General features: G+C 45.8%; 61 protein-coding genes and 1 riboswitch (1 of these 62 running past the window's edge). Of the genes, 51 read left to right on the top strand and 10 right to left on the bottom strand.

Annotated features, from left to right (window positions below; genetic code table 11):
- Positions 1-257: 257 nt before the first annotated feature.
- Positions 258-734, top strand: a complete 477-nt coding sequence (locus AC1DE7_RS12205; RefSeq protein ID WP_017687614.1) for a hypothetical protein — start codon at positions 258-260, stop codon at positions 732-734.
- 121 nt (positions 735-855) lie between these two features.
- Here AC1DE7_RS12205 and AC1DE7_RS12200 read toward each other — a convergent pair whose 3' ends face one another.
- Entirely contained in the window at positions 856-1,455 is a 600-nt protein-coding gene (locus tag AC1DE7_RS12200) for a thymidine kinase (protein ID WP_017687615.1), read from the bottom strand.
- A 177-nt stretch (positions 1,456-1,632) separates the two neighbouring features.
- Between AC1DE7_RS12200 and AC1DE7_RS12195 the strand changes: the two genes are divergently transcribed.
- Entirely contained in the window at positions 1,633-1,845 is a 213-nt protein-coding gene (locus AC1DE7_RS12195; RefSeq protein WP_076318970.1) for a hypothetical protein, read from the top strand.
- Between the two features lie 8 nt (positions 1,846-1,853).
- Here AC1DE7_RS12195 and AC1DE7_RS12190 read toward each other — a convergent pair whose 3' ends face one another.
- Both AC1DE7_RS12190 and AC1DE7_RS12185 read right to left on the bottom strand, forming a co-directional pair.
- Positions 1,854-2,201: a potassium channel family protein gene (locus tag AC1DE7_RS12190; RefSeq protein WP_036607883.1), complete on the bottom strand. Its 348-nt coding sequence runs from the start codon at positions 2,199-2,201 to the stop codon at positions 1,854-1,856.
- Positions 2,202-2,264: 63 nt separating this feature from the next.
- Positions 2,265-2,582, bottom strand: a complete 318-nt coding sequence (locus AC1DE7_RS12185) for a DUF2627 domain-containing protein (protein WP_017687618.1) — start codon at positions 2,580-2,582, stop codon at positions 2,265-2,267.
- Between the two features lie 224 nt (positions 2,583-2,806).
- Here AC1DE7_RS12185 and lpdA point away from each other — a divergent pair, with 224 nt between their 5' ends.
- From lpdA to lipB, 5 genes are all read left to right on the top strand, one after another.
- Positions 2,807-4,231 carry a dihydrolipoyl dehydrogenase gene (gene lpdA / locus AC1DE7_RS12180; protein WP_036672333.1) on the top strand — a complete coding sequence of 475 codons (1,425 nt, stop codon included), beginning with the start codon at positions 2,807-2,809 and terminating at the stop codon, positions 4,229-4,231.
- A 139-nt stretch (positions 4,232-4,370) separates the two neighbouring features.
- Positions 4,371-5,399 (top strand): thiamine pyrophosphate-dependent dehydrogenase E1 component subunit alpha, encoded by a 1,029-nt coding sequence (locus AC1DE7_RS12175; protein ID WP_036607878.1) that lies wholly within the window; start codon positions 4,371-4,373, stop codon positions 5,397-5,399.
- A gap of 2 nt (positions 5,400-5,401) precedes the next feature.
- On the top strand, positions 5,402-6,388 hold the full coding sequence (locus AC1DE7_RS12170) for an alpha-ketoacid dehydrogenase subunit beta (RefSeq protein ID WP_017687621.1): 987 nt from the start codon (positions 5,402-5,404) through the stop codon (positions 6,386-6,388).
- Positions 6,389-6,434: 46 nt separating this feature from the next.
- Positions 6,435-7,868 (top strand): dihydrolipoamide acetyltransferase family protein, encoded by a 1,434-nt coding sequence (locus AC1DE7_RS12165; protein ID WP_477534440.1) that lies wholly within the window; start codon positions 6,435-6,437, stop codon positions 7,866-7,868.
- A 111-nt stretch (positions 7,869-7,979) separates the two neighbouring features.
- Positions 7,980-8,687 carry a lipoyl(octanoyl) transferase LipB gene (gene lipB / locus AC1DE7_RS12160; RefSeq protein WP_036672329.1) on the top strand — a complete coding sequence of 236 codons (708 nt, stop codon included), beginning with the start codon at positions 7,980-7,982 and terminating at the stop codon, positions 8,685-8,687.
- A gap of 26 nt (positions 8,688-8,713) precedes the next feature.
- Here lipB and prli42 read toward each other — a convergent pair whose 3' ends face one another.
- Complete coding sequence (gene prli42 / locus AC1DE7_RS12155) at positions 8,714-8,815, bottom strand: stressosome-associated protein Prli42 (protein ID WP_017687624.1); 102 nt, start codon at positions 8,813-8,815, stop codon at positions 8,714-8,716.
- A gap of 267 nt (positions 8,816-9,082) precedes the next feature.
- On the opposite strand from prli42, the gene AC1DE7_RS12150 reads away from it, so the two are divergent.
- On the top strand, positions 9,083-10,216 hold the full coding sequence (locus AC1DE7_RS12150) for a M20/M25/M40 family metallo-hydrolase (RefSeq protein ID WP_036607871.1): 1,134 nt from the start codon (positions 9,083-9,085) through the stop codon (positions 10,214-10,216).
- Positions 10,217-10,369: 153 nt separating this feature from the next.
- Here the strand turns inward: AC1DE7_RS12150 and AC1DE7_RS12145 are convergent, their stop codons facing one another.
- Complete coding sequence (locus tag AC1DE7_RS12145; protein WP_100527202.1) at positions 10,370-10,504, bottom strand: Z-ring formation inhibitor MciZ; 135 nt, start codon at positions 10,502-10,504, stop codon at positions 10,370-10,372.
- Positions 10,505-10,626: 122 nt separating this feature from the next.
- On the opposite strand from AC1DE7_RS12145, the gene AC1DE7_RS12140 reads away from it, so the two are divergent.
- The 11 genes from AC1DE7_RS12140 (at position 10,627) to sigF (ending at position 19,275) form a co-directional block, all read left to right on the top strand.
- Entirely contained in the window at positions 10,627-11,220 is a 594-nt protein-coding gene (locus AC1DE7_RS12140) for an NUDIX domain-containing protein (RefSeq protein ID WP_051447058.1), read from the top strand.
- A 2-nt stretch (positions 11,221-11,222) separates the two neighbouring features.
- Positions 11,223-12,443, top strand: coding sequence for an endonuclease Q family protein (locus AC1DE7_RS12135; protein ID WP_477534439.1), 1,221 nt, complete (start codon positions 11,223-11,225; stop codon positions 12,441-12,443).
- Between the two features lie 161 nt (positions 12,444-12,604).
- A complete protein-coding gene (gene spoIIM / locus AC1DE7_RS12130; RefSeq protein WP_477534438.1) occupies positions 12,605-13,234 on the top strand; it encodes a stage II sporulation protein M in 630 nt (209 codons plus the stop codon).
- 107 nt (positions 13,235-13,341) lie between these two features.
- Positions 13,342-13,809, top strand: a complete 468-nt coding sequence (gene fur / locus AC1DE7_RS12125) for a ferric iron uptake transcriptional regulator (protein ID WP_036607866.1) — start codon at positions 13,342-13,344, stop codon at positions 13,807-13,809.
- 158 nt (positions 13,810-13,967) lie between these two features.
- Entirely contained in the window at positions 13,968-14,210 is a 243-nt protein-coding gene (locus AC1DE7_RS12120; RefSeq protein WP_017687632.1) for a DUF4227 family protein, read from the top strand.
- Positions 14,211-14,285: 75 nt separating this feature from the next.
- The gene (locus tag AC1DE7_RS12115; RefSeq protein WP_477534437.1) at positions 14,286-15,176 is read left to right on the top strand and encodes a tyrosine recombinase; all 891 of its coding nucleotides are present in this window, start codon (positions 14,286-14,288) and stop codon (positions 15,174-15,176) included.
- A 129-nt stretch (positions 15,177-15,305) separates the two neighbouring features.
- Positions 15,306-16,130 carry a purine-nucleoside phosphorylase gene (locus AC1DE7_RS12110; protein ID WP_036607861.1) on the top strand — a complete coding sequence of 275 codons (825 nt, stop codon included), beginning with the start codon at positions 15,306-15,308 and terminating at the stop codon, positions 16,128-16,130.
- Between the two features lie 303 nt (positions 16,131-16,433).
- Positions 16,434-17,555, top strand: a complete 1,122-nt coding sequence (locus tag AC1DE7_RS12105) for a D-alanyl-D-alanine carboxypeptidase family protein (protein ID WP_235193874.1) — start codon at positions 16,434-16,436, stop codon at positions 17,553-17,555.
- Positions 17,556-17,699: 144 nt separating this feature from the next.
- The gene (spoIIAA, locus tag AC1DE7_RS12100) at positions 17,700-18,053 is read left to right on the top strand and encodes an anti-sigma F factor antagonist (protein ID WP_017687636.1); all 354 of its coding nucleotides are present in this window, start codon (positions 17,700-17,702) and stop codon (positions 18,051-18,053) included.
- Complete coding sequence (gene spoIIAB / locus AC1DE7_RS12095; protein WP_036672324.1) at positions 18,050-18,505, top strand: anti-sigma F factor; 456 nt, start codon at positions 18,050-18,052, stop codon at positions 18,503-18,505. Before spoIIAA ends, spoIIAB begins: the two co-directional genes overlap by 4 nt.
- Positions 18,506-18,519: 14 nt before the next feature.
- Positions 18,520-19,275 carry an RNA polymerase sporulation sigma factor SigF gene (gene sigF, locus AC1DE7_RS12090; protein WP_036607856.1) on the top strand — a complete coding sequence of 252 codons (756 nt, stop codon included), beginning with the start codon at positions 18,520-18,522 and terminating at the stop codon, positions 19,273-19,275.
- 87 nt (positions 19,276-19,362) lie between these two features.
- On the opposite strand, the gene AC1DE7_RS12085 is transcribed toward sigF, so the two are convergent.
- On the bottom strand, positions 19,363-20,292 hold the full coding sequence (locus tag AC1DE7_RS12085; RefSeq protein WP_477534436.1) for a DMT family transporter: 930 nt from the start codon (positions 20,290-20,292) through the stop codon (positions 19,363-19,365).
- Positions 20,293-20,400: 108 nt separating this feature from the next.
- Here AC1DE7_RS12085 and AC1DE7_RS12080 point away from each other — a divergent pair, with 108 nt between their 5' ends.
- The 17 genes from AC1DE7_RS12080 (at position 20,401) to AC1DE7_RS12000 (ending at position 36,967) form a co-directional block, all read left to right on the top strand.
- Positions 20,401-21,309 carry a helix-turn-helix transcriptional regulator gene (locus AC1DE7_RS12080; protein WP_477534435.1) on the top strand — a complete coding sequence of 303 codons (909 nt, stop codon included), beginning with the start codon at positions 20,401-20,403 and terminating at the stop codon, positions 21,307-21,309.
- Between the two features lie 605 nt (positions 21,310-21,914).
- A complete protein-coding gene (locus AC1DE7_RS12075; protein ID WP_036672319.1) occupies positions 21,915-22,571 on the top strand; it encodes a stage V sporulation protein AA in 657 nt (218 codons plus the stop codon).
- On the top strand, positions 22,552-22,980 hold the full coding sequence (locus AC1DE7_RS12070) for a stage V sporulation protein AB (protein WP_026080996.1): 429 nt from the start codon (positions 22,552-22,554) through the stop codon (positions 22,978-22,980). The genes AC1DE7_RS12075 and AC1DE7_RS12070 overlap by 20 nt, the downstream gene beginning before the upstream one ends.
- Before the next feature lie 24 nt (positions 22,981-23,004).
- Entirely contained in the window at positions 23,005-24,672 is a 1,668-nt protein-coding gene (locus AC1DE7_RS12065) for a spore germination protein (RefSeq protein ID WP_036607848.1), read from the top strand.
- Positions 24,673-24,775: 103 nt separating this feature from the next.
- On the top strand, positions 24,776-26,107 hold the full coding sequence (lysA, locus tag AC1DE7_RS12060; RefSeq protein WP_017687645.1) for a diaminopimelate decarboxylase: 1,332 nt from the start codon (positions 24,776-24,778) through the stop codon (positions 26,105-26,107).
- A 248-nt stretch (positions 26,108-26,355) separates the two neighbouring features.
- Positions 26,356-26,787, top strand: a complete 432-nt coding sequence (locus AC1DE7_RS12055; RefSeq protein ID WP_017687646.1) for a peptidylprolyl isomerase — start codon at positions 26,356-26,358, stop codon at positions 26,785-26,787.
- 111 nt (positions 26,788-26,898) lie between these two features.
- Positions 26,899-28,206: a hypothetical protein gene (locus tag AC1DE7_RS12050; RefSeq protein WP_339287218.1), complete on the top strand. Its 1,308-nt coding sequence runs from the start codon at positions 26,899-26,901 to the stop codon at positions 28,204-28,206.
- A gap of 168 nt (positions 28,207-28,374) precedes the next feature.
- Positions 28,375-28,543: riboswitch (FMN riboswitch) on the top strand.
- A 323-nt stretch (positions 28,544-28,866) separates the two neighbouring features.
- The gene (ribD, locus tag AC1DE7_RS12045) at positions 28,867-29,970 is read left to right on the top strand and encodes a bifunctional diaminohydroxyphosphoribosylaminopyrimidine deaminase/5-amino-6-(5-phosphoribosylamino)uracil reductase RibD (RefSeq protein WP_164783406.1); all 1,104 of its coding nucleotides are present in this window, start codon (positions 28,867-28,869) and stop codon (positions 29,968-29,970) included.
- Between the two features lie 61 nt (positions 29,971-30,031).
- Positions 30,032-30,700 (top strand): riboflavin synthase, encoded by a 669-nt coding sequence (ribE, locus tag AC1DE7_RS12040; RefSeq protein ID WP_127551008.1) that lies wholly within the window; start codon positions 30,032-30,034, stop codon positions 30,698-30,700.
- A 32-nt stretch (positions 30,701-30,732) separates the two neighbouring features.
- The gene (locus AC1DE7_RS12035) at positions 30,733-31,965 is read left to right on the top strand and encodes a bifunctional 3,4-dihydroxy-2-butanone-4-phosphate synthase/GTP cyclohydrolase II (RefSeq protein WP_076318983.1); all 1,233 of its coding nucleotides are present in this window, start codon (positions 30,733-30,735) and stop codon (positions 31,963-31,965) included.
- Positions 31,966-32,067: 102 nt separating this feature from the next.
- Positions 32,068-32,535, top strand: a complete 468-nt coding sequence (ribH, locus tag AC1DE7_RS12030) for a 6,7-dimethyl-8-ribityllumazine synthase (RefSeq protein ID WP_017687651.1) — start codon at positions 32,068-32,070, stop codon at positions 32,533-32,535.
- Positions 32,536-32,639: 104 nt separating this feature from the next.
- On the top strand, positions 32,640-33,440 hold the full coding sequence (locus AC1DE7_RS12025) for a segregation and condensation protein A (protein ID WP_127551006.1): 801 nt from the start codon (positions 32,640-32,642) through the stop codon (positions 33,438-33,440).
- Positions 33,409-34,065: an SMC-Scp complex subunit ScpB gene (gene scpB, locus AC1DE7_RS12020; protein WP_127551004.1), complete on the top strand. Its 657-nt coding sequence runs from the start codon at positions 33,409-33,411 to the stop codon at positions 34,063-34,065. Before AC1DE7_RS12025 ends, scpB begins: the two co-directional genes overlap by 32 nt.
- Before the next feature lie 189 nt (positions 34,066-34,254).
- Complete coding sequence (locus AC1DE7_RS12015; protein WP_076251141.1) at positions 34,255-34,986, top strand: DUF2953 domain-containing protein; 732 nt, start codon at positions 34,255-34,257, stop codon at positions 34,984-34,986.
- Positions 34,987-35,133: 147 nt separating this feature from the next.
- On the top strand, positions 35,134-35,616 hold the full coding sequence (gene ytfJ / locus AC1DE7_RS12010; protein WP_036607830.1) for a GerW family sporulation protein: 483 nt from the start codon (positions 35,134-35,136) through the stop codon (positions 35,614-35,616).
- 161 nt (positions 35,617-35,777) lie between these two features.
- On the top strand, positions 35,778-36,203 hold the full coding sequence (locus tag AC1DE7_RS12005) for a phage holin family protein (RefSeq protein WP_036607828.1): 426 nt from the start codon (positions 35,778-35,780) through the stop codon (positions 36,201-36,203).
- On the top strand, positions 36,200-36,967 hold the full coding sequence (locus tag AC1DE7_RS12000; RefSeq protein ID WP_339283293.1) for a peptidoglycan recognition protein family protein: 768 nt from the start codon (positions 36,200-36,202) through the stop codon (positions 36,965-36,967). Before AC1DE7_RS12005 ends, AC1DE7_RS12000 begins: the two co-directional genes overlap by 4 nt.
- Positions 36,968-36,991: 24 nt before the next feature.
- On the opposite strand, the gene AC1DE7_RS11995 is transcribed toward AC1DE7_RS12000, so the two are convergent.
- The 4 genes from AC1DE7_RS11995 to AC1DE7_RS11980 all read right to left on the bottom strand — a co-directional run bounded on the left by AC1DE7_RS11995 (position 36,992) and on the right by AC1DE7_RS11980 (position 38,959).
- Positions 36,992-37,156, bottom strand: coding sequence for a hypothetical protein (locus tag AC1DE7_RS11995; RefSeq protein WP_477534434.1), 165 nt, complete (start codon positions 37,154-37,156; stop codon positions 36,992-36,994).
- Positions 37,157-37,361: 205 nt separating this feature from the next.
- Positions 37,362-37,589 (bottom strand): hypothetical protein, encoded by a 228-nt coding sequence (locus tag AC1DE7_RS11990; protein WP_036607823.1) that lies wholly within the window; start codon positions 37,587-37,589, stop codon positions 37,362-37,364.
- Positions 37,590-37,764: 175 nt separating this feature from the next.
- Positions 37,765-38,034 carry a hypothetical protein gene (locus tag AC1DE7_RS11985; RefSeq protein WP_477534433.1) on the bottom strand — a complete coding sequence of 90 codons (270 nt, stop codon included), beginning with the start codon at positions 38,032-38,034 and terminating at the stop codon, positions 37,765-37,767.
- Positions 38,035-38,218: 184 nt separating this feature from the next.
- Positions 38,219-38,959 (bottom strand): GT-D fold domain-containing protein, encoded by a 741-nt coding sequence (locus AC1DE7_RS11980; protein WP_127550998.1) that lies wholly within the window; start codon positions 38,957-38,959, stop codon positions 38,219-38,221.
- A 190-nt stretch (positions 38,960-39,149) separates the two neighbouring features.
- On the opposite strand from AC1DE7_RS11980, the gene AC1DE7_RS11975 reads away from it, so the two are divergent.
- From AC1DE7_RS11975 to AC1DE7_RS11905, 15 genes are all read left to right on the top strand, one after another.
- The gene (locus tag AC1DE7_RS11975) at positions 39,150-39,809 is read left to right on the top strand and encodes a glycosyltransferase family 2 protein (protein ID WP_477534432.1); all 660 of its coding nucleotides are present in this window, start codon (positions 39,150-39,152) and stop codon (positions 39,807-39,809) included.
- A complete protein-coding gene (locus tag AC1DE7_RS11970) occupies positions 39,787-40,878 on the top strand; it encodes a glycosyltransferase (protein WP_477534431.1) in 1,092 nt (363 codons plus the stop codon). The genes AC1DE7_RS11975 and AC1DE7_RS11970 overlap by 23 nt, the downstream gene beginning before the upstream one ends.
- Entirely contained in the window at positions 40,862-41,500 is a 639-nt protein-coding gene (locus AC1DE7_RS11965; RefSeq protein WP_477534430.1) for a hypothetical protein, read from the top strand. The genes AC1DE7_RS11970 and AC1DE7_RS11965 overlap by 17 nt, the downstream gene beginning before the upstream one ends.
- A 255-nt stretch (positions 41,501-41,755) precedes the next feature.
- Complete coding sequence (locus tag AC1DE7_RS11960; RefSeq protein WP_477534429.1) at positions 41,756-42,577, top strand: hypothetical protein; 822 nt, start codon at positions 41,756-41,758, stop codon at positions 42,575-42,577.
- A gap of 128 nt (positions 42,578-42,705) precedes the next feature.
- Entirely contained in the window at positions 42,706-43,185 is a 480-nt protein-coding gene (locus AC1DE7_RS11955) for a hypothetical protein (RefSeq protein ID WP_076328278.1), read from the top strand.
- A 20-nt stretch (positions 43,186-43,205) separates the two neighbouring features.
- Entirely contained in the window at positions 43,206-43,538 is a 333-nt protein-coding gene (locus AC1DE7_RS11950) for a hypothetical protein (protein WP_223199730.1), read from the top strand.
- 67 nt (positions 43,539-43,605) lie between these two features.
- Positions 43,606-47,460, top strand: a complete 3,855-nt coding sequence (locus AC1DE7_RS11945; RefSeq protein ID WP_477534428.1) for a hypothetical protein — start codon at positions 43,606-43,608, stop codon at positions 47,458-47,460.
- A 23-nt stretch (positions 47,461-47,483) separates the two neighbouring features.
- Positions 47,484-48,134 (top strand): S-layer homology domain-containing protein, encoded by a 651-nt coding sequence (locus tag AC1DE7_RS11940; protein WP_036672295.1) that lies wholly within the window; start codon positions 47,484-47,486, stop codon positions 48,132-48,134.
- A gap of 100 nt (positions 48,135-48,234) precedes the next feature.
- A complete protein-coding gene (locus AC1DE7_RS11935; RefSeq protein ID WP_477534427.1) occupies positions 48,235-49,587 on the top strand; it encodes a hypothetical protein in 1,353 nt (450 codons plus the stop codon).
- Between the two features lie 15 nt (positions 49,588-49,602).
- Entirely contained in the window at positions 49,603-52,743 is a 3,141-nt protein-coding gene (locus AC1DE7_RS11930) for a M23 family metallopeptidase (RefSeq protein ID WP_477534426.1), read from the top strand.
- Positions 52,743-53,159: a hypothetical protein gene (locus tag AC1DE7_RS11925; RefSeq protein WP_036607798.1), complete on the top strand. Its 417-nt coding sequence runs from the start codon at positions 52,743-52,745 to the stop codon at positions 53,157-53,159. The genes AC1DE7_RS11930 and AC1DE7_RS11925 overlap by 1 nt, the downstream gene beginning before the upstream one ends.
- An 18-nt stretch (positions 53,160-53,177) precedes the next feature.
- A complete protein-coding gene (locus AC1DE7_RS11920) occupies positions 53,178-53,588 on the top strand; it encodes a hypothetical protein (RefSeq protein WP_036672292.1) in 411 nt (136 codons plus the stop codon).
- Positions 53,589-53,599: 11 nt separating this feature from the next.
- Positions 53,600-55,480, top strand: coding sequence for a hypothetical protein (locus tag AC1DE7_RS11915; protein ID WP_477534425.1), 1,881 nt, complete (start codon positions 53,600-53,602; stop codon positions 55,478-55,480).
- Positions 55,481-55,496: 16 nt separating this feature from the next.
- Entirely contained in the window at positions 55,497-56,642 is a 1,146-nt protein-coding gene (locus tag AC1DE7_RS11910) for a hypothetical protein (protein ID WP_169482058.1), read from the top strand.
- Between the two features lie 78 nt (positions 56,643-56,720).
- Positions 56,721-57,671, top strand: the start of a protein-coding gene (locus tag AC1DE7_RS11905) for a hypothetical protein (RefSeq protein ID WP_477534424.1). Its footprint extends 4,635 nt past the window's final position; the window shows 951 of its 5,586 coding nt (coding positions 1-951); its start codon is at positions 56,721-56,723; its stop codon lies off the right edge, out of view.

Raw genomic sequence — 57,671 nt, 5'->3', positions numbered from 1 at the left:
GTTAAGCTATCGGACTATATCCCAAAAAAGGAAAGGAGGCACTACTGTTCCATATGCAAGAAAAAGGTTAAATCGGTCGTGCATTATGCCGCGCCACAGGGAAATGTTTCAGGTGTATGCAGTTCTTGTAAGTCTTTGGCGGATGAACGTGGAATGTTTCCCATTTAATAAGAAGAGATGCGCTCAGGAAATAAGATTTTTTTGATTTATGCGCGTTTTTGTAGTACATTAGCAAATGTATTCGAAGGAGGATTCTAATGTACTCAGGTAGACAAGACGATACTTTATACATCATGACCTACACCTTAAACAGCGGTATCAAGGGTACGGTTCCACTGTCTAATAAGCAGATTATTGAGTGGCTGGATTGCTACAGAAATGAGAAGCGCTTCGTGACCGAAATCGGCAAGGAGTTTTTTGGATTGAATGCAGGATTGGTAGCAGACTTCAAGGTTCAAAATCATTTATCGGATTATCAGCAGACCATTATGCCTACACAGCAGCAGGATAACCTGGAACGCTTGTCCAGTGCTTATAAATCAACCGAGTTATTAATGAAGATTGATTGTAAATGTGGCACGGCTTATGTGACGGAATCCCCATACAAGCGCACAAAATGGTACTGTACAAAGTGTAAAGAGATTGTATTTTTGGATGCCAAAAAAGGAATGGTGGAAACGTCGCGTGGTGACGCTTACTACATGACCAACAAATATTTTGTTTCCCGTGACTAGCGGGAAGTGACTCTGGAAGCATCGCTGCGAAGCGGTGCTTTTTTGTGCGAATGTTTGCTCTATAACAAAAAAAGCCCCAAGGGACTTTTTTGGAAGATATCTAAGATCGATCTTTTAGGAATTATGATGAACATTCAACTTTGTGAGGAGGAATGAAGCAGCAACGACAGCGTGGCTCGTAAGCTTCTGAATCGCCAATCATGACAACCGGACCCAAGGTAACAGGCTCCCCATTGACGATACGTTGCGTAAAGGCTGCATCCGGGCTGCCACATACCGCACAGAAAGCCGAGAGTTTCTCAATGTCGTCTGCCATGGCAAGCAAACCACCGACATATCCGAATTCCTTACCACGGTAATCCATATTAAGTCCGTCCACAATGACATGTTTGCCACAATACGCTAACTCCGAGACAAGTTCCATAATGGCACTGCTGAAAAATTGTACTTCATCAAATGCAACAACATCAGCATCTATGGTTTGGTTCAAGATCATTTCTACGGATTCCGGGGTTAATTGCCGGGGAATGGAATGGGCAGGGAGTCGATAACCAATTCGGCTTACGATCTCGTCCTGGGCAAACCGATTATCCTCGGCTGGTTTGTAGGCCACAACCTTTTTACGGCCAAATTGTATTAATTTCTGACAACGGCGAATGAGTTCACCGGATTTTTCACTGAACATGGGTCCAGTAATTACGGTAATACGTCCTGTTTGCACGGTGCTGCTACTCCTCTCACATACGGGATTCAACAAAAAAAGCGACCTTTACAGAGTACCACAAAATCTTTGGAAAGAGCCAGAACTAATCTGCGCAGCTTTGTGTTACTATATGGAATGTTAAGGTATTGGTTACGGCAGCTAGTTAACAGGAGTTGTGAAAAGAGGTGTTTTAGTATGAGTGAAGCATTATCATCACTTCAAGAGCGATATGAAAGCCTGAAAGAACAGGGATCTCTAGATGAAGCGGCGCAGGCGTTATTTGCAGAACTGTTCGCAGAAGCGGAGAGACTGCAGGCAAGTAACCTTACCTTGCGTAGAACGATCTTGAAGTCTTCTTCCAAAGAATCACGTATGTCTACCAAACTGCGGGATGCCTTATACGAATGACCCGGAGATTACTCCGGGTCCTCTTCTGTCTTTAATTTGCGAGGGAATAGAATACCTGCTGTAATTCTGGCAATCATGGCAAAGGTGAGACCAATGCCTGCAAACATGTAGATTACGGTAAAGGCTTTGCTGAATCCGGTGGTTGGCACAAATTCAGGATGTCCCACCGTAGTCAGGGTAACCGCACAGAAGTATAACGCATCGATCCAGTGCAGACCTTCAACACGAGTGTAAAATAAAGTGCCTGATAGCAACGTTGCTGCCGTTAACGCGAACAGAGCCAGAAACTTAGGGTCTTTGAACGCATGGAAAATGCCTTTGAGCAATCGTTGTAACGTGATTAGAAATGATACCATGATGATCCATCCTGTCTATGTAAAGTAGGCGGTGTGTTGTATAAACACACAAAAAGCCCGGACTCATGGAGTCCTTCCGGGCGTCTCTGCTTTTTCGGGTACACTTTTGGACCGGAAACGGGGACCTACATAATTTCGCTTGCGGTCACGGAACAAGATCCAGCCTCCCAGAAAACTCATACCTGCGGCAAAAAGGACAAGTCCACCGCCAAAGGAAAGCCACTGGAATCCTGGTGAAATCAGTTCGTTCCCGTGCTCGGCATAATATAGGAACAGGGCATCTTTCATCATCAGAAAACCCTTCATAGCCATTAACCCGGGGATGACCAGAACAACAATTGCCAAAAATCGCGCAAAGACCAATCTTGTATTCATGAGCATTATACCCTTTCTGCCAAAGTCGACATTAAATAAAGGTTACGCTTACAGATCATACCTGATTCCATCATAGCTTGGAATGCATAGGCTGTCCATGTGTGATTGGTTCAAACTTTGAGTTGACCGCTCAAGGAGAGTACAATGGCATATAGAGGGTATAAGCCAAACCATGATTTAAGCCATCATAAATTATATTGAAATTTGATTCATAGAGGAGAGCATGAGAGATGCCAATTACATGTGATGTTGCAATTCTTGGAGGAGGGACCGGTGGATATGTAGCCGCGATCCGGGCTGCACAGCTGGGAAAACAGGTCGTTATTATTGAGAAGGACAAGCTTGGTGGAACCTGTCTGCATCGTGGTTGTATTCCGAGTAAGGCTTTGCTGAAAAGCGCGGAAGTATACGCTGAGATTCAGGAGAGCGAGACGTATGGTATCGAGACGAATGGAGCCACACTTGTATTTCCCAAAGTACAGGCGCGCAAGGATGCAATTGTCGAACAGCTCCACCAGGGCGTTCAGTATTTGATGAAAAAAAATAAAATCCAGGTTGTACACGCGAAAGGTCGCGTCATCGGACCATCCATCTTCTCACCGCAGAGCGGAGCAGTCGCTGTAGAGTTCGAAGATGGCGAGATGGATACGGTAGTTCCAACCAATCTCATCATTGCCACTGGTTCGCGTCCACGTGTGTTGCCGGGCCTGGAACCGGACGGCAAATTCATAATGAGCAGCGACGAAGCACTGCGTATGGATGAACTTCCTGCATCACTCATCATTGTTGGTGGGGGTGTGATTGGATTGGAGTGGGCATCCATGCTGAATGACTTTGGCGTAGACATCACAGTAGTAGAAGCAGCTGCTCACGTGTTGCCTGCCGAGGATGAGGATGTTGCCAGAGAAATGCAGCGATTGCTCGGCAAACGAGGTGTCCGTTTCCTGACAGGTGCCACCGTTCTAACCGAAACATATAACACGGATCAAGAGGGCATTCAGATTGATGTGCAGCTTGGTGAAGATAAGCAGGAAACGCTAAGAGCGGAGAAAATGCTCGTGTCGGTTGGACGTCAGGCTAATGTGGAAAATATCGGACTCGAAAATACAGATATCAAACTGGAGCGTGGGTTCATCGCTGTGAACAAACAGTTACAGACCGGTGAAGGTCACATCTACGCCATTGGTGACTGCATCGGCGGTTTGCAGCTTGCACATGCCGCAAGTCATGAAGGCATTCTCGCTGTCGATCATCTGGCGGGCAAAACGGTACATGCCGTAGAATCCCACCGTATCCCGCGCTGTGTGTACACACGTCCGGAAGCAGCAAGCATCGGATTCACCGAGCTTGAAGCCAAAGAACGTGGCTATGACATTAAAACAGGCAAGTTCCCATTTTCGGCCATTGGCAAATCGCTCATTCACGGAAGTCGGGATGGATTCGTGAAGGTGATCGCAGATGCCAAGACGAATGATATATTGGGGGTACATATGATTGGCACCCATGTGACGGAATTAATCGCTGAGGCTTCTCTGGCTCAGATGCTGGATGCCACACCTTGGGAAGTCGGACAAACCATTCATCCGCACCCTTCTCTGTCTGAAATTATGGGTGAAGCCATGTTGGCGGTCGATGGAAAGGCCATTGGAATGTAAGCCAAACAAGCTTATGAGAAAGGTCCTTTCCTTTTTTGGGTAAAAGGGATTATAATAAGGTTAAGCCAAGTCTTAGTACCAGGTTATAAGATCGGGTAGTAAGAGTGGCACAGGCTCTGATTAAAAGGAGGTACCTCATATGAGTTCACAAGGTACTGCAGACGCGGTCCACCGGCATCAACAGCTGGGACTTAGCGATGGTGAAGTATTGGATATGTACAAATACATGCTGCTCGCGCGCAAGTTTGACGAGCGTTGCTTGCTCTTGCAACGGGCTGGCAAAATTAACTTTCACGTATCCGGTGTAGGACAGGAAGCTGCGCAAGTAGGCGCTGCTTTTGGTTTGGATCGGGATCACGATTATTATTTACCTTATTACCGCGATTACGGTTTTGTACTGGCGGTAGGCATGACTCCGCGTGAGTTGATGTTGTCTGCTTTTGCGAAGGCGGAAGATCCGAATAGTGGCGGTAGGCAAATGCCGGGTCACTTCGGTCACAAAAAGCTACGGATTGTGACGGGTTCCAGCCCGGTTACAACACAGGTTCCGCACGCTGTTGGATTTGCGCTGGCTGCCAAAATGAAGAAGCAAGAATTTGTTTCTTTTGTTACGTTTGGCGAAGGATCAAGCAATCAGGGTGACTTCCATGAGGGAGCCAACTTTGCAGGTGTGCATAAATTGCCTGTCATTATTATGTGTGAGAACAATCAATATGCAATTTCGGTACCGATTCACAAACAGTTGAGCGGCAAAATATCCGATCGAGCACAAGGATACGGGTTCCCCGGACTGCGTGTAGATGGTAACGATGCATTAGAAGTATATGCTGCAGTGAAGGAAGCGCGTCGCCGTGCCATAGCCGGAGAAGGCCCGACACTGATTGAAGCGATGATGTATCGGTTGTCACCTCATTCCACCTCCGATAATGATCTGGCTTACCGGACCAAAGAGGAAGTTGAGGAGAACTGGAAGAAAGATGGCGTTCCTCGCATGAAGAACTACTTGATCGATTGTGGCATCTGGGACGAAGCCCGGGATGCGGATCTGGCTTCCCAGCTTGCGATGGAAATGAAAGAAGCAACTGAATATGCAGACAACGCGCCATATCCTAAACCTGAGGACACTCTGACGCACGTTTATGCGGACAGCGAAGAAGGGGGACGGTAAGTATGGCAGTGATGGAATATATTGATGCAATCCGTCTGGCGATGAAAGAAGAGATGGAACGGGATGAAAATGTTTTTATCCTTGGTGAAGACGTAGGTCTCAAAGGTGGCGTGTTTACCACAACTAAAGGGCTGCAAGATCAGTTTGGCGAAATGCGAGTGATGGACACACCATTGTCTGAATCCGCTATTGCAGGTGTTGCCATTGGTGCAGCGATGTATGGTATGAAGCCAATTGCCGAGATGCAATATTCGGACTTCATGCTGCCGGCAACCAACCAGATCATTAGTGAAGCGGCAAAAATTCGCTATCGTTCCAACAATGACTGGAGCTGTCCGATTGTTATCCGTGCGCCGATTGGTGGTGGGATCTTCGGTGGGTTGTATCACTCCCAATGTCCGGAATCGATTTTCTTTGGTACACCTGGTCTGAAAATTATAGCTCCCTACTCGGCATACGATGCTAAGGGACTGCTCAAGGCTGCTATTCGCGACCCGGACCCGGTACTCTTTTTTGAAAATAAAAAATGCTACAAACTTATCAAGGAAGATGTGCCTGAAGATGATTACATCGTTCCGATTGGTAAAGCCAACGTACTTCGTGAGGGTGCGGATATTACGGTGATCGGTTACAGTCAGCCGCTGCATTTTGTCATGCAGGCTGCTGAGGAGCTGGAGCGTGAAGAAGGCATTACAGCACACGTTCTCGATCTGCGCACATTGCAACCGTTGGATCGTGAAGCGATTATTGCTTCCGCTCGTCTGACAGGCAAAGTGCTGATCGTACACGAAGATAACAAAACGGGTGGTGTAGGTGCCGAAGTTGCCGCGATTATTAGTGAGGAATGTCTTTTTGAACTGGATGCACCGATTCAGCGTCTTTGCGGACCTGATGTGCCGGCCATGCCAATTAGCCCAACATTGGAGAAATTCTACATGCTGAGCAAGGACAAAGCCAAAGCAGCAATGCGTACACTTGCCGAGTTTTAATTTCGTTTTTGGATCGTTTAAAAGTAAAGTTTGGAGTGATAATCAAATGGCTGAACGTATGAAATGGATCGAGGTCATTATGCCGCAATTGGCGGAATCGCTGGTCTCGGCTACCATAGGCAAATGGTTGAAAAAACCGGGCGACCGTGTGGAACAGTACGAGCCGATCTGTGAAGTAATCACTGATAAAGTTAATGCCGAGATTCCATCCACTGTGGATGGAATTATGGGTGACCTTTTGGTGGAAGAGGGCACAACGATTGCTGTTGGTGAAGCAATCTGCCGCATGCAGGTCGCAGCTTCTGATGAAGAAGCGGCTGAGCAAGTAACACAAGTATCGCAGCAACAGGAGCAAGTGCAGCAACATGCGAGCCCCACTCCTCTTGCCGCGTCAAATACAGCAGGACATGATCCGAACCAGCCGATGCGTAATCGGTATTCCCCGGCAGTGCAATCCTTGGCAGCAGAGCATGGCTTGAACTTGCAAAGCATTCAAGGCACCGGTGCCGGTGGTCGTATTACCCGCAAAGATGTGCTGGCATTTGTTGCACAGGGCGGTAACGCGGCTGGATCGTCGGCACAAGCATCATCTCCTGCAGCACAGCATGCGCCTTCTGCTTCTCCATTCAGCGGAGTGAATCGTGGAAATGGTGAAATGGGTTTAACCGCTGGAGAAGCGATCTCAGCGTCCGATGCAGGTGTTCCTGTGAGACATTCAGGCATTCATCTAACCGAAAGTCCGAAAATTCCACAGATCGAAGTGGAAGGTGGCGGCCAGGGAAGATCGGAGTATTTCATCGATGTTACCCCTGTGCGTAATGCCATTGCCCGGAATATGCGTCAAAGCGTATCGGAAATCCCGCATGCATGGACAATGATCGAAGTGGACGTAACCAATCTTGTGATGCTACGCAATAAACTCAAGGATGAGTTCAAGCGTAAGGAAGGCATCAATCTGACATATCTGTCCTTCATGATGAAGGGAGTCGTTAACGCGATTAAAGACTACCCAATTATGAACTCGGTATGGGCAGTGGACAAAATTATCGTCAAACGGGACATTAACCTGTCCATGGCGGTAGGAACCGAAGATTCTGTACTTACACCCGTAATCAAACATGCCGATCAGCGAAATATTGCAGGTCTGGCCCGTGAAGTCGATGAGCTAGCTCGTAAAACACGTGAAGGTACGTTGAAGCTGGACCATATGCAAGGTGGTACGTTCACGGTGAACAACACCGGTTCATTTGGTTCGATCCTGTCCCAGCCAATCATTAACTACCCGCAGGCAGCCATTCTTACATTCGAGTCGATTGTCAAGAAACCAGTGGTTATTAATGATATGATCGCTGTTCGCTCGATGGCTAACCTGTGTCTGTCGCTGGATCACCGAATCCTGGATGGGGTAATCAGCGGACGTTTCTTGCAACGTGTCAAAGAAAACCTTGAAGGATATACCATGGAGACCAAGGTGTATTAAGTAAATAGTTGTCGGGAAAGTGTATGTGCCGGAGGCCGTGCACTTTTCCTGCTGTCTACGGACAGGTGCTCAATTGTACACTGAACCTGAAGCAGAAGGGTGTGGGGAATCATGAGCAAGCTGCTGGATGTTGCATACATACCAATGCTTGATTATGAAGAGGCTTGGAACCGCCAGAAAGCGATTGTGCAGCGATTGGACGAGGGAGAGGGAGCGGAGCAGATGCTGCTTTTACAGCATCCACCAACGTATACGATCGGCTCACAAAATCATCCGGAGCATCTGCTTCTCAGTCCGGAAGAGTTGCGTGAGCAAGGGATTTCTTTGTTTCAAATTGACCGTGGCGGTGATATTACTTATCATGGCCCGGGCCAGTTGGTAGGTTACCCGTTATTGATTCTTGGTCGGGATGAAGACCTGGATCTGCACGGCTATCTACGGAAACTTGAGCAGGTGCTTATGGATTATCTTGCAGACCAGGGCATTGAAGCTGGACGCAAAGAGGGTTACACGGGTGTGTGGATTGGTGATATGAAGATTGCTGCAATCGGCATCAAGTTTAATCGTTGCAAACACCGCCGCGGTTTTGTGACCAGTCACGGGTTTGCTTTTAACATCAGCTCAGGCATTCAACATGCAGGTTTTCAGGGGATTGTTCCTTGTGGGATTGAACAGTATGGCGTTACCTCACTGGAGGATATAACGGGCAAGTCCTATGCGGTGGAGCAAGTAGCGCAGGAGATTGTTCCGTACTTTAATCGTATTTTTCCATATCAAATTAATTGGGTCACGGAAAAAGAAGCCCTTCAACGTCTGTAAACAGGTCGTCGAAAGGCTTTAGGTTGCTATCCAAACAGCAACGGTTCGAGAGCTATGAAAAGGGTGGACCCGATCATGGCGATCAGCATGAGATAGATGATGATTTTGAACCATTTCTTTTTTTGCATGGATGAGAGAACTCCTTTCACCATAAAGTGTATGTTCAAAAAGACTGGTTTTCAGTACCAAGAAGATGGGATGAAGCTAGAAATGGAGTAGCGGAGCGTAGGGAAAACTACGTGAGCAACGGACATTTCGGCTGAATTCCATATTCGATGCTGATGATGCCGCCAGGCATCCTTCGTAATCAAAACTGGACTTTTTGAACAACCTCATAAAATAAACAAGCCATAGTAATTGTATTGTACCGTATCTACGAGAGGGAGGAAAGTCCTATGATTAAACAACAACGTGTTATCGATCAGTTCATGGAACTGGTGCAGATTGATAGTGAAACGAAAAATGAACAGAACATCTCGAAGGTGTTAAAAGAACAGTTTGCAGAGCTTGGTCTTCATGTCTATGAGGATGATACCATGGAGCAAACCGGACATGGCGCAGGAAACCTCGTCATTACCTGGGAAGCCGAAGGAACTGAAGGGGTTGCACCGATATTTTTCACATGTCATATGGACACCGTGACGCCGGGACAGGGAATCAAGCCTGAACTTGGTGAAGATGGCTGGATCCGCAGTGATGGAACAACGATCCTGGGAGCAGATGACAAAGCAGGGATTGCGGCATTGTTTGAAGCGATTCGTGTGATCCAGGAAAACAAGATTCCACATGGTAAAATTCAATTTGTCATTACGGTCGGCGAAGAGTCTGGACTGGTGGGTGCACGTGCCATGAATCCGAAGGATATCGATGCCGAGTTCGGTTATGCGCTGGATTCTAATGGAGCTGTAGGCACGATCTGTGTTGCTGCTCCAGCGAGAGCTGAAATTCAAATGAGCATCTATGGGAAGTCCGCACATGCGGGTGTGAACCCGGAAGACGGGATCAGCGCCATTCAGGTTGCCGCAAAAGCAATTGCAGCGATGACACTGGGCAGAATTGATGACGAGACAACAGCAAACATTGGAAAATTCCAGGGTGGGTCAGCACTCAATGTGGTATGTGACTTTGTACAGCTTGAAGCGGAAGCTCGCAGTATTGTGCAGGAGAAAGTTGAATTACAGGTTGCACAGATGCGTGACGCGTTGGAAACGACTTGTCGCAAATACGGTGCAACAGCTGAATTCAGAAGTGAGATCCTTTACCCTGCATTTGGCTTCCATGATGAACACGAAGTTGTACAACTTGCACAGCGTGCCATCCGCAGTATTGGGCTGGAGACAAGTACGTTTGCTTCCGGTGGTGGCAGTGATGCCAATATCTTTAACGGATTCGACCTTCCAACAGTGAACTTGGCGGTAGGGTATGAGGATATTCATACAACCAAAGAACGTATTCGTGCCGAAGACATTGTGAAGTTATCCCAGGTAGTCGTAGCTATTATTCAGGAAACGGCAGCTGACAAGAAATAATATAGAGCACATGTTACCTCACATGTTGTTAGACAAAAGTCCGAACCCGGTCTATCTGTATCGGATTCGGACTTTTTGTGAATTCATGTTATATTTCAAGTGAGAAGACTCGTTAATTTAGGATCAAATTGAAACAATGGATCGATTACCCATTCATTTGCGTCCAGCGAGGAGATCGATTAACTTGGCATCAGGGCCCCACTCGCGTAACCATTGTTTGAGTATGAGCTGTACTTGCCGTGCTTGTCCTACCACGTGTAAGGATTGAGGCGTCATATAACTGTTCATTGAAAGTCCCCCTGATTCGTTTATATTTGCTGTGAGAATCCTATACGCTCACCATATGCCCAAAATCAGAGATATATACATTAACCAAATATATAATCCTACGATATGGAGTTGAAGAACCAATGAAACCAAATCAATCTGCCCAATCCATCCACGCGGCGCAACCTGCCAATCCAAAACTAGATGAAGTGACCGTATCCACTAAGCCAATCTTTGAGGGCAAAGTGATTTCGCTTCAAGTCGATACCGTTAAACTACCGAATGGCCAGACGGCTACACGTGAGATAATCCGGCACCCTGGAGCGGTAGCTGTACTCGCTCTGAATGGGGATCGCATGCTTGTTGTGGATCAGTATCGTCAGGCAATGGGACGCACCGAAGTGGAGATTCCTGCGGGAAAACTGGACCCGGGAGAAGAGCCAGAGGTTGCCGCAGCACGTGAATTGCGAGAAGAGACGGGATATGTAGCCAAGTCGCTGCGTCATTTGCGTTCGTTTTACACGTCACCGGGGTTCGCAGATGAGATCATTCATCTTTACATCGCTGAAGAGTTGGAAGCAGGGGACATGGCGCTGGACGAAGATGAATTCCTTGAAGTTGCCGAAATAACTCTGGAGGAAGCTTATGCGCTTATGGACGAGAACCGGATTAGCGATGCCAAAACGATGATGGCCGTGTACGCGTGGGACCTTTACAGAACGACAGGACGGTTCTAGGCATGCAAGACGAACTGGAAACGTCCACGACGTGGGAGCCCTGTTATACAGACCTGCATATCCACATTGGACGAACCTCTCGGGGTGAGGCTGTTAAAATCAGTGGTAGTCGTGATCTGACATTTGAGAATATTGCCCGGGAAGCATCGGATCGCAAAGGAATTCATTTGCTTGGTGTTATTGATTGTCATTCTCCGGTTGTACAGATGGATATTGAGCAATTGCTGGAGAGTGGCACCATGTCCGAGATTGAGGGCGGCGGTATTGCCTACCAGGACACCACCATTCTGCTGGGTACAGAGATTGAGTTGCGCGAGCCTGGAATGCGTGAGTTCCATATGCTGGCGTACTTCCGTGATTTGAAAACGATGAAGTCCTTCACGAACTGGATGAAACGTTATATGAAAAATGTGAATCTCAGTTCTCAGCGGGTGTACGTGCCCGCTCTAGAGATGCAGGCCGAGATTAAGGCACGTGGGGGACTTATTGTGCCTGCACATGTGTTTACACCGCATAAAGGCATCTATGGCAGTACAGCCCCCCGTATGGGCGAAGTGCTGGATACTAGCCTCGTGGATGCGGTAGAGCTGGGGTTAAGCTCGGACTCATCCATGGCCAGTTATATTCGGGAACTGGATCATGTTCCGTTCCTGACCAATTCGGATGCTCATTCACTCGGTAAGATTGGACGGGAGTATAACGAACTGCAAGTTGTTGCCCCTTCTTTTGATGAATTCCGTATGGCACTTCAAGGAGAAGCGGGCAGGAAAATTGCGGCCAATTATGGACTGAATCCAAGGCTGGGCAAATATCATCGTACCTACTGTGCAGCATGTGGCAGCATTATGGATGAGCAAGCGATGTCAGCAGAGCGCTGTCCGCACTGTGGCAGTCTGAAGCTGGTGCAGGGGGTGCTGGATCGCATCCTGGCGATCTCTGATCGGGAGAGTCCTCATGTTCCTGCAAACAGACCAGCCTATCATTATCAGGTGCCACTGGAGTTCATTCCGGGACTTGGCAAAGCCAAACTGCGCCAGCTACTGGACCATTTTGGTACAGAAATGAACGTACTTCATCGCACGCGTGAGGAAGAGCTTGCTGCGGTTGTTGGACCTGTGCTGGCAGGCTTGATTGTGGCTGCACGGAACGGACAACTGGAGCTGTCCTCCGGAGGTGGCGGTACGTACGGAAAGGTTGCTGTTCAGGAAAAAGCCTCGGAGTGACCGGTGTAAATAATCTTTAGTTCAACTCATATAGCTTTCGCTATACAGAGGTCAAATCTGGACAAGAAGTCATACAGGTGCATTCCGGTTCATAAGAATGACTATGAGGATGTAAATGAAAATCCTTGCAGCATGATACCGGAAAGGGGACTCGTACCTGTATGCGCTCTTCCTACTTTACATTTAAAGGTCAGACTTCGTTATATGTATTCGTGGCCGTCTTGTTTCTGGTCGGCGTCATTTTTGGCGCGCTCATGGTGAACGCATTGTCTCTCGAGCAACGTCAGGATCTGGAGGGTTATCTCGGTAATTTCTTCATGACCGTGCAGCACAGTGCACAAGTGACTGAGACCGGGGCATATTGGGACATTGCCATGCTCCATCTGAAATGGGTGGGTCTGATCTTTATTCTGGGTTTATCCGTCGTTGGACTACCCGGTATACTGGTTCTGGATTTTTTGAAAGGTGTGCTCATTGGATTCACAGTGGGGTACCTTGTTGGACAGTATTCCTGGAAAGGGCTACTGTTTGCACTGGTGTCCGTGGCACCGCATAATCTATTTGTCATTCCGATCCTCCTGATCTGCAGTGTAGCGGCGATGACGTTCTCGTTATACATCATTCGTAATCGTGTTTTGATGCAGCGAACACCTGATCGACAAAGGCCTTTTGCTTCATATATAGTGTTAACTTTGGTTATGGCTGCATTGCTGCTCGGCGTGGCGTCTTTTGAAACATGGGTTACACCTGCAATGATGCGTTGGGTCACGCCAATGTTACTACCGGCCTAACGTGTACCGTATAGTGTAAAATGTTGACTTTAATTACGCACTCCCCCTATAATGAAAAGAGTGGGTTAAGTTGCAGTGTGCAGTGATTTCCTAGGGGGAGGGAGAAAATGGAAGCACGGATTGATAAAATTAAGCAGCAACTACAGTCCCAAGGATATAAATTAACGCCCCAGCGGGAAGCCACCTTAAGAGTACTTCTTGAGAATGAAGAAGATCATCTGAGCGCAGAAGATGTATTCATGCTCGTTAAAGAAAAGGCTCCCGAAATCGGTCTGGCAACCGTGTACCGTACCCTCGAACTGCTGAGTGAGCTGCATGTTGTAGAGAAAATCAACTTCGGCGACGGTGTAGCGCGTTATGATCTGCGCGGAGATACATCCAAGCATCACCATCATCACTTAATCTGTGTTCAATGCGGAAGTATGGATGAAATACGTGAAGACTGGCTTGGACCGCTTGAAGAGCGTTTGGAGCGGGAATTCAACTTTTCGGTAGTAGATCACCGACTGGACTTTCATGGAATTTGTTATCGTTGCAAAGCTAAAAATGAACAGAAACCCAAAGATGAAGAATAACATAGCATATCTTCAAGCTCTCACCGGCGGTTTTGACGGGAGAGCTTTTTTGGCACCGGACATGATCTGGAGTTTCGCCCAAATGGCATAAACCTGTGTTTATGGACATACCCTGATTCAAGGACATTACCGGATTCGAATCAGGAGGGGACGCGCCCATGATTATATCAGTGCGGAGAGGGCTCCGTTTTATTCGATTTATTATATTTTTTGCTGCATTAGTTTATCTGTTCTATCATGTTCTGGATCTGTTTAATGGCTGGATCTCACCTGTGGATCAGTATCAGATGCCAACTGGCAATGCAATCAAAGTATTTCAGGAAACGGATTGGCCGGGTAATGGAGAAGGACGTCCTACGATGGCAGAGCGTCTCCGTTTGTTCTATTGGTACGGGGAGTAGCTTCGAACAGCCAGGGATGCAAATACGGGAGCAGTCTGCCAGAGCGGCAGATCTGTCAGTTGAGGAGCGTTGTACATGAAACAGACGATACACGCCTATGCCTTATACTTGGAAGATGATAAAGGGATGTCGAGCAGCACGCTTGAATCGTATCTCCGAGACGTGGACAAGTTCATTGAATTTGCAGATAAGGAATATGGCATACGCGAAGCCGACCAGGTCAGACGTACACATGTCGTCCTGTTTGCAGGTCAGCTCAAACAGGCAGGACGTGCCAATGCAACCATTGCCCGCAGCATCGTATCTCTGCGCTCCTACTTTCATTTTTTGATGCGGCGGGGTGATATTATACAGGACCCTACGTTTGATGTGGAAGCTCCCAAGGCGGACAAGACGCCACCACAGGTGTTAAGTATCCAAGAGATCGAACAACTTTTGACAGCGCCTGATACTCGTTCACCGCAGGGTGTGAGAGATCGAGCGATGCTTGAACTGTTATATGCTACAGGCATTAGGGTCTCGGAACTGATTGCCCTTGACATTCGGGATGTACAGCCAGGGATGCGCTTTATACGATGCGGTGGGGCGGGCAAGGAACGTATCCTTCCCATTGGTGCACCAGCTGCACGTTGGGCAAGTGTATATGTGGAGGAATTCCGCAACAAGTTGCTCAAAACCGATTCGGACGAGCAGGCACTATTCGTGAATGTATCTGGTAGACGTTTAACCCGGCAGGGCTTCTGGAAGTTGCTCAAAAAAGCGGCGGTGGATGCGGGAATCTCGGAAGAAATTACGCCGCATACCCTTCGTCATTCGTTTGCAGCACACCTGATTGCCAATGGGGCGGATACACGTGCGGTTCAAGACATGCTGGGTCACGTGGAGCAGCCTGGACAACAATATGGCAATCATGGTCGCAAAACCATGAAAGAAATCTATGAAACCCATCATCCGAGGGCAAGATAGATTTTGACGCATGGCATTCACAAATAAATGCGGAACATTGGGCCGATTTAGGATAAAATAAATTGAATACATCCAAACGCCGTTATACATAAGACGGATCGTTTCAACTCAAGGAGGAACATACATCGCATGACAGCATTAAACCAACAAATGATTTCGGAAGCAGCATCTTATATTCAAAGCAAAAGCTCCATCAAGCCGGAAGTCGGTTTGATTTTGGGTTCAGGTCTTGGCGTACTGGCAGAACTGATTGAAGATGGCGTAAGTATTGCTTATCAGGATATTCCGCATTTTCCAGTGTCCACAGTAGAAGGACATGAAGGTGAACTATTGGTCGGAACCATTAAAGGTCGTCCAGTCGTGATGATGAAAGGCCGTTTCCATATGTACGAAGGATATGGTCCGGAATTGACAGCTTTCCCGGTACGGGTTATGAAAGAACTGGGTGTAAGCAGCCTGCTTGTAACCAATGCTGCAGGCGGCGTGAATACGTCGTATGAAGCTGGAGACTTGATGCTGATCTCGGATCACTTGAATCTCACAGGCAAAAATCCACTGATCGGACCAAATGACGCTGCACTGGGCGTGCGTTTCCCGGATCTGTCCGAAGCATATAGCCGCCGTTTGCGTGCGCTGGCGAAGGATACGGCTGCATCACAAGGTTTTAACGTACGTGAAGGGGTATACGCAGGTATGCTCGGTCCGAACTATGAGACACCGGCAGAGATCAGAATGCTGCGTACATTGGGCGCAGACGCAGTGGGCATGTCCACTGTATCTGAAGTGATTGTGGCACGCCACGCGGGCCTGGAAGTACTAGGTATTTCCTGTATCAGCAACATGGCTGCTGGAATTCTGGACCAGCCGCTGTCACATGATGAGGTTATGGAGACGACGGAACGTGTGCGTGAGTCGTTCCTGGCGCTGGTAGTGGCAGTTATTCCACAAATGTAAGCAAGATTTGAGTAGATAAGGTTACCTCTTTAGATGAGAAATCATAGGGGGGTAACCTTTTTTTGTTGTGTTGAACGTACGGTTACTCATTCCTTGAGTGCAGTGCGTTTTTTTGGCTATGACCACATTTTCAATAAAAGTTCGGGAAATCATGCTTTACATGGAATAATTTACTGGAAACGGGCCGACAATGATTAGCAGTACATGCATGGAACATGCAGTAAGCAAGTCATTTGAGGAGGTAACCTTGTGAAGAAAAGAATAATGGCATCGTTCATGACCCTTTGTATCCTGCTGTCCCTTATGGCATCAACAGCATTGGCTGAAGAAACACCGAAGGCAGCGGGAGGAACTGATCTGGCCCCGTCGGCGCGCTCTGCGATCTTAATGGATGCAGACACGGGAACGGTCATTTATGAGAAAAACAGTCATGATCAGCTGCCTCCAGCGAGCATTACAAAGATTATGACCATGTTGCTTACAATCGAAGCGATCGACTCGGGTAAGCTGAAGCTGACCGACAAAGTAAGAACGAGCGAATACGCAGCTTCCATGGGCGGTTCGCAGATCTTTCTGGAGCCTGGGGAAGAAATGACGGTCGACGATATGTTAAAAGGGATCGCGATGGCTTCGGGCAATGATGCCTCGGTAGCGATGGCTGAGAAGATCGCTGGCTCGGAAGAAGCCTTTGTACAGCTGATGAATGAGCGGGCGAAGGAGCTGGGCATGAAGGATACTCATTTTGCCAACTGTAACGGCCTTCCGGTCGATAATCATTATTCTTCCGCCCATGACATTGCCGTCATGAGCCGTGAACTGCTGAAACATTCCGGGATTACGAAGTACACTGGTGCATATCAGGATTACCTTCGCAAAGATACGGAAAAGCCCTTCTGGCTGGTGAATACAAACAAGCTGGTTCGTTTTTATGAAGGGGCAGATGGTTTGAAAACAGGTTACACATCCGAAGCGAAGTTCTGTCTCTCCGCAACAGCGTCCAAGGATGGATTACGTGTCGTTTCCGTGGTACTTGGTGAACCAAATACTAAAACACGGAACAGCGAAGTATCTTCGATGTTTGACTATGCGTTCAGTCAATATACGATGAAGGCTCTCTATAAGGCAGGGGATCTGCTGGGTAGTCTGAAGATCGAAAAAGGTGAAGTTGCCGAATTGCCTCTGAATGCCACGCAAAATTATAGTGTGCTGATGCGCAAAGGAGCCAAATCCAACGACATCCGGCATGAATTGCTGGTTGCCAAAGAATTGAAAGCTCCGATCAAAGCCGGGCAAAGTATAGGTAAACTGGTTGTTTACCAGGGCAACGACGTCATTAAGGAGTTCGACATTCAGGCTCCGCAGGATGTGAATAAGGCTGGCTGGTGGAAGCTGTTCAAGCGGACAACGTCCAATCTGTTTGACTAAACGGCGATTTCCGCGAGTTGCACACATCCTTCGAACATATTTTGTAGTTAAATAGGGGTTTTCTTCTAGTTTTGTCGGGGGGCAGGAAAAGCCTTCGGAAGCGTAGAAATCCTTGTTCTAAGACAGGGAGGAGAGTGAGCAAACGTGAACTTGCATGTGGAAATGGAACACCATCGCGGGATTCTGATTGTACGATTATCCGGGGAGCTGGATCACCATACAGCTGACATGGTACGGATGCAGATGGATGAAGCCATCCAGCGGAGACAAAGCGAGCATCTCGTACTCAGCCTGAAAGATCTGCAATTTATGGACAGTTCAGGTCTAGGTGTCATTTTGGGAAGATACAAGCTCATTAAGAATAAAGGTGGCAAGATGGTGGTCTGTGACGTCAATTCGCCAGTGTACCGTTTGCTGGAAATGTCGGGGCTGTTTAAGATTATGCCGATATACGAAAATGAGGGAACTGCTCTCTCAGGTCTGGAGGTCGTCTCATGAATGAAGGAACAGGGACAAATTTCATGAATCTGCAATTCGCGGCCAAGTCAGAGAATGAGTCGTTTGCACGGGTAACCGTTGCTGCGTTTATCTCCCAGCTTGATCCAACGATGGACGAGCTCAGTGACCTGAAAACGGTCATTTCGGAAGCCGTGACCAACAGCATCATCCACGGATACAACAACAACTCCGAGGGTGTGGTGTCCATCCAGGCGGAGATTCGGGAAGACATGATCACAATCATTGTGGAAGACCGCGGTGAAGGAATCGAAGATCTTGAACTGGCCAAGCAGCCGCTATATACGTCCAAACCCGAACTTGAGCGGTCGGGCATGGGCTTCACCATTATGGAAAACTTTATGGATGAATTCGAAGTCAGCAGTGAGCCCGGCAGAGGCACCTCCATCAAGATGAAAAAAAGGATTGAATCCAAGAAAGCATTGTATAATTAGGGGTTGGTGTTCTTATGGATGCTGAAGTGAAACCATCTTCACAGACCTATTTGGACGATGCCGAGGTCAAACGGCTGATTGCGCTCAGTCAGTCGGGTGACCATGTTTCACGGGATACGCTGGTGAACTGCAACATCAGACTCGTCTGGTCCGTCGTACAGCGTTTTATGAACAGGGGATATGATCCGGAAGATCTGTTCCAGATTGGTTGTATCGGTCTGCTCAAATCAGTAGACAAATTCGATCTCAGTTATGACGTGAAGTTCTCAACCTACGCGGTACCTATGATCATCGGAGAAATCCAGCGATTCCTGCGGGATGACGGTACCCTGAAGGTCAGTCGTTCACTGAAAGAGATGGCGAATAAAGTCCGCAAAAAAAGGGACGAACTGTCCAAACATCTGGATCGTTTACCAACGATTAAGGAAGTTGCCGCAGAGCTGGGGGTAACTCCGGAGGAAGTTGTATTTGCCCAGGAAGCGAACAAACCACCGACCTCCATCCATGAGACCGTATTTGAGAATGACGGTGATCCCATCACGTTAATGGATCAGATTGCCGACGAGTCTCAGGAACGTTGGTTTGACAAGCTGGCTCTGAACGAAGCCATCGGTGGTCTCAGCGAGCGGGAGCGATTAATCGTTTATCTTCGGTATTACCGAGATCAGACCCAGTCCGAGGTTGCCAGCAGGCTGGGAATATCTCAGGTGCAGGTATCACGTCTGGAGAAAAAAATACTGCAATCCATCCGCGACCAGATCGCGCAGTGATTTCATGGGTTGCACCAACAGTATTGGCGTTTATACACCAATATACGACAACTAACAACCTTCTATCGCGCATTATGGCGAGGGAGGTTATTTGTTGTTAATACGGGGAGATTCCGAACGATTGGACTGCATGACCAGCATCATGCCAAGAATACATGCCATACCAATCCATTGATAGAAGCCAAAAGGTTCATGGAGCCATATGACGGTTGTTCCAACAGCGGCAAGCGGCTCTGCGCTCCCGAGCAGGCTAGTTTCCTTGGGTGTAAGACTTTTGAGACTCGCAATATAAAACCAAAAAGCAATCATGGTTCCAAAAAGGATTGAAAATATCAAATAACCGTAGGTTTCGAGCGTGATGTTAGCAAAATTCATTTTCCAGGGCGGGTGAATAAAACTCATTCCCAAACCACCGATGATCATAGCCCAGCCGACCACAACAAGTGAATCGAACTTTTTAATCAGTTGCACGGCATACAGCGTATAAAATGCTGCTGAAACCCCAGATAACAGTCCCCATATCACTGCGAGCGAGGAGACAGATAACTGCGTAAGCGAGCCATTCGTGAGCAGGAGAAAACACCCACTGAGAGCCAGAACGGCGCATGCAAGGTCATTGCGTGTGAGGACCGACTGCTTACGGAGTGCGATGTAAATCATGATCATGATAGGGGACAGGTACTGCAGGAGTGTAGCCACCGCCGAATTGCCGTGTTTAATGGATGCCATGTACGTATACTGGACGGCAAGCATGCCCACCAATCCGAAAATGATCATCTGCCCAGCCGTTTTTTTATTTCTCCATACATCAAAAATCTGAAATCTTCCATTTGTAAACGATTGAATAACCAGTAATAGTAACCCAGCAATCAACAATCGTACAGTGACATACCAATTGACCTCAATTCCATCCAGTTGAAACAGTTTTTGAGATACCGTACCCCCAATGCCCCAGCAGATGGCTCCCGTCAGAACGAGCACGATGCCTGAAATTTTGGATTTTGCAGAAGTTGTCATTCTTGTTCGCCTCACCTTAAATATAAGAATAGTGTTATATTAAGGAGAAACGCGATACATTTATATCAATATTACACTTAAAAATATAACTATATTGAGATGAGGGCCATGCAGAAGATCGAATTTATCATTGATCAACATTTGAAAGAAATGACGGAACACCGTACCGATACATTATCTATAGCTTGTTATGAGACAACCATTGTTCAAAATGTTCACAGACATATTCCTCTCCACTGGCATGATGAATTGCAGTTTGTTGCCGTTCTTCAGGGTACGGCGTTGTTTCATATCAACGATCAAAAGATGATTTTGTCCAAAGGTGACGGGATTTTTATCAACAGTGGAATAATGCATATGGCCGAAGATCACGGGGTGAGCGAGAACTGCATTTATTTATGTCTGAATTTGTCCCCACACGTTATCATGCCTTCGGATTTGTATATAAAGTACGTACATCCATATGTAACAGCAACTAATTTGCCTTTTCTGTATATCGAAAGAGCTAACGCTTGGGGAGAACAGATCTTGGATGCTGTTGCACGGATTAGAAAGGAGCTGGTGCACCAAGTTCCTTTTTACGAAGTGAATATTGCTTCGGCGGTGCTTAATATATGGAAACTGCTGATTATGAACGGATGTTCTCTAGAACATGATCCATTAGAGATGAGCAGAAACAATCGATTGAAAGACATGTTGCAATGGATTAATCTCAATTATGCCGATCCAATTAAGCTTGAAGATATTGCAAAGGCGGGACAGTTAAGTCGATCGGAGACATGCCGTTATTTCAAGCAAATCCTGAAAACCACACCCATGCAATACGTGATAGAGTACCGCATCCAAAGAAGCATTGAATTATTGCAATCCTCCAAGCGTAGCATCACCGAAATTGCCTATGAGGTCGGTTTTAACAGTACGAGTTATTACATTAACCAATTCCGCAAAACAATGAATTCAACCCCTTTACGATTTAGAAGGGAATTGAACAAAAGAGAAAAAGAACATAATTCTTGAATTATTGTTCATGATCCGTGAACCTATCTACCAATACCGAAGAGTCGCCCATACGGCGACTTTTTTGATATGTAAAATAATGCTTCACACTCAGTTTCGCCTCAAATCCCCAAATTTCTAAAATTAATATCCAGAAGCTACCTTCACAAGTCATAGAATTTTGCACAAAATACCCCCTCAAAGCTCATCTTTCAATTCCCTTCCTGCCTACTCCTCCAGCATATTTATTTCAAACGTTTGGAAACGGGAGGACGATGGGTAGCGGAGGGATGGAATCGGTCAAAAGGAGCGAAGCGTGAGGGCTCATCTAAGGATACATAAGCAACGCAGGCGGCAGATTAGACCTGAAGAAGCGAAGCGTGCGCCTTTGTCTCCAAATTTCTAACACTTAGAAATCAATCAAAAGAATTTGGAGACAACAGCGATCAGAAGGTTGGTCTGCCGTCAGAGTGTCTGCGTGTATCCTCCCCCGAGCAACAGCGACCAATGACCGGATCCATCCCGCAGCGTCAACTCAACCTTCCACCTTTTTTCCAACCAGTTTGTAATAAATTTGCACATTCTTCAAATACTAACCTAAATTACGCAGTAAAGGAGTGCTATGGATGTCCCAGACACCCACTCCAATGGTCTATATTCGTCTGCGCAGCCGTATTCGCATCCAGAGGGGCAGAGCAGTCAAGCTTGGAGACATTGCACATGTACTGACCTCTTCTGAAGACCAGGAGGGGAAGCTACTGGAGCTTGAACTGCTGCGCCCTGGACCGGAGGATGGCAATCTGATCCTCATTGATATATTGCAGATTATTCCACGAATTCGGAACATCTTGCCGGAGGTAAGTGTGGAACTGATTGGATCAGGCCATACGTTGGTTGAAGTCATTGCAGGAAATGGTCAACCTTCCAAGTCTCTGTTCATATTGGTTTGGCTGCTGCTGTTCTTCGGATCGGCCTTAACCATTATGAATTTTCATGCCGATGTGAACATGCAGGAAGTACAGATTCGTATTGTGGAGATGCTTACTGGGCATCGGGACGAACATCCCTATCTGTTCCAAGTGGCGTATTCCATTGGCATTGGATTCGGAATGGCAGTATTTTTTAATCATTTGTTCAAGAAAAAATGGAATGAGGAACCTACCCCGCTGGAAGTAGAGATGTTCCTATACCAGCAAAATGTAGATAAATATGTGGTGATTGAAGAAAGTGAACGGATGCACGAGCAGGAACGCAGGGAGATGAATGCGGATGAGCGTTCTTAATGGAGCAATCAGCATTGTATTGGGTATTGCAGGGGGAATTGCCGTAGGGAGCGGCGTAATTGCGCTCATTCTGGTGCTCGATATGATTCCCAGGTTGGCTCAACTTACGCAATCGTATGACAAAACTCACTGGTACGAAGGGGCGCTAATTGGTGGTTCACTGCTCGGGACGGTGGCGGACTTCTGGCACTGGAAAATGCATGGGGTGCTGCTGCTCAGCCCAATCGTTGGTTTATTCTGTGGCGTGTTCATCGGTCTGCTGGCCGCAGCGCTCACTGAGGTACTCAATGTACTACCCGTGCTAGCCAAACGATTGGGCATGAAACCTTATTTGTTTGGATTACTGCTCGCCATGATTTTGGGTAAAATGACAGGTTCCCTGTTTGATTTTTTTATATATCAACGGTAACTCGTGGCCATAGGAGGATGGAAGATGGATGAACGAACGGAGCACACAGGCCAGGAAAATAGTGAAGGTATAACGGAAGAGATGTTACACAAGTCTGCTTATGAGATTCAGAAGGAAGAAGAGGAGAAAGCGTACAGTAAGAAAAAACAAAATGAGATGTCCGACAGCATTGAGGAATCTGTACAATATTGGCAGGAAAACGATGATATCTCCCCACGCATGAGTGAGAATAGATATACACTGCAACAGGTACTGGGGCTCGGAGAATCCTTCGACGTGAATATGAGGGAAATGGTTCTGGGTGGCAAGCACGTTGGGTTGCTGATGATCACCGGTTTCGCCAAGGATGAGATTTTGCTTGAAGTGTTGAAAAGACTGACCTATCTCACGCCGGATGACGTGTCCGGACATGCTCTCAAATCTTATTTTGAATGTTACATTCCCCATATTCAGGTGGAGAAAGTCGAGAAGATGAGTGCGGTCATCAACAAGGTTCTTACCGGTATGAGCGCAATGTTCGTTGAAGGAGACCGCTCGGTCTTAATTATGGATACCCGGAGTTATCCAGTACGTTCACCCGAAGAACCTTCCTTGGAAAGGGTAGTCCGAGGTTCCAGAGACGGCTTTACCGAAACACTCCTGACTAACGTGACCCTGGTGCGTCGCAGAATACGCGACCCGGGACTGAAGTTTGAGATTATGCAGGTAGGGCGGAGAACACAAACCGATGTCTGCGTGGTGTATATTGATGATATTGTGGATAAAGTGCAGGTCGATTCAGTTCGTGAAAAAATTCAGCGAGTAGATATCGATGGTATTCCCGCAGCCGATAAACAGCTGGAGGAAGCGATTATCAACAAGGGTTGGAATCCGTTCCCACTCGTTCGTTATTCGGAACGACCAGATGTTACAGCTTCTCATTTGCTGGAAGGACGAGTCGTCATTTTCGTAGACACTTCCCCCAGTGTGATGATTCTACCAACGACCTTTTTCGACCTATGTGAGCATGCGGAGGAGAACAGACAGACGGCCTTGATGGGAACATATTTACGATGGGTGCGTTTTGCAGGGATTCTCATCTCGTTGTTTTTGCTACCATTATGGCTTCTCATGGTTATTGACCCTTCGATTAAACCGATGGGACTTGACTTCATTGGTCCACAGGAAAATGTAAAGCTACCGCTGATTCTACAGTTTCTACTGATCGAACTGGGCGTCGATTTATTACGTATGGCAGCGGTCCATACGCCTACACCTCTGGCATCGGCTATGGGCTTAATCGCGGCCATTCTAGTCGGGGATATCGCGGTGAAAACAGGATACTTTGTCAATGAGGTTGTGCTCTATATGGCCATCGCAGCCATCGGTATGTTTGCCACGCCAAGTTACGAATTGGGTCTCGCCAATAGGCTGGTCAGGCTGGTTCTGCTAGTCGCTGTTGCGATATTCAAGGTTCCGGGGTTGGTCGTGGGCTGTACATTACTCATATTGGCGCTCACCGTTCACCGGTCGTACAATTCTTCGTATCTCTGGCCTTTTATACCGTTTAATGCAAAGGCCTTGGGCAACTTTTTATTCCGGCTTCCGCTGCTGGAAAATAAAAAACGTCCATCATTCAATAAAACCCGTGACAACACCAAAATGTCCGATGATCCGGACGGGGAACTGCAAAAAAGTAAAAAACACAAATGATCTTCCAAAAAATCCATTCATCTCGCTGCCTAATTTGATATACTGGTGTAAAATCATTGGAATATCAATTGTTCCAGTATATAAAAAGTGAGGAATGCAGATTATGTATTTACATGGTACAAGTAAAATAAATGCGCAAGGGCATCTGGAGATTGGCGGAGTTGATGCAACAGATCTGAAAGAACAGTTTGGAACTCCCCTGTACGTTGTGGACGAGCAATTGGTTCGTGAGCGTTGCAGAGAGTACATGGAAGCATTCCGTGCTTCCGGACTGGGCTTCCAGGTTGCTTACGCAAGTAAAGCATTCTGTGTAATGGCGATGTGTGCCCTTGCAGCTGAAGAAGGACTTTCCTTGGATGTTGTATCTGACGGTGAACTGTTTACTGCACTGCAAGCAGGATTCCCGGCTGAGCGCATTCACTTCCACGGTAACAACAAAACGCTGGAAGAGATCGAAATGGCTCTTGATGCAGAGATTGGATGCTTTGTTGTTGATAACTTCAATGAATTGCATCTGTTGCAGGCTGTAGCAGCGGACAAAAATCGTAAAGTAAACATTTTGCTTCGTGTGACGCCTGGTGTTGAGGCACATACGCATGAATATATTTCTACAGGTCAGACGGATTCGAAATTTGGATTCGATATCGGTAATGGTACAGCATTTGAAGCGATTGACTTGGCTTCCAAGCAGTCTAATCTGGTATTGCTCGGTGTGCATTCCCACATCGGTTCCCAGATCTTCGAAGTTGAAGGCTTCCAGATGGCGGTTCAACGTGTTGCCGAATTTGCAGCAAGTGTATATGAGCGTCTTAATGTTGCTTTCAAAGTGGTTAACCTTGGTGGTGGATTCGGAATCCGTTATATCGATGGAGATACGCCACTTGAAGTTGCACAATACGTGAAGGCTATTACAGACGCCGTTAAAAATCATTTTGCTCAAATCGGCTATGCCGTACCTGAGATCTGGGTTGAGCCAGGCCGCAGCATCGTGGGTGAAGCGGGAACAACGCTATATACCGTTGGAACAAGCAAAGACATTCCAGGTGTGCGTAAATACGTTGCCGTTGATGGTGGTATGACCGATAACCCACGTCCTGCTTTGTATGAATCCAAGTATGAAGCTGTGCTTGCCAATCGTGCGAATGAGGCTGCTCAGGAAACAGTATCTGTTGCGGGTAAATGTTGCGAGAGTGGCGATATGTTGATCTGGGATCTGGACCTGCCAAAAGTGGAAAGTGGCGACCTACTCGCTGTAGCTTGCACAGGTGCGTATAACTACTCCATGGCGAGCAACTACAACCGGATTCGTCGTCCAGCCGTTGTCTTTGTCAAAGACGGTCAAGGGGATGTCGTGGTACGCCGTGAGACGTATCAAGATATCATCCAGAATGACCTGGTACCTGCGCGCATTGGAAAACAGCCAGTTACTCGCTAATTCGTCAAAAGATAATGCGTTTCTGCATTATTCAAGATATAGGGATTTTGCAGTTGAAGCAGATGAAAAAGGAACTTCCTTTTTTGTCTGCTTTTTGAGTATTTGAGCTAAATCATGAAAAAAGTTGCCGTTTTTTTTGCGATCCAGACATTTTCGGTGTACACTAAGAAAAGTGCTGTAATGCTTGGCCCAGGGTCATGCGTTCTGGCACCATTAACGATGGTCAATACGAAAGGAGTCATTTACATATGGCGAAACAAGCGAAAATTAAATTGGCAAACGGCGGAGAAGTTCTGATCGATCTGTTCGATCAAGAAGCTCCAAACACAGTAGCAAACTTTGAGAAACTGGCTAATTCCGGTTTCTACAATGGTCTTACATTCCACCGCGTTATCCCGGGCTTTGTAGCTCAAGGCGGATGCCCTAACGGTAGCGGTGCAGGTGGCCCAGGTTACACAATCAACTGTGAAATTAACCCAAACAAACATGAGCGCGGAACACTTGCTATGGCACATGCTGGCCGTAACACAGGTGGAAGCCAGTTCTATATCTGCTACCAACCGCAACCACATTTGGATGGACAACATACTGTATTTGGTAAAGTAACTAAAGGTATGGAGTTCGTGGACGCTTTAGAAGGTAAAGACAAAATGGAAACTGTTGAAGTTGTAGAAGCTTAATACCTTCACCTTAACTGGATCCAAACATGAAGTGCTTCTCTTATAGAAGCACTTTTTTTATTTTTACATACTTCAAATCGATAATTAGAAAGGATGAATAAAACCTTGGATATGGTTACTCAGCTAAGCTTGTTAAAACAAATTTATAGTGAGCGCACGTTGTGGGATGAAGAATTGCAGGCATCGCGCCATGTCGTTCCGGATAGTCTATCCGTAAAGGATCGAGAAGCGCTTGAGACAGCCGGGCATGAACCGAATCGCTTTGTACGTCCGCAACATGATGAAACGATTACTGAGCTGAAAAAAGTTGCGAATCAATGGACGATCAATGATGCAGCGCAGGCCTTTGTATCCTCTTTGTGGTCAGCACCCATGATCTGGCGCTCGTTGCTTACGGGCAAGCTTATTGCGAGCAGTATGCCAAGTCATGAACATACGCCATATCCATCTTCGAACACTTGTAAGATCTGCGGATTAAGTGTAGATCAAGCAACCGACACAACGCTGCAATGGTATTGGCGGATGACCAATGGAACCCCGTTGGACGGTGATCCTTTTGGATGCGTGTTGGCACTTCGAGAGCTGGCTACCGCACAGGAGCTTCCAATACCCAATGAGTACGACCGCTGGACATTCCGTGCGGTGTTAACGGTGCTGCGCGAATTACCTCCCAAAACACGTTACAGCAAGGCAGCAGTAGCGCTCAAGAAGGAACGTCTTTTGCCTACACAGAAGGAATATGCTTACCGTGATTTGCTTGAGACGTTAGCTCTGATTGGCATATTGGATACGCCGGAACATCCCGGAATGATCACGGAATTCACCTCTTATATGCAGCGTGACGCACGCCCCAATGTGCGGGTGGAAGTGCAGGCCCCTCTGGCGTGGTGGGACTCATCTGTCGGAATTAATGAGAACAACCTGAACAAGATATTTCATGATTTTGATCTGAATAATATATCTCTTGCGGATAAGCCTGATGAGAGTCCAGCTCTAAAGGACACGATCTTAGGGGCATTGGAGAAGAAGAGAAGTGTTCGTGGAAAAGTACCAAAGGCATCTCCTGATGCAGGTACCGGGGAGGTACAGTCTGGCGATGTGTATGCTGTTCGGGTCCGAGAAGGTGTATGGGTGACTGTATATTGTCATGAAGTCAGAGACAAGCGCGTCATCGTTGAATATCTGGATGGTGTCTTTCCAGAGATGCCGGGTAAAGCAGATTTGCATGGGACGTTTCGACCGAGAGCGAATGGACGCTGGAAATGCTCGGCTATTGCGATCGATTCCACAAGTTGGGTCAGAAGGGTGGCAAGAGAGTTCCCGCTTCCGACTTCGCCCCTGCAAGAACCTGATCGCACTCCATTCCATAATGCCAAAGAATTAAAGCATATGGCGAGCTGGTGTTTTCCTGATATGTAGAATGATACGATGGATGTGAAATGGGTCTCCAAACAAAAACCGTGCCTCCTTGAGAGGAAGCGGTTTTTTGTTGTTTCTTAGCTTATTAAAAGTTAGTATGTGACAAAAAGGAACAAAAAACAATTGATTTTTTGGCATTAAAGTGCTAACATCCAAGTAATAACGAAAGCAATCCTTCAGGGCAGGGTGCAATTCCCTACCGGCGGTGATGCAGGAAGTGTAAGGACCTATGTGTCCAGCACTTGATGCAAAGTCCGTGACCTGTCTGCCATTGGCAGATGGCTGATCTGGTGTAATTCCAGAACCGACAGTATAGTCTGGATGGGAGAAGGAGAGGTGCAGACCTAACAGGTTTGCATTCAGCAGGAGTATTGCTGCACAGTCACGATTTGTGATGTCTTGCACTGTGCAGGGAAGATCCGGTTACGCCGGACAGTTCCATACATATGCCGCACTATAAAAGCTCTTTACCTGTAATTGATGTTCATTAAGGTATGTGTCTATTTTCACTTGCCCGAAATGAAGTTTTGGGCAAAGTGTTGGCGTGCTGTATCCATTTCACTCCTGCTGGTGACATTTGTCTCTCATCATCCCCATCGAACTGATTGTTCGACGGGGATTTTTTAATAAACAAGACTTTAAACCGCGGGGTGAACGGATTTGGAAATGATCAATGATGAATTTTATATGGCACTGGCATTGGATATGGCGGAACGAGCACAGGGACAGACGGGGGTTAATCCGGTCGTTGGATGTGTAGTTGTGAAAGAGGGTCGTATTGTAGGCCTGGGGAGCCATCTGAAACGTGGAACCGGTCATGCAGAGGTGCATGCACTTAACATGGCAGGCAGTGATGCAGAAGGAAGTACGGTATACGTTACACTTGAGCCTTGTAGTCATTATGGCAAGACGCCACCTTGTAGTGAACGCCTGATTCATGAAAAGGTGAAACGTGTTGTGGTATGTTGTGAAGATCCAAATCCGCAAGTATCCGGCAGGGGTATAAGCATGCTTCGTCAACAAGGCATTGAAGTTGAAGTTGGCGTACTGCGTGAGCGTGGAAGACGCATGAATGAAAAATTCATTAAGTTTATTACAACGGGTCTACCTTTCGTGACACTGAAGACGGCTACTACTTTGGATGGCAAAATTGCAACGCGCAGCGGAGACAGCAAGTGGATCTCTAACGAGCCCGCTCGTGAGATTGTGCATGCCCTTCGTCATCGGCACCAGGGAATTATGGTTGGCGTCGACACGGTAATCGCCGATAATCCGGAACTTACAACCCGTTTGCAAGTCGAAGGCATTAGTCCAGTGCGCATTGTAGTGGATTCCAAGTTACGTCTTCCCGTAGGTGCCAAAATGGTTAAGGATGGTCTTGCTCCAACATGGGTGCTGACAACAGACGAAGCCAGTCCTGAAGCTGCTGAACGTTTGGAAGCCTACGGCGTCGAGATTATACGCTGTGGTCCTGGACCACGTGTGGATCTGTTAAACGGACTTAGCAAGTTGGGTGAGCGTGACATTGGTTCAATTTTGCTTGAAGGTGGAGGTACCTTGAATGGAGCTATGCTGGAGGCACGGTTGGTTGATCGACTGCTCATGTTTATCGCTCCGAAGATTGTAGGCGGTTATGATACACCTGGAAGCTTCCGCTTCGAGGGTGTGGAACGTATGAATCAGGCGATTCAATTGAATCAGTTGGAGATTGAACAAGTTGGAGATAATATCAGCATTGGCGGTATTCCGGTGTGGCCTGAATAAATAAATGGATTTGAAAGTAGAAAGTTAGGTTCTTTATAACTTGAAAAAGGGAGGCGGCAGCATGTTTACCGGTTTGGTGGAAGAAGTCGGTCAGATCCGGCGTATTGGTCGGAAAGGCGAAGCGATGGTCCTGAATATCGGAGCTTCCGCCATCATGGACGATCTGAAGATTGGTGATAGTGTAGCAGTGAACGGCGTGTGCTTAACTGCGACAACGCTCGAAGGTGGAGGTTTTACCGCCGATGTAATGCCTGAAACCTATCGCCATACCAATCTCAGTCAGCTGCAATCTGGCAGTAAAGTTAATCTGGAGCGGGCCATGCAATCAGGCGGTCGTTTTGGCGGACATATCGTTCAGGGTCATGTCGATGGTACTGGAGTGATTGGCAGTATAACACGTGATCAGAATGCAATTGTGTTTGAGATCAAGCCTGATGATCACCAGTTGTTCAAATATCTGATCCCCAAAGGATCGGTTACACTGGATGGCATTAGCTTGACCGTTGTCCATACATCGGATACCGCATTCACGGTTTCCATTATCCCGCATACCATTGGTGAAACTGTACTAAATGTGAAAAAGACAGGGGATACCATTAATATCGAATGCGATATTTTGGGCAAATATGTGGATCATCTGCTCCAGTATGGGAGAGGACATCGGGAGACGGGTACTGGCAAGCCGCGCAGTATCAGTGAAGATTTTCTCTCCAATCACGGATTTGCATAAATAGAGAACAGAAATTAACTGGAGGTGGACCAATGTCAGAACAATCCATTCTGGACACAATAGAAGAAGCCATATATGATCTCATGCGTGGTAAACCCGTCATTGTTGTGGATGATGAAGATCGGGAGAATGAAGGCGATTTTATCGCTTTGGCCGAAAAGGCGACGCCTGAAGTCATTAATTTCATGATTACTGAAGGTAGAGGTCTGGTCTGTGTTCCGATTACACAACAACGTGCGGACGAACTTAACCTGAAACCGATGGTTCAACAAAATACGGATTTCCATGGAACAGCCTTCACCGTCTCTGTGGATCACAAAGATACAACAACAGGTATCTCGGCACATGAACGCTCTATTACCGTGAAAGGTCTAATCGATCCTGAGGCAAAAGCCGGGGACTTCCGTAAGCCTGGTCACATGTTCCCGCTGATTGCAAAAGACGGCGGTGTACTTCGTCGTGCCGGACATACGGAAGCGGCTGTAGATCTCGCTATCATGTGTGGTTCCTACCCTGCTGGCGTTATTTGTGAAGTGATTAAGGAAGATGGCACGATGGCCAGACTTCCGGATCTGCAGGAGATTGCCCGCAAGCATGATCTGAAGCTGATCAGTATTCAGGACATGATTCGTTACCGTAACGAAAAAGAGCAGCTGGTTCAACGTGAAGTGGCTGTGCGTATGCCGACGGACTTTGGTGAGTTTCAAGCGGTGGCTTATACAAATGCTGTGGACAATAAGGAACATGTGGCTCTGGTCAAAGGAGAAATTGATGGTTCGAAACCTGTGCTTGTACGTGTGCACTCTGAATGTTTGACAGGTGATGTATTCCATTCTCATCGTTGTGACTGTGGTCCGCAGTTTGATGCAGCACTCAAACAGATTCACGAGGAAGGCAATGGTGTACTGCTTTATATGAGACAAGAGGGTCGGGGTATTGGCCTGATCAACAAACTCAAAGCCTATAAGCTGCAAGAGGAAGGTATGGATACTGTTGATGCAAACCTGAGTTTGGGTTTTGCTGCTGACTTGCGTGATTACGGAATTGGCGCTCAAATTCTGAAAGACCTTGGGGTTCGTCAGATCAGACTGCTAACTAACAACCCTCGTAAAATTAAAGGCCTTGAAGGATATGGACTTGAAGTCGTAGAGCGTGTCGCGATCCAGATGGAGGAGAACGAGGACAATACGGTGTATCTTCATACCAAGCAAGCCAAGCTGGGGCATATGCTCAAGTTTGATGATATCGAGCAGAACGAACAGTAAATATATTTTAGATGAATAACGTTCACCATGTAATTTATGGAAGAGATTACTTAGGGATTTCCGTTACTTACATTACATTATACCGTTAGGGAGATGACTTGAATGCCACAATTTTTTGAAGGACATTTAGTATCAGAAGGATCCAGATATGGAGTTGTCGTTGGACGTTTTAACGAATTCATTACCAGTAAATTGCTTAGCGCAGCACTCGATGCATTCAAACGCCACGGCGTGCAGGATGATGAAGTGGATGTAGCCTGGGTTCCAGGTGCGTTCGAAATCCCTTTGATTGCGCAGAAAATGGCGGAGAGCGGCAAGTATGATGCGGTGATTACCCTGGGAACCGTTATTCGTGGATCAACTACGCATTACGATTATGTGTGCAACGAGATGGCTAAAGGGGTAGCAGCAATTAACCTGAAAACTGGCGTGCCTACGATCTTTGGACTGGTTACAACAGAAAATATTGAACAAGCGATTGAACGTGCCGGAACCAAGGCGGGTAACAAAGGTTGGGATGCAGCTACGGCGGCAATTGAGATGGCAAACTTGACGAAACAGCTAAAATAGTGCTTATTTAATAGTAGTGCCCTGCTTTGCGCAGACGAACACGGGAAACCGGATTCGGACGGCTTAGCAGGGTTTTGTATTTTTCTGGCGGGAGGATTCGTCTAGTGACGGTAGTTACATACAAACTGGAGACTTTTGAAGGGCCTTTGGATCTGCTGCTTCATCTGATTGATAAGGCTGAAATTCATATCCAGGATATTCCCATCAGCGATATTACCGATCAATACATGGCGTATCTGCATTCGATGCAGGAACTGGAACTGGATATTACGAGTGAATTTCTGGTCATGGCAGCAACATTGCTGGCGATCAAGAGCAAACTTTTATTGCCCAAACCACCGGTCATTGAGGACTTCGAGGATTATGATTTTATGGAAGAAGAAGATTATGATCCACGTGCAGAGCTGATTGCACGTCTGATAGAATATCGCAAGTACAAGGGAATTGCGCGTCATCTTCATGAACGGGAGTGGGAACGCAGCCTTATATTTTCCAAAGAGCCCGAGGATCTGCGCCCCTATATGCCCGTAGAAGCCCAATCGAATCCGGTTGAGGGTTTACACACCTCTGACCTGATTGCAGCCTTTCAGAAGGCGCTACGCAAGGCTGAGAAGCGCACAACTGTAACTCGAATCAAACGGGATGAGATTTCGGTTAAAGACCGGATACGGGATGTCATCGGCGCTTTGGAAAGTATGGGGCCGGGAGGCAGACTGTTATTCTCCAAGTTGATGGATGAGCATATCTATCGCCATGAGATTGTTGTCACTTTTCTGGCGGTGCTGGAACTGATGAAGATGAAGCAGATTGTCTGTTATCAGGAACGGATGTTTGAGGATATTGTTATGGAGTGGAGAGGGGAAACAAAGAATCATGGATTTTCCGAAATTGAAATCGATTATTGAAGGCCTACTGTTTTTGTCCGGAGAAGAAGGTCTGAGTATCAAACAAATCGCCGAGATCGTCGACCAGCGAGTGGAACTTGTAACGGACGCGATTGAGGAGATGATTCATGAATTTTCACAGCAGGGACGAGGTGTACAGATTCTCAAGATCGCGGGTGTAGTTCAGTTGGGCACCTTGCCTGACCACGCTGTATATTTCGAGAAACTGGCATACTCTCCCGCGCGTACGTCCTTATCCCAAGCGGCTCTGGAGACGCTGGCTATTGTAGCGTACCGGCAGCCCATTACACGGGTAGAGATTGAGGAAATCCGCGGTGTAAAATCGGAGCGGGCCATCCATACGCTTGTGAATAAGGATCTAATTATTGAAGTGGGACGAGCCGAGGCGATCGGACGACCAATTCTGTACGGAACAACCAAGTCATTCCTCGATTATTTCGGACTGGCTTCAATTAAAGACCTTCCGGAACCGGGCTTGTTCGAAGATTCGGAAAACCTGGAAGAAGAGACACAACTGTTGTTCAACAAACTGGATTTGCAACAACTGGAACCGGAAAGTGCTGATCCAACAGATGATGCAAGTCAATTTGACAACGAAGACGATAATACGGATTCTTCACTCTAATTTGCAAGCTCATACTAACCGACACCCATCAGTGGAGTCGGTTTTTTTGCGCATTGTTTTTAGATAAATGGTGAATAAAACAGTTTCCAAACAAATATCAAATGGGATTTTTAGGTCAGACGTGAATTTTTTCCTATTCAAAGTGCCATACTAGACGAGAAAAGAATTGAGGGCTTGGAGGTAAGGCCTGTGTGGATTTGGCTTGGAGGAATCGGTTTGTTGTTCGCATTGCTGATTGCCGCAGTCCTCATCTCAAATGTTCATGTACATTTTACATTCAGTAAACATAAAAGTGATGATTACGCCAATATTAATGTTCGTCTTCTCTATGGGATTGTGCGGATTAACTATGAGATACCGAGTATTGTTTTTCGCAATATGAAGGAAGGTTTTCTGGTCAAGACCGAACAATCCATGAATCATTCGAGAGGCGAGGCCCAGGGTAGCGAGCGGGTCAACAAACGCAAAGTCAAGAAGTGGGCTAAAGATGTGAAAATTATGCTTAGGGCAACGGACGCGCTCAAGCTGTGGCTGAAGCAAACACTCACACGCGTACATATGACCCAACTGTCCTGGGCTACCCACATCGGCGTTGGTGATGCAGCATATACAGCGGTGCTGACGGGCTGGGTGTGGAGTATCAAGTCCATTATTATTGGTTTTCTCACCTATCAGATCCGCTTTGATGAAACACCTGTGCTTCAGGTTATGCCGGTATGGTCCGATGAAATGGAATTTAGAACGGAACTTGATTTCAGAGTGAAAATTCGGATTACAGCCGTTCTGATCGCTGGAGTTACACTACTCACCCGTGTGTTTCAAGTCGAAGGCGGATGGCGGATGTGGTTCAAGCTTCTTCAGGAACAGCGCCGCAGGCATAAGGAGAAGCAAAAGAAGAAACTTAGTGGGACAACAGTATAAAAACCCATCATAGTCGGTCTGTTTTTGGGAATGTAAGGTTGGGATTTGGTGAGTGTATTTAAAATGCTTATTACATAAGTCCCTTCAAGTTTGGGGATGATATGGTTAGATCAAACCTAGCTTACATTGAAACTGGAGGGAATTTAAATGTCAGATCATCCAATTCAAGGCTTAATGGAAACCGCAATGGAAAATATCAAGGCCATGGTGGATGTCAATACAATTGTTGGCGATGCAGTCGAAACACCAGATGGTACCGTGATTCTGCCAATCAGTAAGGTGGGATTCGGATTTGCTGCGGGTGGTAGTGATTTTCACGTTAATGGAGAAAGTAGTGGCAAAAGTGGTGCTACGGGTACCTCTGCTGAACATGCGAGTTCAGCTAAAGTAGCTTCTCCATTTGGTGGCGGTAGTGGCGGCGGTGTATCCATACGTCCTATTGCGTTCCTGGTTGTAGGTAAACAGGGGGTACACATTGTACCACTCGATAACTCCACACATCTGTTTGAGAAACTCATTGACTCCACCCCTTATGTTTTGGACCGAATTCAAGGCATGTTCCAACGGAATACAACACCAACGAATACAACAGGTGTACCAGTTACACCAGATCCATCAACCTACAGCTGAATCATTTCGTCATGATCCCTCCCGCATCCAAGCGTGAGGGATTTTTGCTGTTTGTATAGCAGATGGTGAGTGTTTTTTCGGAGGTTTCCGTATTGCATGAGACTTATGTCTATGATCCGCCTAACCTAGACATGAAATAGGTTATTAAAGGGGGAACGTTAATGCACAGAGATACCGTGTTTATGGTTTTGTTTGGCTGGCTGCTATCGGCAGTCGTGTATTTGGTAGGAGGAATTGATCACCTGTTTATTGCCGTGACCATCTTTGTGGGGCTGGATTACATCACAGGGGTGCTGTCTGCATGGTATAGGAAGGAGTTATCCAGCAGGGTTGGATGGTGGGGGCTTGCTCGTAAGTCATTGACATTTGTTTTTGTCATTATTGCACATCAACTGGATATGGTTGCAGGCAATTCCAATGATTTTATGAGAGATGCGATGTTAATGTTCATCATTGGTACCGAAGGAATCAGTATTTTGGAGAACATGGGGAAACTGGGCCTGCCTGTACCGAAGTTTATCACTTCAGCACTCTTTAAGCTTCGAGGGAATGAAGATCAAGTTGAAGATAAGGAGAAGATGTCATGATACAGATCAATAAGGATTACATACCTGTGAATAAATACAGTCGGGCCGGACTTAAATTAAAAGCGAAACGTGGAATTGTGATGCATTATACGGCTTCTCCCGGAGCGCCCGCGAAGAACATTAGCAAATACTTTGCAAGTTTGGCACAGCAGGATTCCAATAAAGCAGTGAAAGGTCGTTATGCAAGCGCGCACTTCTCGGTAGATCGAACTTCGATATATAACAGTCTACCGGATGATGAACTGGCCTACCACTGCGGGAGTGCAACATACACGAAGGAAGCGCTAGCCAAACTTGGGACATATCCGAACAATAGTACAGTAGGCATTGAGATGTGCATTGAAAAGGATGGCAGTATTCATGAAGATACATTTAATAACGTTGTAGACCTCGCGGTATACCTAATCAGGGAACGGGGCTTTCCACCCGTCTTCTTCACACATAAAGAAGTGGTTGGATGGAAGGAATGCCCGCTGCCATGGATTAAACAACCAGGTGAATATGAAAGATTTAAGCAAGCAGTACATATAAAATTAAACCTACTACAAGAAGTAGCAGTCACGGAGGATGATGATATGAATACCGTTCTTAATTACGCACAATGGGCCTGGAATGAACTTGATCAGTACATTGGAGATGCCTACAACGACAAGGTGATTGAAGATTGGGCATGGGTAGAGAAGGTACGCAAGAAGAAGTTAACCTATGGAGAGTTACTGTTACTGAAGGTTTTAATTGATGAGCGCAGACGTAAAAAGTCCTGACCCAAAGTACATCTCAGATAGAGGTTATGCCTGTCTGCTTGTTAACCAGGAGTTAAAGTGTGCTGGATCTTTCAAAAAATAAAAATGTTGTATAATCACGATATGGTCAGGATACTCAAGTTCATATTGGGTTTGAATCGATGATTCATCGACGACTCCAATAACAGCGAGTTGATTTGTTTCGATCACATATATTGGTGTGGGTGAGCTCATACAACCATCCTTTCGTTTATTAAGTCAGAGTCAACAGGGGCGATGGAGATATCCATGGTCCCTAGATGACCTATACGAGGCAGGATGGGGAAGGTTAAGCTGATCCGGTTCAAAACGGGTTCAAAATTCAAAAAAAAGCAGAACCCCACGTCGAATGTGATGTGGGGTTCTGCTTATGTAACTACTCTTTTGAGAACGTGTCCAGGGCCTCATCTGTAAGATGGAGTTCTGCGAAAGCCCTGCATATCTTTTGGAAAGATCTAATCGTATTTGTCTCGTACAACATCTCAATGGGATCAAAACCTAACATGACAAGCGAATCCACAAGTTCTGTCTGATCTACTTCTGTATGGTGGAGCGCTTCAAGCATGGTTTCAATAACTGCTAAAAATAAAATGGCTTTATTCACTGTCTCGATTGGTGTCCCCTCCTTCGTAATACTACTAGAATAAGCGGAGGAGGACAGAAAATAACGAGAAATTCCAATTTCTCAGTGATGAATCTATTCAATCTAAAAGTGTGGAGAGAATAACTGGTTAATGTAAATTAAAATCTGATGATAAGCTCTCCCCTTGTATGTAAGATTAAGCTTTTTCGTTTACTTCGTGGATAATGGAATCAATTAATTCATCATCAATCAGAGTGCTTGCTTTTTCGAGTGCCAATAGAATACCTTGCGGTTGTTCAAAAAAGACTGTAGAGAGAATAGGGGCAACCTCATCTAAATTAACCTTCTCAGCTTTGACCATACTGATCAAGGCAACAACGATCTCATGTCCCTCTACGTTACCTTCCATAAATCTTGTTCGTAAATGAGTTGCTACAATTTCGGTCTTTGACTGCGAGTACGCCATTACATTTCCCTCCAACGGTTTGAATATCTTAGCAGAGCTCCTCTTCATGCAAGTTTAAACCAGGTTAGATTAGGAGTTATCTTAACAATAATAAGGCAGATAGTTTAAATTATCAACAGCTACTAAGTCAATAAAATCGGATTTGGAATCATAGTTTTATCCAGTAAAAAAGACCCGGAGAGGGTCATTTTTTGGGTCTGCCTTCCCAATAATCAGGAAATCCGTTGTAATCCCATGCGTTCAGATTTTCGCTATCGGCTTGAATGGCAACATCTGCTCCGGAACCAAAGTCAACACCTACGGTTTGCAGTTCTTTGGCCTTAATAACCAGTACCTTGCCGGGTGCACCTGCACACACCAGAGCAAGCTTCCACGGTGTCTGTTGGTAGATATGTTCCATTTGTTTGGATGCTGTGCTCACATGAGACCACGAGGGGCAGTCCACCGTTCCCACGATGCTTGTCCACCCGTATCTCCGCTCCAGAACTTCTCGATATTGCTCGGCCTTGGCTCCGCAGATCAGAATAGGCATGGTCTTGAATGTTTCATAGAATAACTTGAATCGGGCGATGTAATTATTCTCAAAAGCATAGAAGGTCTCTCTGGGCTCAACTTTGTAATATGCAAGGCACATATCGAATAACGGCTTGAAATACCAGTGATCTGTCTGGGTCAGATGTCCGACGTAATCCGCTTTTCGCAGGCAGTGTACGATAATTTCCCTCGCACTTGCATTGGGTAAGGTTATCCCGCAATAGGTAGGGTCGTTCAACCAGCCGTAATGAGACTTGATGAAATCCATAGTCAGAACGGTATCGTGGGCCAGAATGGTGTTGGAAGCATCCCCAAATCGAACAGAAGCATGGGCTTCTCCATCAGAGGCCATTTGGAACCAGTTGTGGATTAATTCTACACTCCCCAGCATGCGTGTCACCTTCTTTCCATGTGTGAATAATGGTTTCTTTGGTATACATATTCATCAACTCCTTCTGTACTAGAATAGGAAAAATGCTTCGTTCTCTCTCTTCTTTTGAGGAATCACTCCTTTTTAGTTCAATGTGCGAAGGTTATTGAGCAACAGTCTAGACTATGTAAAAAGGGAGAGGGGATGGACTGTGAAAAACGTATTTATAGGTAGTCCTGTACGAAACCGGGCTTGGATTATGGAACGGCACTTGCAATCACTTGAGCAACAAGCAGTGCAGAAGCATTATATGTACATCCTGAATGATAGTGAAGATCAGACGGAGCACATCCTTGATGATTATCAGATTCCTTATCTGACTCACAATCTGGGGAGAACATATGGTCATATGCGTGGACAATATTCCTATCACAATCTGGCGTTGTTGAGAAATATGCTTCTGGATGAGTTTCTGAAATCGGACTGTGATTATCTGTTCTCAATTGATACGGATATCATCATTCCTGAGGGTAGCCTACGGCAGTTAATGGATAATGACAAAGATATATGCGCAATGCTTATACGGAATCACCCAAAATTGAAGGCTCATAATGCCATGAGCGGCGGAAAACATATACCTGAATTCAAAGCGGGTTTGTTCCCGGTAGAACTGACAGGTGCCGTATATTTGATTAAGCGTGAAGTGATCGAAGCAGGGGTTCGATATGGTTCGCATCCAACAGGTGAAGATGCACCTTTCTGTGAGCAAGCTAGAAGATTGGGGTTTGAACTGTTTGTAGACACTCGGTTGCGTCCCGTTCATGCCTATGCGGAAGGAGTGGAGTTGATTGCTCAATTGGCTGCTTCGTAGAAAACAACGAGAAAATCCGGTTTTTGAAAGTATAGAAATGACCATTGTTTACCCGCCCGCACTTGACTGGAACCTCTTGTTCCAACGTCCTCAGCAATTGATGACCGCCTTCTCTAATATTCCAGGTATACGGGCTATCTTTATCAATGAAGAAACCTACAGAAAGCAGACCCGCCCGATTGAAAAGTTAAATGAGGATCTGTTCCTTGTGCAGAAAGGTGTGAACTACGATCACCTGGTGAAAGGAAAGAAGGTACTCTGGTTCTCGAATCCAGGTCAGTACAATTATTCGGATGGACGGAAGTTTGATTTTACCGTATTTGATTACCTGGATAATTCGGCTGATGAGTTTGCTGTGTGGAAATCCTACATCCCGAAATGTTTTGACCGTGCAGATCTTATTGCCACGACTGCCAAGGTGATGTACGAGGCACATAAACATGACGGCAAACCAATCTTTATGTGCCCTAACGGGGCAGATTACCAACATTTTGAGAAAGCGCGGGTTATTCTGCCCAAACCGGCGGACTTCCCCGATGTTCATGAAGGGCAAAAGATTGTGGGTTTCCACGGTGCAATGGCATCGTGGGTGGATTATTCGCTGATTACCGCTATTGCAGATAAAGGTTATCATGTTGTTTTGATTGGAAACAATGCCCTCTATCAAAAAAATATTGTGCATCCCAATGTGACTTGTCTTCCGCACAAAGATTATAAGGTGCTTCCCGCCTACATTGCTCAATTCGATGTCTGTATCGTGCCATTCAAGCTGACAGAGATGATCCGTGGCTGCGATCCAATCAAGTATTACGAATATTTGTCAGCGGGCAAACCTGTGTTGACAACGCGTATGGAGGAAATTGTTCATAAGTACAGCGATGTAACTTACTTTATGAATCAGCATAATTGTGGATTGATGTTGGAGAAAGCGATTCGTGAGAATAGTGCTTCCAAAATTGCGGCAAGAGTAAGGGTGGCTAAGTCTAATAGCTGGAATGGCAGGGCAATGGATGCCGTGAAGATGATTAATCAGGTCATAGGAGGTATGAGAAATGAGAAAGATATTTAAACGAATGTTTGGTAGCCAATCAACTACACCGACAATTGAGCTTGAAGAAATAGAGATTGACGCGACGGAGTTCAATGTTACGACCTACACCCCAAACACGGATACAACGATTGTATATCTGCCTGCGATCGATTTCCATAGTGAACGATTCGGGCGTCGACCACAACGGCTGTTAAAAGCACTCGGGGAAGTAGGCTACAATGTAATATATATCAACTCCAGTGATGAGTTCTATCAGGTAGATGCCTTGGAGTATCCATATCCGGAGATTCCAAACTTTGTTGTAGCCCGTGTGGGCCATAATGTCCGTACGCTGTTTCAAGGTGATCGCGTAATCTATTGGGTGAACGATAGTCGGCTGGCAAGTTCTGTCGAGACAGCCTATCCTGATCTAGTCGTATTTGATTCGTTGACCGATCCGGATCAGTACGAGAAGCACAAACACAAGATGGAAGCTGTTGCTGACGTTGTCTTCATTACACCTGAGAGAATCTATGAGCATGGCAAATATTGCTCGCATGTTCATCTGGTTACTGCCGATGAATTTGAGATCAAGGAACGTGCAGAACAGGTAGCGCAAATTATAGATGCTTTGCCAAACAGAGTGGCCCCTCTAATGTAGGGGTCTTTTCTTTGATCGTATATAGGCCTTTTCCTTTTGCAAAGATGACGGGGCTAATCGTGCTTCAATATATTTCGTTTACATTATCGTTAGGGATTGAAGATAGCGTTCTACACTATAAAAAGCAGAGACGGCGAACAGCCAGACGGGTTAAACGAAATGGATCTCCCGATCATCAAGTCAATTAACCTGATCCCGGCTTAAGCAAGTCTCAGTAGCTAAAATTACATACTATCCTAAGGAGTGGACTGTTCAATGGCTAAAAAAATGATTATCAAAGGTGTAGGTACGTTTATGGCTAAACGCCTTCCAAAAGATCCGATGGGCGAAATTGAGGTAGTTACCCTGGGTACCCTGCAAGATCTGAAAATTGACCTTAACGTGGAGCTTGAGGACATCTTTGGTGGTGACGGTCTGTTCGCCATTGATGTACTGGTGAAGTCCAAATCGATTGAAGTATCGGCAACAGACGCCAAGTTCGATCTGGATGCGATCCAGCTGATGATGGGTTCAACGGTACAAGAGCAAGTGAAGTCTTATGTATGGGTGCTGAATGAGCAGTCTACAGTGGCTGCAGGCGTTTCCAATTCTGGATTTGCGGAAGCCAAACCGAAGCATGCGAGTGATATCTATGGAAGTAACGGTGACATTACGGTTCGTCTCAAAGATTCCAACACGTTGCTGAAACAACTCACTACTAAAGGAACAGCCGTGGAACCCAATGCGTTCTTCTACGACGAAGCGAACGGTGTAGTCATCCTGAATGCGTTCCATATCGGTAAAGAGATTGTGTTGAACTACAAACGTGAAGAAACTGTAGACATGGTTGATCTGTTGGTTGACGAAGTACCATTCCCAATCTCTGTCGTTCATCACGGGACGTTCCAGCAAAAAGATGGTTCGTATGCAGGTGTTGAAACCGAGCTGTACATGTGCCGTGCAAAAGGTACATTCAGCATCAATGCCCAGCGCGCTGCCGCTTCTGCATCTGCAATCTCTTTGCAGATTCTTGACCCTGAACGTGCTGATGGAAAAATCGGCAGTATCAAACGCTTCAGCGCACCAAGCAAGATCTAATATCTAAATAAGGTTGATTGCTCCTGGCAAGGTATCAAACGGCATCTGTGTCCTCCCCTTCACAGAGCCTTGCCTTGCCAGGCTTTTTATTATATGGGGGAGAATGTCCTGGGGAGGTCTTTAAATTCATGGAAACAGAACAAGAAAAATCCGAGCGTGAGCTTGCGGAAAAGCTGAATGAGGAAGCGGCGAAACGAATCAAAGATGATCCGGAAAACAAACGGGTGACTCCGGAGGAAGTGGAAGCTGCTGAGCGTGCATTCTTTGAAGATGATGAGATTATTACGCTGCGGGATCGACGGAAATATCGTATTCCGCCATGTAACCTGAAGGATGCCCGCCGTCTGATGAAGTTGCTAAAAACGGTGAATATCGATGCCATTATTCTTAACTTCATTCCGACTGAGAATGATGAACTGGATGAAAAGCGGCAGCAGGATTTATTTGATGTATTGGCAATGGCATTCAAAAACTATCCACATATCGTGACCAAAGATGAGCATGGTGAGTATACCATCAATCGAGAGTATCTGGATGAGTACCTTGATCTGAACACAGCTCGCAAAGTCATTGATATGCTCATTGGACTCAATGGTTTAAAAAAGTAGAACGCACCGAGGGGGAGTCTTTGGAGGGAACCGAAATCCGTGATACGGAAACACAGGAACCCGTTCACTGGGGAGAAATCTTCTTCACCCTCCATAAACACTGTGGGCTGAACAAGTGGGAGATTTGGGAGTACACACTCCCTCAGGTTGCGGAGCTGTGCAAGTCAGCCGAGAAATATATTCAATTTGAGGTTGAACTTATGACAGCACCTCTTCGCATGTTCGGTGGCGGTGGGGGCGAGGAAGTTGAAGAAGATGGGACCGTCAGACGTAAAAGAACCTTCAATGACGAGGATTACACGGAGATATCAGAAGATGATATCGGTATGCTTGCACAAGCGCTCGGAGGATAAGAGAGAGATATCCCGTTTTGCCTAAATGAAGGTAGAACGGGATTTATGCATAAAGGCGGTGATTCTTTTGACTGAAACAGAAGGACAAGGAGATAAACATTCCTTAACACAAGAAATATTAACGGATAAGGATCAATTAACTGGACAAAACGCAGTACTGAAAGAGAGTTCCCCTTCAGGCGTTAGCACACTGATTAGACGAGTGGAGACAATCAGAAGTGATATGCAGTCGCAAATGATTGAAACACTGACTACCGATTTGGAGCACTTTTATCGTGGAGCGTTCAGTGAAATGAAGGATGTGTCTGCAGTTGACTCACAGGGGTTGTTAGACTCCGTGATGAATACGATGAAATATATTTCAGCAGGTGAAACCAAGGGGTATTCATCAACACTACTCAAGAAATCCCTTGACTCGTCGCAGCAGATGGATCAACAGATAAGCCGGGCCGACCAAAATTTGGAGCTTAGATCGTCTGGGACAACAAATGACAGTGGGCAATTCACACAAACCGGAACGGTCAAAAATCTGCAACGAATTGCACTGCAACATGGTATGGATCAGGAAGATGTAGGTCTTGCCTATCGCATTGGTTCTCGTAATTATGATCATTCATCTGAAGCTGTAGCGTTTGCTGAAGAAGTAGCCAAGCTGCATTCAGTGGGCAATATGGATGTAGAACAGACGGCAACAGGTCTGGAAGCTGTTACTCCGGCATGGGGAAGCAGTAGCTTTGATCTGTCCCAAGTCACAGACATGATGATCAAAGCTTCAACGATGTTGGATGTTGGCATTCAGGACTTGATGGATATGATGCGTCAAACCCTTCCAATGGTTGGTAATCCTGATGGAACGCTTGCACAAGAGGATGCATTAGCCAACTGGATTAGCAAGGCTGGATTGTTGGTTCAGTCAAAAGGAGATCATCCTCAGCAGGGCTTTGCATCGAATCGAGTTAGATTCGATCTTCTTGCTGAACAAGTGAAGGCTACGGATGCAAACGCGTCGATCCATCAGCGCACCGGTAGTAGAGACAACCTTCTATTCCGACAACGAGAGATCGAAATCGCATTTCAGATTGCAACACATGAGGCGATGCAAGGGTTGAAAGAGGAATTTGCCGAGCTGGGCGATTATCTTATCGCAGTCATGCGGTTAATTGGAGATCGTACGGGTGGCATTGTTGATCATATGGAATTGCTTAACCGAATTATGGATGAAGTCGGTGTTCAGGTTGCGTGGGATAAGTTCGGTGAAGTGATGAATGAAGGCGATCAGAAGCGATACCGTGCTACAAATGCGGATCCAGGGGAAGTCGAAAATACGGGGAGCAACGTTCCCGAGCCACTTCGAGTCAGGGATGTGCAACGTGCTGGTGTAGCGCAAGAAATGGGCAGACAGCAGAGTCGTCTACAGACTCTGGATCATCGCAGAACAGAAATTCAAAGTAGGGCCGCAGCCAAGCAAGGTGAGGTACTTCAGGCTCGGACTAACCGAGATCATCAACATAAAATGTACAATCAGGCTATACAAGATGGGGATACAGCGGCTTCTTCCATTCATGCAGAAGAACGTGACGAAGCTGAGAAGCGAGTCAAAACGTATAGTCGAGAACTTCTTCTGCTGCGAGAAGAAATGCATTCACTCGATATTCAGATTGCAAAGACGAAGCGAAGCCTTGAGTTTCTAGGGCGAGAGTTGGATGACACGAGTAGAGCAATGATGCAACTTGAACACCAAGCTAGAGTTTTGATGATGGCGATGGATGACATGGACCTCGATGCGGTTGAACTACGAAATAAGTTGTATTTCCTTAATGCTGAGTTTACATACGGTTCAACCGATGTTCAACGGTACGAATCCGAGATCCAGAAGCTGCGTAAACAGTCAACTCTATTGAATGATGTTCTCTCCACATTGAGAACCGAAGTCAATGAGTTAAATGCTTCTTTTAGACAAGGCATGATCGATGCTACAGCATACATATCCAAACTGAAGGAACTTGAACAGGTTCAGCTCGCGAGTATGATGAATGGTCCAGGAGGATTGTTAGTTGTTCCAGGTGCAGGAAGTGGTGGATCCCCTGGATCCCCTGTTAAGGATGACAAGGAAGACTCAGCAAACAAGCCTTTTTTAGAGAGACATCAAGATTTTATCAATGACGTAATTAAGGATATGGCTAAATCAAAGATTGAGGAAGTTATGGATTTTGGTTCAGACAAGAAGAAGAAGGACAAGCCGAAGCGACGAGGGATAAAACAGAGATTCGAAGATATGAAAGAAGTCGGTAGTAAAAAAGCATTTTTTAACGGTCATGCACCTATTCGTGACAAGGACGGGAACGTACTAAGAGGTCCAGATAAACCTGATGGAACCCCTGGAGATATCCTTACCCAACGTGATATTACAAGCGAGCGTAAGAAAAAAGGAGACATTCCAGGGAAATTAGCAAAGCTCGGCAAGTTCGGTAAGTCTATACTGAAACCCCTAAAAGCCGTTCCTTATCTTGGGGCTGCCATGACTGCTGTGGATGTAGTGTCCGGTCTTGTTGATCCGCTGAGTAATATGGGTAAGTCAGAAGCGGAGAAGCAAAGTATTCGTGCAACAAATAAAGAGGAACTGGCCAAGGATTTTAAAGATATGGAGCAGTCTTCAGTTGTAGGTAAAGTGTGGAAAGGCCTTAACCTTGGAATGGATGCAGTTGTTAAGGGAGGAATCAGCAGCCTATTTGGTAACAATGCAACGAATAACAAGTTCGGGGACTACTGGAAGGGATTTAAGGCGGTATGGAGCGAAGACGGCGGAGATGCAGTTGAGAAGAAACTGGGCAAGGAATACAACTATAAGCAGGAGAAAAAAGAAGCCCAGATTCAAATGGATAAAGAGTCTGGAAAACCGCCTGGGGACAACAAACAACAACAACCGCAGATACAATACATTCAACCTCAAATGCAGTATATTCCTGCTGCGGGTGGAATAGGAACTATTGCTAACGGTTATAGGCCACAGCCGCAAAGCAATGGTATTGATGAAATGATCGCCAAGATTAATCGGCAGCTTAACAAATCGACAAGTGATAACGAAACCAATTACCAAGTCACTCGATCCCGTCTGTTGATTAGTGGTGTTCGCGAAGATTCTGGTCAGATGCGCGCGCTAATGGAGAAATATTTGCAAGAGAATATCAAGTTCTTCGATAAGGCCATTGCAAGTTTACAGAAGACGTACGACAAGATGGCTGAAGGTAAGGATAAAGATGAACTGGGCCTGGAGATCAATGAGAAGAAACAGCAGAAGGCACAATCAGAACTTGAACTGAATGGTGTTAAAAACAGCCAGATTGATGAGCTTAGACGCAAGATGAATGATCAGTTTGAGTTGACGCAGTTGGATTATGATAAACGAATGTATGATCTTCTTACGGCTAATGGGGGGAAGGAAGATGCACCAGAATTAATTGCATTGAACAAATCCCGTGCATCTGAAATGAACTCACAAATAAGTTCGATCAAGCAAGATTGGAAGAATCTGCTGAATAGTGGTGTGTTTAAACCAGGATCAAATGAATATATGGAGATTTTTAAACAAATCCAGGCATTGGGTGTAGAACAGTCCAAAAATTTGTATGAAATTAGCAAAAAAATGGATAAACCGATATCTTCTTTCAACATTCCAGCAGGTCTTAAGGTCATGGATTACTTTGACTACATGACGACGAACAATACACATAAAAGTGTGATGGTTGGCTCGGGGGATGTTACGGTTCATGTGAACATCGATAATATGACAGGCAGCACAAAAGATGTGGAGAGACTTACATCTACGTTGGACAAGACACTACGGCAGAACAGTCCTGGTATTGCAAACCGAATGGCCAGCAATGTTGGTGCGGGAATGGGAAGTAATCATATCCCCAGATAAAATAGGTAAGGAGGGCATCTGATATGACGCAGCAAGACCCGTTTGGCTTAGTTAATGACCGGTATAAAAGAAAGCTGTATATAGATACAGGCATGAAGTTTGAGCCAGTGAACGGAAGAATTATTGATCCGTACTCTTCACCATCGCCCAATCCGCAAGTGAGGGAAATTAAAATGATTAATGCTCCCTCGCATTTTCATCAGATGGGCGTGTCTTCATACAAGGCCATCATTAACATCTTGTTTAAAGATAAACAATCCTATCACGACTACGTCATGTACGTAGGCTGGACACACAAATTTTATGATGAGAAGGGCAATATTTATGTTGGTGTTGTAGAGTCCATCAAAGTTGACCCTATTTTCTACCATCAGGATACGATGGATAAAGATCAAAAGGGGTACAAGGTCGAATTGACCATGACCCTGATCAAAAAAGATGGTTATGACCGTAAGAGTGCAATACAGTTTCAGGATTTACAGACGACAGAAGGAAAGGACCACTGGGCAAGAGATTCCATTGAACGCTTGGCTGATTTGGGGCTGACGGTTGTAACACAATTGGATGGCACCCCAATTCTATATTTCAGACCGGAAAACTTTATAACCAGAGCAGAGTTTGTTACTTTCCTGATGCGAACCAAGCGTCTGCTGGAACGAACAATTCGAGAGTAGGGTGACCTACTCTCTTTTCTGTCTATTCTAAAGATAGGAGGTGTTTATCATACGAAAATGGGTTGATGTAAACGAAGGGGACTGGTTCTATAACGATGTTATGGAAGCCACGAATATGGTTTTGGAAGATGGTGAAGTCTTTGTGGCCGGGATCAACTATAACAAGTTTGAGGAAGGCAAGCAGTTTGTATATGAGGAAATCAAAGGGAAAGCGGGGCAAACCTCATTTAGTCTACCTGTGCTGATTAAACCAACAGATGACAATCCACTGTATGTGTTTATTGATGGTGTTCAAACGATCTACCAAACGGCTGAAACCAATAGTAAGGGATTAACCGATGTGGAGTTGTATACCGGTGTGAAAGCAGGACAGGTGGTGTCCTTCTGTAGTTATGGAGAACCGTTGCTAGACAGTGCTTGGAAAAGGCCACCCGTGTCCTGGACTGGAGATCTGCCCAGAGCTGAACTTAGTGCAGCGACGACCTATTTCTACGATCCATTCAGTCGTAATCATCAGGAATATTTGTATGCTGCAGGCCAACCGCTTCGCAGACTCAGTATTCCTTCCGAGGTATGGGGTGATACCATGGGGGATGCCGCGGCGGTAACCAAAATTGCAACAAAGGCTATTGGTTACCGAACGGATGTATATTGTGTCAGCCCTGGGGGCTCGGTGTTCCTTCCTTTTAATCTGAACGGTGTCACTTGCAAGTTCAATTATTGGACGAAGAATAACAAATTCAAGAGTGAAGATATCAAAGCGACAACCCTCAAACCAGCATACAACAATTGTTTCTTTCCTAATGCCATTATACAGCGGGGAGAAGCCTTTCATCTGATTAATAAGTTACGCAAGGTGTTCTATGCCAGATTTACGGACATGAAAGCACCAACGACGGGGATTAATCAGCCTATTACGGCATTTCAGGGACAACGGGTTTTTAGACTTAACGGCAATTATCCCGCAGGTAAAAAGAAACTTAAAATTACAGTGAAATTCAAAGACGAAAAAAAAGATAAAGTCCAAGAAACACCGGCTTATTCGGAAATTGACAACCATACGGTTGTTTTCAATCAACCTTTCTCAGAGGGCGACGAAGTGACGTTCTATTATCTCAAAGATGTGAGCGAGAGGTTCGCAGACGTTGGCAAAGATTCGGCCATATATTATCGGGACAAAAATGAGCGGGTAGAGCAGTCCAAAGACGCTTTCTGGAAAATAGCCGTCTCGGAAATGGAAGACGAAACATTTGCGAACAATGATCCACTAATTAATGGAATTCCTATCAAGAAAAAGGTGGATGGTGCAGCGGAAGTCACGGATATGGGAAGACCTGTAGGTGGTACGGACGAGGAAGAGATATGGTTCCTTGGAAATTCCGCTATGACACGGGCTGAAGCCGTAGCTTTCCTGGACCGATTCATGAAATGGACCATCGAGCGATTCAAGTAAGGGGGAGATTACAATATGATTCCAATTTCGGATGAGGTTATGAATGTGCTGTCCCAACGTCTGAAGCTGGGGGAAGGAGCAGTTCCCAATATCCGTGTCGAAGTAGATCGGCTGGCATTTATCCCGGGACGGACAGAAGAGTTCAGACATATCGTAACCGAGCAGGTACCCATCATCAGTACAGAATCCGTTTGGGTGGATGAGTCGAGTAATGGTATATATAACGGATCGACTCAAGCGAATGCTCAGGAGATTTGTTTTCCGATCAAGGGTAAAACGCTGATTACCACTCCTGTTACAGATGAATTTGGTGCTCCTCGTAATAGTGCGTCAAAAATTCACCGAGGCATCGATTTGTCGGAGAAGATCGGAACACCAATTTTGGCTGCATGGGCCGGAAAAGTAGTCCGAACATCCTTGAATAAAACAGAAGGTGCCGGTAATGCCGTAAATATAAGACATGATAATGGTGTCATCACCAAATATTTTCATCTAAAAGAAATTCTCTGTTCGGAGGATGATGAAGTAGCTCAAGGGACTGTCATTGGAACGCTAGGCAATACGGGTGGCGTATATACTGGTGGGCATAAGGTGTCCGCGGCTGAACGTGCGGCGGGCAAGGGAAAACATCTGCATTTTGAAATTTGGGAAGGAGTCAATCCAACAACGAGAACTGGAGAGGGTGGCAAGCCAGTTGATCCTAGATTATATCTGAGCGGACAGCGCAAATTGCACGGAAATGCGAAAACAACATTTACTGATGTAAAGCCGGTTCAGGTTGAAGGATATCCCGGAGAGATCAAACTGAATGAGAAGTTCGACAAGCGAAACTGGCATGAGAAAAACGTTTATACAACCGGATTGAAATTTTCGGATTATGCCAAGATTGAATCGGGCTGGACTATGTTTGATTCAGGAGGCAAATTGCTATACACCTTTGAAGGCAAAGCCGCCGTAGCTGAATTTGAGATTAACGTGACAAAACTGAGTATGCCCACGCAAGGGCTGCTTAGTATTGGAATGGGGACTAATTTTAGTGAAGCGGAAGGGGATTCTTTCGCGGTGGTGATTGATGGTAAAACGTATGCCTATGTGAATAAGTTCAACGGGGCATATGACCTGACCAAACTGACGGAATTGAATAATATCGTGATCCCTGCAAAAGCCAAGAGTATCAAGATTAAGGTGACGTATGGGGGCAAACAAAACTCGACTGTTCCAACCGGATCTGTCCCTGCTTCGAAGGAGAAGTATAAAAAGTTCGCCATCGATTATATTCGCATACAAGAGTTGTTGCCTGCTCCGTTGAAGAATCAAAAGAGTGAAGAAGGGCTGGATCCGTCTAAAGGATATTATCAAACGAACAGCTACGGAGATTTTATCAATAATAGAAGGACAGAGACGGATGTTATTCAGGTCGGGTCTTTTGTCTATATGGACACGCAGGTTCTTCCCAATATCATTAGTGCCGAAATCGATGATCAGTTTGATTCTGAAGCCCGGGAAGCACGGCTGACCATCTCCAATCCAAGAGGATTCTTCTCTCCGGATTATAATCCTGCTTATTTTCCTGAGCTTGGTGGTGTACCGTCTCCATGGTCTTATTTTGCAAACGGATTCCATATCGGGGTTCTGAGTGAAAATACACCGATACGCATATATATGGGATATGGTCAGCACATGATGCGGGTATTTACGGGACTGATTGACAAGGTGGACATCAATGGTGAAGGCTCCACGCTGGAGATTACGGCCCGAGATATGTACAAGCGCATTATCGAGAAAGTCATTTCCGAGAAAAAAGCCTATCCAGAGGTAGAAGAGATTGACAATGTGCCAGATCCGGTGCCGCCTGCAGCAGTTGGCACGGACCGGACATCATCCATTATTCAGGCTGCCCAGGCCCAAGCTGCGGCGTATGGTGTACCTGATCATAAGTTTTTGCTTGCAATATGCAGGCACGAGACTGTTTTGGGAACACAAGGGAAGGGCACAGAAGAAAATAAAAGCTTTATTCTTGGATATGGCTGTCCTAGTAAAAGTGCTTGCAATCCCCTTTACAAGGGAATTCAGGAGCAAATGAAGCGCGGAGCAGAACGGATGTCCAAGGCGCTGGCTTCCAGAGGGAAAAAAGTGAGTTCCAAGGCGGATGTACTTTATTTCCATAATGGTGGAGACATCGCTCCCATGACTTGGAGTCAGGATCGGGAGAATTGGGTGGACAAGGTATGGACCTATTATCAGGAGATGCTTGCAGACCCTGCAAGCTGGACCATTACAGCAACCTCCACTCCCGCAGTTACACCAACACCAGCTCAGCCTGTGGAGCTTGAAAAGCCGGCCTGGGTCAAATCTACGGTAGTACTAGATCTCGTTAAACATGCAGGTATGGTGGGTTGGCGGGCTACCAGTGAGGATCGCTCTTATCCTGACTACGTGATTGACGAGACATATCTGATTGAGGTAAATCAGAAGACGGGTAGGGTCATTGTCCCCGTACCGGGTCAAGAAGGTGAGTTTGAAGTCAAGGATGCAAGTACAGTGCTGACACCGAATGGATGGCTTAATCCATTTATTGAGGAGTATGGCAGGACGTTTGAGCAATGGTCTGCCAAAGTTACGGAAGCTGTTCAGGAGGTGATCTCGGAGATTCCGTATCGAAGCTACTGTGACCGTTATGGTACGTACCGACTGGAGCGCTTGAATTATGACAAACCGGTCGTGGCAGAGTTTTCCGAGAATGACAATCTGATCTCCATAACCAAATCTACAGACTGGTCCAGAGGAAGAAGTCACATCGTAGTTATCGACTCGAATGATAGTCAGAGCAGTTTCGTAGACAAGGAGATTTTACTCGAACTCAAAGGAGAAATCCGAACCATGGTGCTGGCCGTTCCTTGGGCGAAGACGGTTGAAGCCAAGAGACAGGTGGCAGAACGAGCTTTTTTTGATATGAAACGGATGTGCCGTACGCTACAGGTGTCCATTCCTGCGAATCCTGCGCTTGATCTGCTCGACAACGTCATTGTGACGGATAAAACGACCACCACACGAGCTGTATATACGATTAAAAGTATTAAAACCAGTTATTCGGTTGACCGTGGCATGTTACAGGTCATTGATATGATGTGGGCAAGAAAGGGAGTGATGGTGTAATGGCCGGCATTGTGAATGAAAATATTGTATTTCCCGTGCTGGATCTAATCCACCGGGAGCTTCGCAAATATAGCAGTATCTCCAATTCGAATGTTTCTCCCCTTGAAGGTGAACCTTCCGTTACATTATATCGGGAGCACATGCAGGACCCGGACCGGGTGACTGGAGCAGACCTCTTGTATGAATCGGCATGGAAGGTTTCGATCTGGATGAAGTTTGGCTCAGAGGATGAGGAAGACTTTCCTTCCGGGGTGGGCTATTCCCACCCGGATTATGATTATTACAAGTATTTCAGGCTAACGCAGGTGACGGCCCGTACATATGATCCGAGTGGAGAGTCGATGTTCACTTACAATATTGGTCTAAATTATGATGACGAAGGACGCTTAACTGGAACGAGCGTAAGTCGTATATAACATGTAGGAGGTGGTTCCATGGCATTTAATGTATCTTACATCGCGGGTGGCGTCATCGACAAAGTGCGCGAGCTGCCGTACCCACACTTCAGTAAAAAGACGATCCCGTTCATTCGGGGACAGATGTTGGACATTCCGGCGGCCAAGACCACCAAGTCTGATACGTTCACCTTGGCGTATGACACAGAGTTCCTGAGCATTGCATTTGCTGCGAGCCACTACTGTGTCGGCGATTACTGGGAGCTGATGATCGGGACTGAAAAGGTGTGCCGCACCATTTATGCGAAGGAACTTCCCGAGTCGGTTTCTATGGGTAACAGTTTCGGAATTGTCTACCCGATTCCGGCGGGAACGACCATCACGTTTGACTTTTTTAACGCGGTGGCTGAAGCCAAGTCGGTCTGGTACAACATCAAATTTTTGAGATAAGGAGGGTGACGATGGCACAGACAATACCATTAACCAAGTTCAGTGGATTCGTGTCAGGTGAAAGTAAAGCAGAGGATATTATTTTCAATCTGGCCGATGCCATTGTAGGCGCGAAGATTCCATCCGCTAATGGTTCAAATGTGGAAAACAAATGGAAAAAGGTCTACGAGTCCATGTCAGATGTATGGGTGACTTACAAAGAGATGACCCGTTCAGGCGTTCAGGGGAAATACAGACATATTGATGGTAAATCGTATGATGTTTTGAGAATAGCGAGTAATTTGCAAAACATCTCTGCAGCAAAAGATGGAAGAATGCTTATGGATGAGGATGGATACATATACGAGGTGCTCGGTTCTCCTAATATTAAGACAAACAAAAAAATTCTTGTAACAACACACGAGTATCTTGATGATAAAGGTCAAACTGTTTATTTAAATATCCCGAATGCAATGGTCGTCATTATCCCTGACGAAACCTCTGTAGAAGGTACCCGTGTGTATTTTGTTAAACAAACTCAGACCAAGAAAAATACAACGAGGGTCGATAGCACAGATTGGAATGAATTTGAGTTGATTACCGAAATGCCTGGAGATTGGGCATATGCTTTGAATAGAAACGGTTTTAAGCTAAGAGTAGAAAATGAAAGATATTCATCTGGTAGTAGTAATTACTACCATAGAACTGAACCTGTTCTTGCAACAAATTACACTTTCACCGAACGATATTACGTAGCTGAACCAACCAACTACACTACACCAAAGGTTGTGTTGAAAGCTACACCTGATGTACCAGAGGGGATTTCCTCTCGGGATTACTTTATCATGTTTACTCAGCCTCAGAACTTTGCGGGCGGAGATTATAATTACTTTGACTGCCATCATGGTGTAGGATTTGTAGGCGAATTAAGCAAGGGTGATCCGTCAGCTACATACAAAGGCATCTGCAGTCCTTCAACCGTATCACCTGGGTCAACACCTGTGGTGGTGGATCAGACAGCAGCAGAAGCGATGTATGAGCAGTGGAATGATCCTGAAGCAACTAAATTGTACACGCCGCCAACCATCACATGGGACAAGGATTTTGATGGTCTTACTGAACTGATCAGTCCAGCTTCCCATTTCTTTTACGGACGTAACTCGACTGTGAAATGGTTGCCAAACAAAAAACGGAGACCGGATTACCTGGTAGCCTACCATATTTCGGTCAATAACGACCGAGCTGCGATTGTCATTGAAGGAGATCCTTCTCCCAATATTCATGGTTATTACCGAAGTTTCGGTTATTTTGGAAAAATCGTACCTTTCAATGACCATGATCATATTGGCAACTTTGGTTTAACCGTAGGTATGGGAGACTTAAAACAAGATCTAACAGGATACACAAAAAATGAAATACGAACGGATTTGAATCCTGACAAGTATGCGCAATACGGAGAGTATACTTCGAACGGGATGGACTCGGTATCTCTTCTTCGAACTCGAGGTAACGTATTGTATCAAGCTCATTATCCAGCATTTATTACCCAGCTGCCGAATTATCCCGATGTTGGGAGTATCCCAAAAGAACTGTCTAAACTAGTGTTAGACAAGGACGGTTTCCAAAAGTCACTATGGACTGGGAAATACCATGCAAGTCCAGTCTACCTGGTGCACCAAGCGGAAGGTTATCGGGGTTATATGGATGGGGTTGTCGCGATATATGATCAGAATCTCGTTAATCTGGATGAACTGATTGTAGATACGGAGATTCCCAAAGATAATGATAACCCTGTAGCTGGTAATTGGACTGAAGTGTACAAATTCTTCAGTATCAAATCACCGATGAACTTTTTCAAGCAGTCGCCTGCACCGGATCAGGTCACGATTGCAATACTTAAGGAAATTAAATAAGGAGGATTAACATTACATGGCAAATTTTAAGTATGTAGAAACCATTACAACATCCCAGGATCTTCTGAACAAGTTGAAGGAGGAGATTACGGCTTTCGAGAAATTCCCCTTCGAATCAACAGCGGGTGAAACAGCTGAGAATAACTCGTGGAAGGTGTTTTATGAGGAAAAGGATGCTGAAAATCGTATCAGTCTGTTGATTCTTCAAGGCACCATGACTATCGGAACAACAGAAAAACCAATCACCAAAAAATATTATGTACAGTTCACGAATCACGCCATCGTTCCACGAGTGATCACACCAACACCTAAATATGTAGAGCATAGTACATTGACGGTCCAATTGCTTGAAGGACTGGAAGGAGAAGAGCCTGCTGCTTTGCCAGTGAAGACACTGCCAACATTCAAATTAACAGGTCACCCTGTACTGTACCAGTGGGCACTGGAGAGTCATACGCCAACGGATCGAAACAAAGAAAAGCCGGTTTACATGTATATCAATGTGATGAATAATCGTCTGGCTATGGTTCTGGTTGCAGATCCGGCTGTAAATTTCCTGGATTATAAAAAATCATTCCTCTATGTAGGTGCGCTGAAGCCATTCAAATATAACCTCAATGATGTAGACGGAAACGTTATGCTGACGGCAGGTGCAGTTATTGATGAACCGGATATCGCAACAATTGCTAAAGACGGTACATACTACTATGGACAGTATACTTCTGCAGGTAACAACACGTTGCAGATGCTCAAAACTAAATCAGGTATTGAATTCCAAAGCCACTATCCTTCTTTCATTACTCAAGCACCACCAGTAGGCAAAGCCTTTATTGATCCTGAACTTGGGGATACGGGACTTGAACTAGAACCACAGGGGTTTCAGGCATCCAAATGGACGTCCAAATATCACTTGTCTCCAATTTATGTTGTCCACCCCTATGAGGGATATCGTGGTCAGTTTGACAACTGCATTGCGGTAACAAAACATAATATCCTTCACCTGGATGAGTTGATTATTGACGTGGAAGGAAAGCCTTGGCATCAAGAGGTTTATCGTTATTTCGATACAGATACACAACAGAACTTCATGAACTTATCAGCTAATCAACGTATGGGCGTAGCGATTCTGAAAGAGGTACGTTACTCAAGTAAACAAGCATAGACCTGAATCGTATAGATTCAGTAGAGGGAACCCTGACTCCGCTCAGGAGTTCCCTTTTTATTTGGAGGGGGTGATGCAGTGCTCACAACAAACGAATACTATTTTAGCATCCGGGACATTGTTCAGACATCACAGGGATATTTGCTCAGGATAGGCAGTACAGGAAGCAGGCCTTTGGACTATATGTTTGTATATATTCCTTATAGTCGTTATGCCAGCATATTGATGCTGGACTTCTACATGGCAAGGAATGCTGCTGATGATACGATAAAAGACGAATTGATTGACTCCATCAAAAGAGACTTGGAAGGAGAAGAACAATTTATCGTTCTGTCTGATGGAAGAACAAGGAATCATGTATCGATAAACGAGATACCTATTGGAGACAAACGAAATACGGTACAAAGCGAGATCGAAGAAGGCATTAAGGCTATGCGTAATCGATTAGGTGCCGATGAGTCCTTAGAAGCGATTGAAGGAATTCGAACATCTCTTCGAGATAGCAATCTTATGGATAACTCTGAGCAAAAGGCTGCTGATCGAATGCAGTGGTTGCATCAGGGACAGTTGCATACGGAAGATGCTGCATGGCGTGTTGATAATAACAAAGAATTGAGAATATTCAAGAATGTTACAGTGACACGCAACTTGCTGAAAAATCTGGATAAAATTCATCCATCCCAATGGGGTGTTCGTTTCTCGGATCAGGATGTCATTCTGGATTATCTTGGAGATTACGAGCGAGATGACGCAGTTGAAACCGTTGTTGAACGAATCATGGCGTCAGCCAGAGATCATCAGAAGCATACCCGGCTTGAGGTTTTAGCGATAGCCAATCGGACAGTTTCGATGCTCACGGAGCAAATGGTGATGGATGGTGCTCTGAAAGAAACTGAGCGACGCAGCATCATAGTTAGAGTAATTGACAGCGTTAAAGAGAGACTGAAAGATACTGCGATATCCAAGCTGGACTTGGCTTCATCGATGACTCGGCGTGAACTCGATGTTTCATATGGAAACATGCTAAAA

Source organism: Paenibacillus sp. 10L310 (assembly GCF_056395745.1).
Note: the sequence above shows the minus strand (reverse complement) of the source record. Positions and strands in the feature narration are given on the sequence as shown.

What these genes read in the sequence shown, in the direction of transcription:
- AC1DE7_RS12205 (WP_017687614.1), top strand. Translation starts at nt 258, where the DNA reads ATGTACTCAGGTAGACAAGACGATACTTTATACATCATGACCTACACC.
- AC1DE7_RS12195 (WP_076318970.1), top strand. Translation starts at nt 1,633, where the DNA reads ATGAGTGAAGCATTATCATCACTTCAAGAGCGATATGAAAGCCTGAAA.
- AC1DE7_RS12190 (WP_036607883.1), bottom strand. Translation starts at nt 2,201, where the DNA reads ATGGTATCATTTCTAATCACGTTACAACGATTGCTCAAAGGCATTTTC.
- AC1DE7_RS12185 (WP_017687618.1), bottom strand. Translation starts at nt 2,582, where the DNA reads ATGCTCATGAATACAAGATTGGTCTTTGCGCGATTTTTGGCAATTGTT.
- lpdA (WP_036672333.1), top strand. Translation starts at nt 2,807, where the DNA reads ATGCCAATTACATGTGATGTTGCAATTCTTGGAGGAGGGACCGGTGGA.
- AC1DE7_RS12175 (WP_036607878.1), top strand. Translation starts at nt 4,371, where the DNA reads ATGAGTTCACAAGGTACTGCAGACGCGGTCCACCGGCATCAACAGCTG.
- AC1DE7_RS12170 (WP_017687621.1), top strand. Translation starts at nt 5,402, where the DNA reads ATGGCAGTGATGGAATATATTGATGCAATCCGTCTGGCGATGAAAGAA.
- AC1DE7_RS12165 (WP_477534440.1), top strand. Translation starts at nt 6,435, where the DNA reads ATGGCTGAACGTATGAAATGGATCGAGGTCATTATGCCGCAATTGGCG.
- lipB (WP_036672329.1), top strand. Translation starts at nt 7,980, where the DNA reads ATGAGCAAGCTGCTGGATGTTGCATACATACCAATGCTTGATTATGAA.
- prli42 (WP_017687624.1), bottom strand. Translation starts at nt 8,815, where the DNA reads ATGCAAAAAAAGAAATGGTTCAAAATCATCATCTATCTCATGCTGATC.
- AC1DE7_RS12150 (WP_036607871.1), top strand. Translation starts at nt 9,083, where the DNA reads ATGATTAAACAACAACGTGTTATCGATCAGTTCATGGAACTGGTGCAG.
- AC1DE7_RS12145 (WP_100527202.1), bottom strand. Translation starts at nt 10,504, where the DNA reads ATGAACAGTTATATGACGCCTCAATCCTTACACGTGGTAGGACAAGCA.
- AC1DE7_RS12140 (WP_051447058.1), top strand. Translation starts at nt 10,627, where the DNA reads ATGAAACCAAATCAATCTGCCCAATCCATCCACGCGGCGCAACCTGCC.
- AC1DE7_RS12135 (WP_477534439.1), top strand. Translation starts at nt 11,223, where the DNA reads ATGCAAGACGAACTGGAAACGTCCACGACGTGGGAGCCCTGTTATACA.
- spoIIM (WP_477534438.1), top strand. Translation starts at nt 12,605, where the DNA reads ATGCGCTCTTCCTACTTTACATTTAAAGGTCAGACTTCGTTATATGTA.
- fur (WP_036607866.1), top strand. Translation starts at nt 13,342, where the DNA reads ATGGAAGCACGGATTGATAAAATTAAGCAGCAACTACAGTCCCAAGGA.
- AC1DE7_RS12120 (WP_017687632.1), top strand. Translation starts at nt 13,968, where the DNA reads ATGATTATATCAGTGCGGAGAGGGCTCCGTTTTATTCGATTTATTATA.
- AC1DE7_RS12115 (WP_477534437.1), top strand. Translation starts at nt 14,286, where the DNA reads ATGAAACAGACGATACACGCCTATGCCTTATACTTGGAAGATGATAAA.
- AC1DE7_RS12110 (WP_036607861.1), top strand. Translation starts at nt 15,306, where the DNA reads ATGACAGCATTAAACCAACAAATGATTTCGGAAGCAGCATCTTATATT.
- AC1DE7_RS12105 (WP_235193874.1), top strand. Translation starts at nt 16,434, where the DNA reads ATGGCATCAACAGCATTGGCTGAAGAAACACCGAAGGCAGCGGGAGGA.
- spoIIAB (WP_036672324.1), top strand. Translation starts at nt 18,050, where the DNA reads ATGAATGAAGGAACAGGGACAAATTTCATGAATCTGCAATTCGCGGCC.
- sigF (WP_036607856.1), top strand. Translation starts at nt 18,520, where the DNA reads ATGGATGCTGAAGTGAAACCATCTTCACAGACCTATTTGGACGATGCC.
- AC1DE7_RS12085 (WP_477534436.1), bottom strand. Translation starts at nt 20,292, where the DNA reads ATGACAACTTCTGCAAAATCCAAAATTTCAGGCATCGTGCTCGTTCTG.
- AC1DE7_RS12080 (WP_477534435.1), top strand. Translation starts at nt 20,401, where the DNA reads ATGCAGAAGATCGAATTTATCATTGATCAACATTTGAAAGAAATGACG.
- AC1DE7_RS12075 (WP_036672319.1), top strand. Translation starts at nt 21,915, where the DNA reads ATGTCCCAGACACCCACTCCAATGGTCTATATTCGTCTGCGCAGCCGT.
- AC1DE7_RS12070 (WP_026080996.1), top strand. Translation starts at nt 22,552, where the DNA reads ATGCGGATGAGCGTTCTTAATGGAGCAATCAGCATTGTATTGGGTATT.
- AC1DE7_RS12065 (WP_036607848.1), top strand. Translation starts at nt 23,005, where the DNA reads ATGGATGAACGAACGGAGCACACAGGCCAGGAAAATAGTGAAGGTATA.
- lysA (WP_017687645.1), top strand. Translation starts at nt 24,776, where the DNA reads ATGTATTTACATGGTACAAGTAAAATAAATGCGCAAGGGCATCTGGAG.
- AC1DE7_RS12055 (WP_017687646.1), top strand. Translation starts at nt 26,356, where the DNA reads ATGGCGAAACAAGCGAAAATTAAATTGGCAAACGGCGGAGAAGTTCTG.
- AC1DE7_RS12050 (WP_339287218.1), top strand. Translation starts at nt 26,899, where the DNA reads ATGGTTACTCAGCTAAGCTTGTTAAAACAAATTTATAGTGAGCGCACG.
- ribE (WP_127551008.1), top strand. Translation starts at nt 30,032, where the DNA reads ATGTTTACCGGTTTGGTGGAAGAAGTCGGTCAGATCCGGCGTATTGGT.
- AC1DE7_RS12035 (WP_076318983.1), top strand. Translation starts at nt 30,733, where the DNA reads ATGTCAGAACAATCCATTCTGGACACAATAGAAGAAGCCATATATGAT.
- ribH (WP_017687651.1), top strand. Translation starts at nt 32,068, where the DNA reads ATGCCACAATTTTTTGAAGGACATTTAGTATCAGAAGGATCCAGATAT.
- scpB (WP_127551004.1), top strand. Translation starts at nt 33,409, where the DNA reads ATGGATTTTCCGAAATTGAAATCGATTATTGAAGGCCTACTGTTTTTG.
- ytfJ (WP_036607830.1), top strand. Translation starts at nt 35,134, where the DNA reads ATGTCAGATCATCCAATTCAAGGCTTAATGGAAACCGCAATGGAAAAT.
- AC1DE7_RS12005 (WP_036607828.1), top strand. Translation starts at nt 35,778, where the DNA reads ATGCACAGAGATACCGTGTTTATGGTTTTGTTTGGCTGGCTGCTATCG.
- AC1DE7_RS12000 (WP_339283293.1), top strand. Translation starts at nt 36,200, where the DNA reads ATGATACAGATCAATAAGGATTACATACCTGTGAATAAATACAGTCGG.
- AC1DE7_RS11985 (WP_477534433.1), bottom strand. Translation starts at nt 38,034, where the DNA reads ATGGCGTACTCGCAGTCAAAGACCGAAATTGTAGCAACTCATTTACGA.
- AC1DE7_RS11980 (WP_127550998.1), bottom strand. Translation starts at nt 38,959, where the DNA reads ATGCTGGGGAGTGTAGAATTAATCCACAACTGGTTCCAAATGGCCTCT.
- AC1DE7_RS11965 (WP_477534430.1), top strand. Translation starts at nt 40,862, where the DNA reads ATGAGAAAGATATTTAAACGAATGTTTGGTAGCCAATCAACTACACCG.
- AC1DE7_RS11960 (WP_477534429.1), top strand. Translation starts at nt 41,756, where the DNA reads ATGGCTAAAAAAATGATTATCAAAGGTGTAGGTACGTTTATGGCTAAA.
- AC1DE7_RS11955 (WP_076328278.1), top strand. Translation starts at nt 42,706, where the DNA reads ATGGAAACAGAACAAGAAAAATCCGAGCGTGAGCTTGCGGAAAAGCTG.
- AC1DE7_RS11940 (WP_036672295.1), top strand. Translation starts at nt 47,484, where the DNA reads ATGACGCAGCAAGACCCGTTTGGCTTAGTTAATGACCGGTATAAAAGA.
- AC1DE7_RS11935 (WP_477534427.1), top strand. Translation starts at nt 48,235, where the DNA reads ATGGAAGCCACGAATATGGTTTTGGAAGATGGTGAAGTCTTTGTGGCC.
- AC1DE7_RS11930 (WP_477534426.1), top strand. Translation starts at nt 49,603, where the DNA reads ATGATTCCAATTTCGGATGAGGTTATGAATGTGCTGTCCCAACGTCTG.
- AC1DE7_RS11925 (WP_036607798.1), top strand. Translation starts at nt 52,743, where the DNA reads ATGGCCGGCATTGTGAATGAAAATATTGTATTTCCCGTGCTGGATCTA.
- AC1DE7_RS11920 (WP_036672292.1), top strand. Translation starts at nt 53,178, where the DNA reads ATGGCATTTAATGTATCTTACATCGCGGGTGGCGTCATCGACAAAGTG.
- AC1DE7_RS11915 (WP_477534425.1), top strand. Translation starts at nt 53,600, where the DNA reads ATGGCACAGACAATACCATTAACCAAGTTCAGTGGATTCGTGTCAGGT.
- AC1DE7_RS11910 (WP_169482058.1), top strand. Translation starts at nt 55,497, where the DNA reads ATGGCAAATTTTAAGTATGTAGAAACCATTACAACATCCCAGGATCTT.